The following is a 56,388-nucleotide window of genomic DNA, read 5'->3' on the forward strand; positions in this document are numbered from 1 at the left end:
CCCGCCAACGAAGCCGCCTGACCCACCCGGCAAACGTTCGTGGTCACCGCACTAGGAAAGTCGCGCGCCACTGAAAACCACTGGGAAACCACTAGGAAAACGGCACCCGAACGCGGCGGGCCCGGCGTCAGGAGGCGTCGCGGCGGCGGGCCCGGTATGCGGCGACGTGCATGCGGTTTCCGCAGGTGCGGCTGTCGCAGTAGACCCGGGAGCGGTTCCTCGACTCGTCCACGAAGACGTGGGAGCAGTCGGGCGCCGCGCACGTGCGCAGGCGATCCCGCTCGTTCTCCACGAGCACGTGGGCGAGCGCGACGCCGCAGTCGGCGGCCAGGTGCTCGGCGACCGACGAGCCCGGCGCGAAGTAGTGCACGTGGAGGGGGTGGCCGTCGTGCTCGGCGAGGTGCGGTGTGATGCGGGTGCGCTGCAGCAGCGTGTTGAGCAAGCCGACCGCCGTCGGCTGGTCCGGCGCGGTGAACACCGCGTGGAACTCCTCGCGCAGCGCGCGGACCTCGGCGAGGTCCCGCCGGGTCACCGCCTCGACTCCGCTGACCTCTCGTCTGCGGACGAACTCCTCAAGGTCGCCGACCTCGGCCAGCGCGTCGCGCTCGTCGGCGCCGGTGTTGATGAGGTCCACCACCGTCCCCAGCGAGTACACCATGTCATGGCTGAACGGCACGCCATCTCCCTCTTGTCGCGGCGGGCGGGATCATGTCCTTGTCGCGGCGCCCGCAGCGTACCTCTCGTAAGGCCCGCGTGGGACGGGGTCAGCCCTTTCCGGCCGTCTCCGCCCGCGACGCCGCCTCCGCACAGGAGGAACAGGTGCCGAAGACCTCCACGGTGTGCGTCACGTTGGTGAAGCCGTGCTCGGCCCCGACGACCTCGGCCCAGCGCTCGACGTCCGGCCCGGCCACCTCGACCGTACGCCCGCAGTCCCGGCACACCAGGTGGTGGTGGTGCGAGTCGGTCTGGCACGCGCGGTAGACCGACTCGCCCTCGTCGGTGCGCAGCACGTCGACCCGGCCGGCGTCGGAGAGCGACTGGAGCGCCCGGTAGACGGTCGTCAGGCCGATCTTCGAGCCGATCGCACGCATCTCGGCGAACACGTCCTGCGCGCTCCGGAACCCCCGGCTCTGCCGGAGGATCTCGTGAACGGCGTCGCGGCTCTTCGTCATCAAGACTCCTGTGTACGGCTTCGCCCTACGACCTACCAGGTTAGGCCGGTTCGCGTTAGATCAGGCCGAAACGGGTGGCGGCGAGCAGGATCAGGAACGTCGCGACCGCCACGCGCAGCAACCGGCCCACCGGACGCAGCGAGGGCCAGGACAGGTAGGCCAGCCAGACGATGAACGCGAGCACCGGAAGCACGGCCACCCCGCCACGCCAGTCGGCCACCACCAGGCCGGCGATCAGCAGGGCCACCATGATCAGAGGGGCCAGCCAGCGGGGCTGCTGGAACAGGAAGACCAGCGGCGCGGCGCTCCTGCGCTCGATGTCCGCGCGCACCCCGATGGCGCCGGGCGTGAAGAACTGCTCGCCCTGCGGCAGGGACCGCCGCATGCGCGGGGGCGCCGCGTTCTCCTGGGCGGGGGGTTTCCTCGCCAGGGGATGGGCCGGCACCTGACGGCGCGGCGGTTCGGTTTCGCTTCCCACGTGTTCGAGCCTAGTGCGCGTCCGCCCCGTCGTCGCCCTGTCACAGAGCTCGGTCACAGCGCTCGCGATACCCGTTCCGGCCGGGGCCCGCCCCTCCCCGGCAGGCCGTACGCGAGGGATGGCATGCTGGGCGGCATGCTCGCCGTGATCCGTTACTCGGTGCCGGGCGCCCGCGCCGACGAGTTCGCCGCCCAGGCGCGCGACATCCTCGACCTGCTGGCCGCGCAGCCGGGATATCTGCGCGGGCAGGTCGGCAGGTCGGTGGACGAGCCGGCCCTGTGGGCCGTGGTCAGCGAGTGGGAGGGCGCGGGCTACTACCGGCGTGCCCTGTCCGCGGCCCGCATGGTGATGTATCCCCTGATGACCCTTATGATCAACGAGCCCAGCGCCTTCGAAAGCGTCTACACGCTGCCGGGCGAGGGGGCGAGCGCCGGGACCGTGGGCAAGGCTTGAGCGCGGGGGCGCCGGATTCCCCTAAGCTTGAGCACGGATCCTGGCAGGTGGCCCGACGTCCCGCAGCCGCGACACGGCGGCCGGGCCGGCCCGCCCGCTTCAGCGAGCATCGCACCGCTGACCCCGATCTCAACGCCGACACCCAGCCGGATGGAGTTCCACTGATGGCACGTCGCACCGACGTCTTGGAAACGATCGTCAGCCTCGCCAAACGCCGCGGGCTCGTCTTCCCGTCGAGCGAGATCTACGGAGGCCTGCGGGCGTCGTGGGACTACGGCCCCCTCGGTGTCGAGCTCAAGAACAACGTGAAGCGCGAGTGGTGGAAGGCCATGGTGCAGGGCCGCGACGACGTCGTCGGCCTCGACTCCTGCGTCATCCTCGCCCGTGAGGTCTGGCAGGCCAGCGGTCACGTCGAGACCTTCACCGACCCGCTCACCGAGTGCCAGTCGTGCCACAAGCGCTACCGCGCCGACCACCTTGTCGAGGCGTACGAGGCCAAGCACGGCAGCGAGCCGGCGGGCGGCCTGGCCGACATCACCTGCCCCAACTGCGGCAACAAGGGCGCCTTCACCCAGCCCAAGCAGTTCAGCGGCCTGCTGAAGACCTTCCTCGGCCCGGTGGAGGACGAGTCGGGCCTGGCGTACCTGCGGCCGGAGACCGCGCAGGGCATCTTCATCAACTACCTGAACGTCCAGCAGTCGGCCCGCAGGAAGATCCCGTTCGGCATCGGCCAGATCGGCAAGTCGTTCCGCAACGAGATCACGCCGGGCAACTTCATCTTCCGCACGCGTGAGTTCGAGCAGATGGAGATGGAGTTCTTCGTCAAGCCCGGCACGGACGAGGAGTGGCACCAGTACTGGATCGACGAGCGCCTGCGCTGGTACGTCGACCTCGGCATCAACAAGGACAACCTCCGGCTCTACGAGCACCCGAAGGAGAAGCTGTCCCACTACTCGAAGCGGACCGTGGACATCGAGTATCGCTTCAACTTCGCCGGCGGCGAGTGGGGCGAGCTGGAGGGCATCGCCAACCGCACCGACTTCGACCTCACCGCGCACGGCAAGGCGTCCGGCACCGACCTGTCGTTCTTCGAGCAGGAGTCGGGCGAGCGCTACGTGCCGTACGTCATCGAGCCGGCGGCCGGTGTGGACCGCGCGACGCTGACCTTCCTCCTCGACGCCTACACGGTCGACGAGGCGCCCAACGCCAAGGGCGTCATGGAGGAGCGGACCGTGATGCGCCTCGACCACCGCCTCGCCCCGGTCAAGGTCGCGGTGCTGCCGCTGTCGCGCAACGCCGACCTGTCGCCGAAGGCCCGCGACCTCGCGGCTCAGCTGCGCCGCCGGTGGAACGTGGACTTCGACGACGCGGGCGCCATCGGCCGCCGCTATCGCCGCCAGGACGAGATCGGCACGCCGTTCGCGATCACGGTCGACTTCGACACCCTTGAGGACCAGGCCGTGACGATCCGCGAGCGGGACACCATGGCCCAGCAGCGGGTCGCACTCGACCAGGTCGAGTCCTACCTGCGCCAGCACCTCAACGACTAGATCATCACGACAAGGCGCCTGTCCGGATTCCCGGACAGGCGCCTTTCGCATTTCCTGCGCGGCACGCCGGAGTCGGCGAGGATGGGCGCGATCTCCGAAGAGCGACAAGGGAGCCGACGCGATGACCAAATACCTGATCTCGTTTCCGAGTGCCGCCATGGCCCTTTCCGGCGAGGACCTGCAGGCGGCCGCGGACGCGGCGCACGCCGTGGTGCAGGAGGCGAAGGACGCCGGCGTCTGGGTGTTCGGCGGCGGCATCGACGAGAGCGTTCCGCCGGTCATGGTGGCCGGGGACGGGACCGTGACCGAGGGCACCTACCCGCAGACGCGGCGGCTCGAAGGCGGCTACAGCATCCTGGAGCTGCCGTCCCACGAGGCGGCGCTGGAGTGGGCCGCGAAGATGGCGGTCGCGTGCCGGTGCGCGCAGGAGGTCCGCGCGTTCCAGTACGACCCCGCAAGCTGACGGGCACCGGCCCGCCGGGTGGGCCAGAAAGATCGCGGCTAATCGCGCGAAATATGCTCATAGCGTAATCTCCCGCGGGGGAAATGTGCTGAGAGTGAAATAAGCAGTCCTGTTCCCGGGTTCCGGGACTAATGTCGCGGCATAACCCGGCTACCGGAACAGGGAGACCAGATGGACCACTTCGCGCGCTCAGGCGACCCCGCCGCCGACCGGTTCGGCTTCGACGATCTTGGCCACAAGCTGCTGGAACGGCGCATCGTCGTGCTCGGCCAGGAGGTCGACGACGACATCGCCAACCGGATCTGCTCGCAACTGCTGCTGCTGAGCGCGGAGGACTCCACGCGGGACATCAGCCTTTACATCAATTCCCCCGGTGGTTCCGTGTCGGCCGGTCTTGCGATTTACGACGTCATGCAATATGTGCCGAACGACGTCGTCACCGTGACCATGGGCCTGGCCGCCTCGATGGGGCAGTTCCTGCTGTGCGCCGGCGCGCAGGGCAAGCGCTACGCCCTGCCGCACGCGCGCATCATGATGCACCAGCCGCTCGGCGGCATCGGCGGCACGGCGGCCGACATCGCGATCCAGGCCGAGCAGATGCGTCACACGAAGAAGACCCTGGCCGAGCGCACCGCCTTCCACACGGGCCAGCCGCTCGAGCGCATCGAGGCGGACGCCGACCGCGACCGGTGGTTCACCGCCGAGGAGGCCAGGGAGTACGGCATCGTCGACCACGTGGTGGCCGGGCTCGGCGCCGTGCGGACGGCCCAGTAAGAGGGGCCCAGTAAGAGGGGCACAGTAAGAGGGGCACAGTAAGGGCGGCGCAGTGAGAGCGGCCCAGTAAGAGCCGCGCAGTGACAGCAGCGCGGTGAGCAGTGAACGGGCGGGGGAGCGCGCTCAGCCGCAGCGCGTTCCCTCGGGCGGGACCGTCCCCTCCAGCAGGTAGGCGTTGACCTTCTCGTCGATGCACTGGTTCTGGCCGTACGCGCCGTGGCCCTCGCCGTTCAGCGTCAGCAGCACGGCGGTGCGGAGCTGCTCGGCCAGCCGCGGCGCCCACTGGTAGGGCGTGGCCGGGTCGTTCGTGACGCCGACCACCAGGATGGGATTGGACCCGGTGGCGTCGACGTGCCGGGCGGCGTCGTTCCCGCGCACCGGCCAGGCGCTGCACGCCCCCGCGCTGATCGCGGTCGGGGCGAAGATCGGGCTCTTCTTCTCCAGGCGCCGGGCCAGCTCCTTGGCCTGCGCGACCGAGGGGCGGTCGGTGCTGTCGACGCACAGCACCGACGGCAGCGAGAACTGCAGGGTCGAGTAGGTGCCGTCCGGCTGCCGCCCGGCGTACTGGTCGGCCAGGGCGAGCAGGCCGTCGAGCCTGCCCTTCCTGCCCTCGTCCAGCGCCTCGGTGAGCAGGGGCCAGGTGAGCTTGCTGTAGAGCGCCTGGGTGATGCCCGCCCTGGCGATGTCCTCGGTGACCGTGCGCGAGCCGACCTTCCCCGGCGTGCGGGCCAGGGTGTCGAGGAGCTTCAGCACGGTGGCGTTCGCCGCCGCGGCGTCGGCGCCGAGCGGGCAGCTCGTCCGCGTCTTGGTGCAGTCGGCCAGGTAGTCCTCGTACGCCTTCTGGAAGCCGAGGGTCTGCGTCTTGGCCATTTCGAGCATGCTGACCGAGGGGTCGACGGCCGAGTCGAGCACCATCCGCCCCACCTTCTCGGGGAACTGCGTGGCGTACACCGCCCCGAGGTGGGTGCCGTAGGAGAAGCCGAAGTAGTTGAGGTGCGACTCGCCGAGGGCCGTGCGCATCGTCTCCATGTCGTGTGCCGCGTTGACGGTGCCGACGTAGGGGAGGATCCAGCCCGCGTTGCGCTCGCACGCCTGGGCGAATCCGGTGACGAGCTTGGTCTCGGTCGCGGTGTTCTCGCTGGGCTCCTTGCTCATGTACTGGTCCATCTGCGGCCCGGTGAGACAGCGGATGCCGCTGCTGCGTTCCACGCCGCGCGGGTCGAAGCCGACCAGGTCATAGCGGGTGTTCAGCGTGGAGAACGCGTGGGCCGCGTTGATGAGCGTGGTGACGCCGGAGCCGCCGGGACCGCCGAAGTTGAAGACCAGGGAGCCGATCCGCCGGCTCGGGTCGGTGGCCCGCAACCGGACCAGGGCGATGCCGATCTGCTTGCCCTCCGGTTTGGCGTAGTCGAGGGGCACCTGGAGCGTCGCGCACTCGAAGCCCGAGGCGGACGCCGTCTCCTCGCACGCCTTCCACGCCAGGGAGGGCGTGCTCGACACGTACTCCCACGGGGTGACCCGGGCGCCCCCGCAGCCGGTGGTCGCCGCCATCGCGCCGAGCCCGGCGACCACCGCCGCCGTCACCGGCCCGACCCTCCGTGCCGCCGTGCGCCGTGCTGCCAGAACCTGTGCTGCCAGGACCCGTGCCGCCATGGCCTGTGCCGCCCGCATTCGTGCCGTCGTTTCCCGTGCCGTCACTCGCGCCGATACCCCTCGCTCCGGAACCCCTTGCTCCAGAACCTCTCGCGACAACGCTCGCGACACTGACAACCCTCCGTGTTCGACTCTATTCGGAGGGTGTCTCGTTTATATCGCATGCCGTCGCCGCCGCATCGCCGACTCACCGGAACTCCGCCTTACCGGACAATGGTCTAAACCATTTCCTCGCGGCCGCTGCGGGATCTTCATGCCGTCCTTGGCGGCGAATTGGTTTATACCACTTCGAGATCGTCGGAAAAATGGCCGTTCTTTGATTGGATTAGACCTCTCCAATGCCTCCTACCTGCTTAGACGTCATATACGGCGAAGGGTGAGGTTTGGTGCTGATTTTCCTAGGTACAGTCCGGTTGCGGGCCGCATCGGCGGTTTTATTGAAGTCCGCGAAGGAGCGTCGCATGCCCAAGTACGTTTACGACTTCACCGAGGGCAACAAGGACCTCAAGGACCTGCTCGGTGGCAAGGGCGCCAATCTGGCGGAAATGACCAACATAGGCCTCCCCGTGCCTCCCGGCTTCACGATCACCACCGAGGCGTGCCGCCACTATCTGGGGCACGGGCGCATGCCCGAGGGGCTGGAGGGGGAGATCGGCGAGCACCTCGCCGCCCTCGAAGCGCGGATGGGCAAGCGCCTCGGCCAGGCGGACGACCCGCTGCTGGTGAGCGTGAGGTCGGGAGCCAAGTTCTCGATGCCCGGCATGATGGAGACGGTCCTCAACATCGGCCTCAACGACGACTCCGTCCTCGGACTGGCCAAGCAGTCGGGAAACGACCGCTTCGCGTGGGACTCCTACCGCCGGCTCATCCAGATGTTCGGCAAGACCGTCCTGGACATCGACGGCGAGCTGTTCGAGGAGGCGATGGACGACCTCAAGGGCGAGCGGGAGGACACCGAGCTCGACGCCGGCGACCTCCAGCGGCTGGTCGAGACCTTCAAGTGCATCGTCCGGGAGCGTACGGGCCGCGACTTCCCCACCGACCCCCGCGAGCAGATGGACCTCGCCGTCAGGGCGGTCTTCGACTCCTGGAACGCCCCGCGCGCGATCCTCTACCGCCGCCAGGAGCGCATCCCCGCCGACCTCGGCACGGCCGTCAACATCGTCGCCATGGTGTTCGGCAACATGGGCCCCGACTCCGGCACCGGGGTCGCCTTCACCCGCGACCCCGGCTCGGGTCGCCAGGGCGTCTACGGCGACTACCTGCGCAACGCCCAGGGCGAGGACGTCGTCGCCGGAATCCGCAACACCGTCCCCCTCCAGGAGCTGGAGACCATTAACCCGCAGGCCTACCGCGAGCTGCTCGACATCATGGCGACGCTGGAGCGGCACTACCGCGACCTGTGCGACATCGAGTTCACGATCGAGCGCGGCAAGCTGTGGATGCTGCAGACCCGGGTCGGCAAGCGCACGGCCGCCGCCGCCTTCTGCATCGCCACCCAGCTCGTGGACGAGGGCCTGATCGACATGGACGAGGCGGTCACCCGGGTCACCGGCGACCAGCTCGCCCAGCTCATGTTCCCCCGCTTCGCCGCGACGGCCGGCAACCACAGGCTGACCACCGGCATGAACGCCTCGCCCGGCGCCGCCGCGGGCCGGGCCGTCTTCAGCTCCGAACGGGCCGTCGAGCTGGCCGGGCGGGGCGAGGCGGTCATCCTCGTGCGTCGGGAGACCAACCCCGACGACCTCGCCGGGATGATCGCGGCCCACGGCGTGCTCACCTCCAGGGGCGGCAAGACCTCCCACGCCGCCGTGGTGGCGCGCGGCATGGGCAAGACCTGCGTGTGCGGGGCCGAGGAACTGGAGGTCGACCAGCACGCCCGCCGGTTCACCGCGCCCGGCGGGGTCGTCGTCGACGAGGGCGACGTGATCTCCATCGACGGCGGCACCGGGGCCGTCTACCTCGGCGAGGTGCCGGTCACCGCCTCACCGGTCGCCAAGTATTTCGAGGGCGAGCCCGCCGAGGACGAGCTGGTGGAGGCCGTCGACCGGATCATGACCCATGCCGACTCCGTGCGCCGGCTCGCCGTACGGGCCAACGCCGACACCCCCGAGGACGCCGCCCGCGCCCGGCGCTACGGCGCCCAGGGCATCGGGCTGTGCCGTACGGAGCACATGTTCCTGGGCGAGCGGCGGCGGCTCGTCGAAGACCTGATCCTGGCCGCGACGCCCGAGGAGCGGCAGGCGGCGCTCGACGCGCTCGAACCGCTGCAGACCGGCGACTTCACCGGCATCTTCGCGGCGATGCGCGGGCTGCCGGTGACGATCCGGCTGATCGACCCGCCGCTGCACGAGTTCCTGCCCGATCTCACCGACCTGGCCGTGAAGGTGGCCCTCGCGGGCGACGGCGCGGACGACCGGGACCGCAGGCTGCTCGAGGCGGTCAAGCGGCTGCACGAGCAGAACCCGATGCTCGGCCTGCGCGGCGTACGGCTCGGCCTGACGATCCCCGGCCTGTTCGCCATGCAGGTGCGGGCCATCGCGGCGGCGGCCCGGCAGGTGGAGGACGCGCGTGCGGAGATCATGATTCCGCTGGTCGGCGCGGTGCAGGAGCTGGAGATCGTCAAGGAGGAGGCGGAGCGGATCCTCGCCGAGGCGGGCGTGGAGGCGGCGATCGGCACGATGATCGAGGTGCCGAGGGCGGCGCTGACGGCCGGCGGGATCGCCGAGGCCGCGGAGTTCTTCTCGTTCGGCACCAACGACCTCACCCAGCTGACGTGGGGCTTCTCCCGGGACGACGTGGAGAGCGCCTTCTTCGGCAGATACCTCGACCTGGGCGTCTTCGGGGTCTCGCCGTTCGAGTCGATCGACCGGGAGGGCGTCGGCAGACTGATGCGGATCGCGGTCGAGGAGGGCAGGCGCACCCGGCCGGACCTCAAGCTCGGCATCTGCGGCGAACACGGCGGCGACCCCGACTCGGTGCACTTCTGCCACGAGATCGGCCTCGACTACGTCTCCTGCTCGCCGTTCCGCATTCCGGTGGCCCGGCTGGAGGCGGGCCGTGCCGCGCTGACCTGCGCGCAGTCCGACACGAGATGAGTTGAAATTTCAGAGAACATCCGGACTCGTTGTGGAATGACCAGATCGGAGTGCGGACGGTTCACCGGGTCGTGCGACACGGCCCGGTGGATGTTGATGCCGGGCGATTGACTGATCACTCTACGTACCTACCGCAAGGGAGGGCGTGGAGTGAGAAGACGTCGCCGCCTGCCGGCGCTGGGGGTCGCCGCGGCGCTGCTGTGCACCCTCGCGACACCGCTCGTCGCCGCCCCCGCGTCGTCGGCCGTTCCGCCCGCGACCGTGCTGACGGCCGCCGGGGACGCCCCGGCGGAGCAGGCGGGCCAAGTGGTGCAGGCGGTGCAGGAGCCGTCGCCGTCGCGGCAGTATCAGGTGGACGGCCCGGCGACCGTCGCGCAGCGCAGCGCGGTGGCCCGCACGGGGGCCGCCGTCGACGAGGTGCACGGCCGGAGCATGGTCGTCACCGCGACGCTCCAGGAGGCCGACGCCATCCGCAGGCTCGGGTTCACGGTCACCGAGCCGGCGCCGCCCGCCGAGGACCGCGGGCCGCAGACCTTCGACTTCCCCTCGGGCGACTCCGCCTATCACAACTACGCCGAGCTCAGCACCCTGGTCGACCAGGTCGTCGCCGCCCATCCCACGATCGCCCGCAGGTTCAGCTACGGCCGCTCGTACGAGGGCCGCGACCTGATGGGCGTCAAGATCAGTGACAACGTGGCCACCGACGAGAACGAGCCGGAGGTGCTGTTCACCGCCCACCAGCACGCGCGCGAGCACCTCACCGTCGAGATGGCGATCTACCTGCTGCGCCTGTTCACCGACAACTACGGCGGCGACGCGCAGATCACCGACCTGGTGAACACGCGGGAGATCTGGGTCCTGCCCGACCTCAACCCCGACGGCGGCGAGTACGACATCGCCACCGGCTCCTACCGGTCGTGGCGCAAGAACCGGCAGCCCACCTCCGGGTCCTCCGCCGTCGGCACCGACCTCAACCGCAACTGGGCCCACCGGTGGGGCTGCTGCGGCGGCTCCTCCGGCACCCCGTCGAGCGAGACCTACCGCGGCTCGGCCGCCGAGTCGGCCCCGGAGGTCAGGGCGGCGGCCGACTTCGTGCGCAGCCGCGTGGCCGGCGGCGTCCAGCAGATCAAGGCGGCCATCGACTGGCACACCTACAGCGAGCTCGTGCTCTGGCCGTACGGGTACACGACGGCCGGCACCGCCCCGGGCATGACGCAGGACGACCGGGACGCGTACGCCGCCCTCGGCCGGAGCATGGCGGCCACCAACGGTTACACCGCCGAGCAGGCGAGCGACCTCTACATCACCGACGGCTCCATCGACGACTGGATGTGGGGAACGTACAAGATCTTCACGTACACGTTCGAGATGTATCCCCGGGGGAGCAATCCCGGCTTCTACCCGCCGGACGAGGTGATCGACCGGGAGACCTCTCGCAACCGGGCGGCCGCGCTGCTGCTCGTCAAGAGCGCCGACTGCGTCTACCGGGTCATCGGCAAGGAGTCCACCTACTGCGGCACCGGCACACCGCCCACGACCGTCTCCTCCGACACGTTCGAGACGGCGACCGGCTGGACGGCGAACGCCGCGGGCACCGACACGGCCACCTTGGGCGCGTCGGAGCGCGCCGACCCCGCGACCTCGTCCAGCGGGGCCAAGCAGCTCGGCACGACGGTCAGCGGGAGCTACGACCTGGTCACCGGCGCCGCCGCGGGGACGAGCGCGGGCGACCGCGACGTCGACGGGGGAGTGCGTACGCCGGGCTGGGCGCCGGTGTCCACCAGGTGGGCGGCCCCGAACGCGTCGACGCGCAGCTCACCGGCGTCCCCCGGCGGCGCTCGTGGCCGCTTATCGGGCAAGGGGGCAATCTCCCATCGGACTACTGGATCTGTCGTGAAACCGGACCTTCGCGGGTACGCTCCATTCCCCGCCGCCACGGGGCTTGCCACAAGGAAGGAGGACGCATGGCCCGCTATGACGAGCACGACCAGGCACGGTGGGTGCCGGAACCGCCGGGCAACCCCGAGCGGAGCGCGTTCGAGCGAGACCGGGCACGCGTGCTCCACAGCGCCTCGCTGCGCAGGCTCGCCGCCAAGACGCAGGTGGTGGCCCCCGCCGACTGCACCGGCCTGCACAGCCCCCGCACCCGGCTGACCCACTCCCTCGAGTGCGCGCAGATCGGCCGCGAGATGGGCAAGGTGCTCGGCTGCGACCCCGACCTGGTGGAGACCGCCTGTCTCGCCCACGACCTCGGCCATCCCCCGTTCGGCCACAACGGGGAGGCCGCTCTCGACGAGCTGGCCGCGCCGTGCGGCGGGTTCCAGGGCAACGCGCAGAACCTGCGCCTGCTGACCCGGCTGGAGGCCAAGGTCATCACCGAGGACGGCCGGAGCGCCGGGCTCAACCTCACGCGGGCCGCGCTCGACTCGGTCTGCAAGTATCCCTGGGCCGGGTCCTCCTGCCGGATCCCCGGCGTCCCGCTCGCCGACGAGGGCCGGCCCTACTGCGTCTACCCGGACGACCTGGCGGTCTTCCTGTGGGCGCGGGAGGGGGCGCCCGACTACGCGGTCGGCTTCGAGGCGCAGGTCATGGACTGGGCCGACGACGTGGCCTACTCGGTGCACGACCTGGAGGACGCGCTGACGTGCGGTCACGTGACGATGGCGGCCCTGCGCGACCCGGAGGAGCGGCTGGAGGTGTGCCGCCTGACGAGGGAGTGGTACGCGCCCGACGCCGCCCTGGAGGAGCTGTCGGAGACCTTCGCCCGGCTGCTCGCCGAGCCGCTGTGGCCGTCCGCGTTCGACGCCGGGCTCGCCGACCTCGCCGCGCTCAAGCGGCTCACCAGCGCCCTCATCGGCCGGCTGTGCCGCTCCGCCCAGGACGCCACCCGCGAGGCGTACGGCTGCCGCCCCACGCCGGGCGGCAGGAGCGGCCGCACCCGGTATGACGCGGACCTGGTGGTGCCGCGGACGACCCGCCTGGAGTGCGCGCTGCTCAAGGGGGTGACGGCCCGCTACGTGATGTCCAGGGAGGCCCACCACGCCGTCCAGGCCCGGCAGCGCGAGATCATCGCCGAGCTGGGCGACCTCGTCCTGCGCGGCGCCCCGGCGACGCTGGAGCCCGCGCTGCGGCAGCAGTTCGAGCAGGCCGCCGACGACGCGGGGCGGCTGCGCGCGGTGGTCGACCAGATCGCCTCGCTCACCGACGCCTCCGCCATGGGCTGGCACCGCCGCCTGTCGGCGAAGACCCACCCCCTCAAGGCCGGCTGACCCGCTCGTTTCAGGCCTGTCCGGCCCGCCGCGCCACCTCCGCCGCCGTACGCACGAAGGCGGCCAGCGCCCGCGACCGCGCGTCCTGCGGCCAGGCCAGGACCAGCGTCGTCGGCGGCGCGTCGGGCACGGGCACGCTGACGAGGTCGTGACGCAGGTTCGCCCGGATCGACCGGGGGACGACCGCCACGGCCCGGCCGAGCGCGACGAGATGCATGAGCTGACCGCTCTCGGCGATCCCGAAGGAGCCCTCGGGGACGGCCTCGGGCCACCGCGGCAGCGGCTCGCCGTCGAGGTCGGCCATCGACAGCTCCGCGCGCCCGGCGAGCCGGTGCCCCCGGGGCAGCACCGCCACCTGGCTTTCCACCAGGAGCTCCTCGACCGCCAGGCCGGTCAGATCCTCGCGCGGCGCGTGCAGCAGGGCGGCGTCGGCCCGGCCGTCCCGCACCATCGCGCCGCGCTCGCGGGCGCTGAAGACGATGTCGACGGGCAGCGCGCCCGGCGTGGCCGCGTACGCCGCGAGGATCTCCGGCAGCAGGTCGGCGTCCCCGCCCGGTTTGGCGGCGAGCACGAGCGACGGCGCGTCGCGGCCGGCCCGCCGGGTCCTGCGTACGGCCGCCGACAGCGCGGCGAGCGCGGCGTGGCCCTCCCGCAGCAGCGTCTCACCCGCTTCCGTCAGCTCCACCGTGCGGTGGTCGCGCTCCAGCAGCCGCACCCCGAGGCGGCGTTCGAGCCGCTGGATCGCCCGCGACAGCGGAGGTTGCGCGATGCCGAGCCGCCGGGCCGCCCGCCCGAAGTGCAGCTCCTCGGCCACCGCCACGAAATAGGTCAGCTCCCGCGTCTCAACGGTGTCGTCACCGGCGGTCATACCGCGAGGGTATCGCCCGTGACCGAGACGGTGTTGGGCACCGGGAGGGACGGGGTGGTGGGCTTGCCCCCATGAACGGCACTGACACCGTCGCCCTGGTCACGGGCGCGAACAAGGGAATCGGCTACGAGATCGCGAGGCAGCTCGGCGAGCTCGGCATGATCGTGCTGCTCGGGGCGCGCGACCCGGGGCGCCGCGACGAGGCGACCGCGAAGCTGCGGGCGGAGGGCCTGGAGGTCCACCCGCTGACGATCGACGTCACCGGCGAGGAGGGCGTGCGGGCGGCGGCGGAACAGGTGGGGGAGCGGTTCGGCCGCCTCGACGTGCTCGTCAACAACGCCGGCATCTCGGGCGGCACCCGGCAGACGCCCGGCTCGGTCAACCTCGGCGCGGTGCGCGAGGTGTTCGAGACCAACGTGTTCGGCGTCATCCGGGTGACCGACGCGATGCTGCCGCTGCTGCGGCGGTCGCCGGCCGGGCGGATCGTCAACGTGGGCAGCGGCACGGCGTCGATGACGCACATGACCGACCCCGATCACTACTTCGCCCGGAGGCAGAGCGTCGCGGGCTACCCGCCGTCGAAGGCCGCGCTGAACATGCTCACCATCCAGTACGCCAAGGAGCTGCGGCCGCTCGGCATCCTGGTCAACGCCATCGCCCCCGGGGCATGTGACACCGACTTCGCCAGGGACCTCGGCATGTCCCTGCCGCGTACGGCGGCGCAGGGCGCGGCGGTCGCGGTCAGGCTCGCGACGCTCGGCGCCGACGGACCGTCGGGCGGGTTCTTCGCCGAGGACGGCCCGGTGCCCTGGTGACCGTGCTCACCGCCCTGCGCACCCGGCGGCAAGGCCGGTCCGGCCATCCGTCACGAGGCCCGGAAGCGGTTCTCCGGCGGCGCGGGGCCTGCTCGCCTAAAGCGGGATGACCACGACGTCGTCTAGAGCGGGATGACCACGACGTCGTCGTCGTCACCGCCACCGCCGCCGTTCTTCTTCTTTTTCTTCGTGGGCGGCTTGGTCTCGTCGGGGACGGGCGTGACCTGCTTGGAGGCGCACAGTTGCGTGCAGGGCGGGGTCGCGCCCATCTTCTTGCGCAGCGTGAGCATGGCCTTGCGCGGCGAGACGGTGCGGTTGCCGTCGTCCCAGGCGTCCAGGTAGGGCCACGGCGGCACCACACCCCGCCGCACCCACCAATACTGCGGCGCGACCGGCCACGACATGGCGAAGTAGAGGTTGCTCGCGGTGTCGCGCGCGTTGCCCGTGTTGCCCACCCGGCCGAGCAGCTGCCCGGCCTTGACCTTGGTGCCCGGGGTGACGTCCTGCTCCACGGAGTCGAGGTGGCCGCCGAGATACAGCACGCCGTCCTCGCCCTTGATCGTGACGAACCGGCCCTCCCGGTCGGGGCCGCGGTCGGTGGAGGGCGACCAGAGGTTCTTGAGGTTGACCTCCTGGACCACCCCGTCCACCGGCGACACGAACGCGCATCCCTTTGCCGCCCAGATGATCGTCTTGGGAAGCACGAGCAGCTTGCGGGAGTACGACACCTTGCAGCCCTTGATGGGGAAGGCGTACGTGTAGGGGGACACCTTCGGCGGCGGGACCCGCACCGGCTCGTCCCCGGGCGGAGGCACGACGTGGCCTGGCTGGGCGTCGTCCATGGCGGCCGTGATGCCGCCTCCCTGCGGCGGCGTGGGCGGCAGCGTGCTCACTCCCGCGACCCCGGCGGGCGCTCCGCAGGACGCCGCGACGAACGCGGCGCCGGCGAGGGCGGCCAGTCTCCCCGATCGCATGATCTCCACCTGGTCGACGTTACCGAACCTTTCCTTTCTAACGGACCAAGCCGCACATCACGACCGGTTCCGAAAAGTCGTGACATGTCCTGGACCATCCGCGGTGGAGCGTCCGGGCTGTCGGGGGCAGGCTCTAGACTCGCGAGCGTGGCAGGGCGAAGCGGTCGGATCAGTGACGAGGACATCGCGCTCGTGCGGGAGCGCTCGCCGATCGCCGACGTCGTCGGCGAGCACATCCAGCTCCGCAACGCGGGCGGGGGCAACCTGAAGGGGCTGTGCCCGTTCCATGACGAGAAGTCTCCCTCCTTCAACGTGACCCCGGCCCGGGGCTACTACTACTGCTTCGGCTGCGCCGAGGGCGGCGACGTCATCACGTTCGTCCGCAAGATCGAGAACCTGACGTTCACCGAGGCCGTCGAGCGGCTCGCCCAGCGCGCCGGCATCCAGCTCCGCTACGAGCAGGGCGGCTACGTGCCCGGCCGGGAGCAGGGCGAGCGGCTGCGGCTGATCGAGGCGCACCGCGCCGCCGCCGAGTTCTACGCCGAACGGCTGTCCGCCCCCGAGGCGGCGCCCGGCCGGCGCTTCCTGTCCGAGCGCGGCTTCGAGCGGGCCGACGCGGAGCGCTTCGGCGTCGGCTACGCCCCCAACGAGTGGGAGGCGCTCTCGCGCCACCTGATGGGCCGCGGGTTCACCTCACAGGAGCTGATCAAGGGCGGCCTGGCCCGCGAGGGCAGGCGCGGCCCCGTCGACCGGTTCCGCGGCCGGCTGATCTGGCCGATCCGCGACATCACCGGCGACGTCATCGGGTTCGGCGCGCGCAAGCTGCTCGACTCCGACGACGGTCCCAAATATCTGAACACCCCCGAGAGCCCGATCTACCACAAGAGCTCCGTGCTCTACGGGGTGGACCTCGCCAAGCGGGAGATCGCCAAGCGGTCCCAGGCCGTCATCGTGGAGGGCTACACGGACGTCATGGCCTGCCATCTGGCCGGTGTGCCGACCGCGGTGGCCACCTGCGGCACCTCCTTCGGGGAGGACCACATCAAGGTGCTGCGCCGGCTGCTGCTCGACCAGGCCGAGTTCCGGGGTGAGGTGATCTTCACCTTCGACGGCGACTCGGCGGGGCAGAAGGCCGCCCTGCGCGCGTTCCAGGACGAGCAGAAGTTCGTCACGCAGACCTTCGTCGCCGTGCAGCCCGACGGCCTCGACCCCTGCGACCTGCGGGTCAAGCAGGGCGACGGCGCCGTGCGCGACCTGATCGCCAGCCGCGAGCCGCTGTTCGCCTTCGCGATCCGCAGCACCCTCTCGCGCTACGACCTCAACACCAACGAGGGACGCCTCGCCGCGCTCGACGCCGCCGCGCCCATCGTGGCCTCGATCAAGGATCCCGGGCTCCGCAAGACCTACGTGGTCGACCTCGACCGCTGGCTCGGCTTCATCGACGAGGGCTTCGTCATCCAGCGCGTGCAGCAGGTCGTGGGGCGGACGCAGGAGGGCGGCCACGCTCCCGGACGCCGGCAGGCGGCGCGTGGAGCCGCGCCCGCGCGGCCCGCCCAGGCGCGCCAGGAGCCTCTGGACCCCGCGGTCCGACTGGAGGCGGAGGCGCTCAAGCTCGCCGTCCAGCGGCCCGCGCTGCTCGGGCCGGAGTTCGACGCGCTCGGCGCGGCGACGTTCACCCTGCCCGAGCACGTCGCGCTCTACGAGCTCATCGTGGCGGCGGGCGGGACCGTCGCCGGGGGGCCCGGCGGACGCGAGTGGGTCGACCGGCTGCTGGAGCAGGCCGACGCCGCGTCGCCCGGCGAAACCGGCATCGACCTGACATCGCTCGTCACCCGGTTCGCGGTCGAGGCCGTGCGCGCCGACGTCAACATCGAGGAGCGGTACGGCGCGGCGGTCCTGGCCAAGATCCAGGAGGTCGCGGTCGGCCGGGCCGTCGCCCAGGTGAAGTCCCGGCTGCAGCGGCTCAACCCGGTCGAGGAGCAGCAGGAGTACAACCGGCTGTTCGGCGAACTCGTGGCGCTGGAACAGCAGCGACGCGTGTTGCGAGAACGCGCCAGCGGGGCCTGAATAAACGTCCCTTTCCAGATCTCACAGTCGCCAAACATATGTTTTGATCTCGATTCGGTATTGACTTCCGCCTTACCTTGGGTGACAAAAATAGGCCTGCCATTTAGTGGTGCCTTTCCTGCACACTGTGTTGCGTGGGTGCATCGGTGCTGCCAAGCAGGCCGCCATCGGTAGACCAGGTGGCGGACCTTGTCGCGAAGGGAAGGGAACGCGGGAGCGTCACGGTTGACGACGTGGCCGCCGCGCTCGACCGATCCGAGCTTCCCGCCGACGCGCTGGAGCGCGTCGTGCGGATGCTCGCCGAGAACGGGGTTGAGGTCCTCGAGCCGCAGGGCGACGAGGAGCCCAGCAAGCCGGACGAGGAGGACATCGGCAAACGCGCTCCGACCAGCGACCTGGTCAGGATCTATCTCAGGGAGATCGGCAGGGTTCCGCTGCTCACCGCCGAGGAGGAGGTGGAGCTCGCCAAGGCCATCGAGGCCGGCCTGTTCGCGGAGGACAAGCTCTGCGAGAGCCCGGGCGCCAGGTTCGCCCGGCCGGAGCTGGAAGACCTGGTCTGGGAGGGCGTCCGCGCCAAGCAGCGGCTCATCGAGGCCAACCTCAGGCTCGTGGTCTCCATCGCCAAGCGCTATGTCGGGCGCGGAATGCTGTTCCTGGACCTCATTCAGGAAGGCAATCTCGGTCTCATCCGGGCCGTCGAGAAATTCGACTACACCAAGGGATACAAGTTCTCGACGTACGCGACCTGGTGGATTCGCCAGGCGATCACGCGGGCGATCGCCGACCAGGCGAGAACGATCCGGATTCCCGTGCACATGGTCGAAACGATCAATAAATTGGTCCGCGTGCAGCGGCAGCTCCACCAGGATCTCGGCCGGGAGCCGGCGCCCGAGGAGATCGCCGCCGAGATGGACCTGCCGATCGACCGCGTGGTGGAGATCCAGCGCATCGCGCAGGAGCCGGTCTCGCTCCAGGCGCCCATCGGCGAGGAGGACTCCGACCTCGGCGACTTCATCGAGGACGCCGACGCCGTGGTGCCGATGGAGGCCGCGGCCTTCATCATGCTGCAGGACCAGCTCGACGACATCCTGGCCACGCTGTCGGAGCGCGAGCAGCGGATCATCCAGCTCCGCTTCGGCCTCTCCGACGGCCACCCCCGCACACTGGAGGAGGTCGGCAGGGAGTTCGGCGTCACGCGTGAGCGCATCCGCCAGATCGAGTCCAAGACGCTGGCCAAGCTGCGCCACCCCACCCGCGCCCAGATGCTCCGGGACTACCTGGACTGACGGCGGCTGACCTGACACCAACCGCGAACGAGCGCCTCCCCTGGAGGCGCTCGTCGCCGTTGTGCGCCCGGTTTGGCGCAGGGCGTTGGCGCGATCCATATGCGAGCCGCGCCGGGGAGTGTCACCATCGCGGGCGATCGAAAGGGAGACGACATGAGTGAGCCCGCGGTCCGGCCGAACGAGACGACGGTGCCGTTGATGCCGTGCGCGTCGCCGGAGGAGACCCTGGCGTTCTACGAGGCGCTGGGATTCGAGACGACCTACAAACAGACCAGGCCCTATGTCTATCTGGCGCTGCGGTGGAGCGGAATCCATCTGCACTTCGGCCCGGCGCCCAAAGACCTGGATCCGGCCCGGGAGCAGTCCGGGGCCTGCCTGGTCATGGTCGACGCCGTCGCGCCGTACCACGCGGAGTTCGTCGCGGCGATGCGCCGCGTCTACGGGAAGGTGCTGAGCTCCGGCCTGCCGCGGATCACCCGCTACCGGCCCGGCGCGTCGCGGTTCACGCTGATGGATCCGTCCGGCAACTCGATCATCTTCATCCAGCGCGACGAGCAGGCCGAGGTGGAATACGGCGGTTCGAAGAAGCTGACGGGCCTGGCCAAGGCGCTCGACAACGCCCGGATCCTGCGCGAGTTCAAGAACGACGACCTGCAGGCCTTCCGCGCGCTCAAGTCCGCCGTGCGCAGGCACGGCCCGGACGCCTCGCCGGCCGAGCGGGCCATCGCCCTGTGTCACCTCGTCGACCTGGCCACGGTCCTCGGTGAGCCCGCCGATCCCTGGCTCGCCGATCTGCGGGGTCTTGAGCTCACCGCCGACGACAGGCAGCGTGTCGAATCGGAGCTCGGGCATCTCGCCGGACTTCGCGAGTGGCTCCCCTGAGCGCGAAGCGGCCCGCGCCCGGGTCCCGCGGCTCCCGGGTGCGGAGCCGTACGACAGGAGGGACGGGGCGCCGGATAGCCTCGGGGGTGTTAACGGTCGTCGTACGCTGGCGGTGCTCCCTTTGACCTCTCAGAAGCCCTCACTGTCCCGCCTGTTCGGCTCCCGGCTGCCCCGTGAGGCCCGCGCGGCTCTCGCCCTGGAGGGCGGCGAGCGCCCTGTCAGTCACGCGGTGACGCCGGAGGGCGGCCACATCGTCGCCACCACCCTTGCCCTGCACCTGCCGCACGGGCCGCGCCTGCCGTGGCACCTGATGGACAAGGCGGTGTGGGACGAGGAGGGCGTGACGGTCACGATGACGGACGGGGCCGTCCACCGGGCCCTCCTGACCGAGCCGGGCAGGCTGCCGGAGACGATCCGCGAGCGGGTGACCTCGACGATCGTCGCGAGCCGCCACGTCACCATCGACGGCCGCGGGGGAGTGCGCCTGGTCGCCCGCCGGATCCCCGGCTACGACACCCCGCGCTGGGAGTTCATCTTCGACCCCGGGCTCGATGCCGACGACCCCGGCCTGCGCGCCCACGCCGAGCAGGCGCTCGAAGAGGTGCGGCGCAGCCTCGGCGTGTGAAGCCGGCGAGCCCGGGCAGGGGACTCGGCGGGGACGTCCGGCTCTGCTCCGGTGGCCTGGACAGGACACCGGAGCAGAGCGGAGCCGGCGACGACCGGAAGAGGATCGTCACGCCGCGCTGTCCTCGATCGCCCCCGTCCGGGCCGGCCGGCCGCGCACGGAGCCTGCCGCGTCGCCGAGCAGGGGCGTGCGTCACGTGCGATTGAGTTCCCCGACGCGCAGGGCGCCTCCGTCCAGCCGGCGTCCCTGGCACAGGAACAGATAGATGACCCCCGCCGCGACGGCCGCGGCGCCGGCCAGCAGCGCGGTGACGCCCCACACGGTGTGGAACAGCTCGGGCGGCGCCTGCTGGAGCAGCACGAATCCGCCCATGACGAGGACGAACCAGCCGAAACCCTTGCGCAGGCGGTCGGCGTGGACGCGCCCGGCCAGCCAGCCCCCGGCGAGACCGCCGGCGACCGCCATCGCCGTAACGGGCAGGGCGATCGACCAGTCGACGGGGACGGTCTGCAGGTAGCCGGCCAGCCCGGCGAACGACTTCATCGCGATGACGACCAGGGAGGTGGCGACGGCCGTGCTCATCGGCATGCCGCCGAGCAGCACCAGCGCGGGGACGACGAGGAAGCCTCCGCCGGCCCCGACCAGGCCGGTGACCAGGCCGACGACGACGCCTTCGACGAGGACGTGGAGGAGCGGCAGATCCTTGTGGGCCCGCGCGGGCCGAGGCGTCCCGCGGCGGCAGATCATGGCGACGGCGGTGGCCGCCATCATCAGCGCGAACCCCGCCAGCAGCGCCGTCGTCGGCAGGCGCGGCCCGATGAGGCCGCCGCCGTACGCTCCGGCCATTCCCGCCAGGCCGAAGACCAGCCCGGTCCGCCACCGGATGCGCCCGGCCCGGGCGTGGGCGACGGCGCTGACCACGCTGGTCACGCCGACGACGAACAGGGACATGGCGATCGCGGACTTGGCCGGGACACCCGCGACGTAGACGAGCAGAGGGACGGTCAGGATCGATCCGCCGCCGCCGAACAGGCCCAGGGTCAGGCCGACGACGACGGCGCCGGCCAGAGTGAGAGCGGTCATGTCGTCGTCTCGATCCGTCAGGCCGCGCTGCGACCGGGGCGGCGGATACAGGCGAGAGCGGCGTCCACGTCGGCGCCCGCGCCGCGGTTGTACGGCAGGCGGGAGAGCAGCATGCCCATGGCGCAGGTGTCGGTCAGCCCGGCGAAGACCAGGCCCGCGCCGACGAAGGCGCCGGCGAAGCGCGCCCCTGGCAGCCACAGGTCGGCCACGATCGAGGCGAGCACGATGCCGCCCGCGACCACGCGGACCTGGCGTTCCAGGCTCCACCGCTGTCTGCCGCGCACCACGGGGGCGCCGGAGGCGATCCAGGCGTTCATCCCGCCGGTGAGCACGACCGTGTCGGGCAGTCCCGCCTCGCAGAGCTTCTTGTGCGCCTGGGTGGCCCGGCCGCCGGACTGGCAGATGAGCAGCATCCTCCCGCCGGCGTCGGCGACGATCCGCCGCAGGTGGGCGTCGACCTGGTCGAGCGGCAGGTTGATCGCGCCGCCGATGTGCGCGGTCTCGAACTCGGCGGGGGTCCGCACGTCCACGACCAGCACGTCGGGGTTGGCGGCGATCAGCGCACGGGCGGTCGCGGTGTCGATGTTCGGGGATTCGGTGTTCACGGCTTCCTTCTCGTTCTCGTGTGCGGGGGGTCTGGGGTCAGGCCGCTTCTCGTGTGTGGGGGTCTGGGCTCAGGCCGCGCGGCGGGTCCGCAGCGTGGCGACCACGTCGGGCACGCCGGCGCCGTCGAGCGCGACCGGCGTGTATCCCGCGGCCGCGAGCAGCGTGGCGGCGATGGCCGCGCGCCGGCCCGATCCACAGGCCACGAGCACCGGGCGCTCGCGGTCCAGTTCGGCGGGGACGCCATCGGTCACCAGGTCGGGGAGGAATCGCTCGACGGCTCCCTCCAGGCGCACGGCCTGGCGTTCGTTCGGCATGCGCACGTCCAGCACCTGGGCGCCGGGCTGGGCCGTCCGTGCCGTGAAGGCCGCCAGGTCCAGCCGTTCGAACGTCGCGGTCGCGGCCGGGCCGAGGTCGCGCACGACGCCGCGCACGGTGTCGACGCCGATCTGCGCCAGCTGGGTCACCGCCTCGCCGGCGTCCTGGCCGGGCTCGGCCACGAGCACGATCGGCGACCGGTACGGCAGCAGCCACCCGGCCCAGCTGCCGAAGTCCGCCCCCAGCTCGATGCCGACAGAGCCGGGCAGGAAGCCGTCCGCCTGCCTCTCGCGCGGGCGGATGTCGACCACGCGCGCGTCTTCGGGCAGGTCGGCGACGGCCAGTTCGGGCACGCCGACGGAGGGCATCGGCGGCACGCCGAGCGTGTTGGCGGGGCCCATGTACCGGTAGAAGGCCGGGATCGGCATGGGTGCGGCGAGCAGTTCGTCGGCCAGTTGTTCGGCGTCCTCGATGGCGAGCAGCGGGTTGGACCTCATCTCCTCGCCGATAGTCGAGGTGTAGCGGCCGGCCCCGCTCGCGCTGCAGAAGGACCCCTCGCCGTGCGTCGGGAACAGCCCGACCTCGGGCGGCAGCGCCGCCAGCCGGCGCAGCGAGCCGTGCTGCAGCCGGGCCAGGGTCCGGGCCCGGGCCATGCCGAGCAGGTCGGGCCGGCCCGCCGAGGCCACCAGGAGGCTGCCGCCGGAGAACACCGCGACCGGTTCACCCTCGATGAGCACCAGGTAGCTGGTGTGCTCCGGGGTGTGCCCCGGGGTGTGGACCGGCCGCAGGGACAGGCCGTCCCCTCCCTCGATGTCCTCCAGGTGGAACGCCGGGGTGTGAGGGTAGGCGGGCGCGGCTGCGGCGGGCAGGACCAGCTCGGCTCCGGTACGCAGAGCCGCCTGCTCGCCGCCCGACACGTAGTCGTTGTGCAGGTGGGTCTCCAGCACGAAGCGCAGCTCCACGTCGCGCTCGGCCGCCGCCCGCAGGAACCTGTCGATGTCGCGCTGCGGGTCGACGAGCACTCCCTTGCCTTCGTGGGTCAGCAGGTAGGTCTGGTCACCGAGACCCGGAGTGCGGAAGGACACGATCTCCATAGGGGAACACCTCATTTCTAAATACCCCCGGGGGTATGTGACGAGCATAAAAAACCGTGGACCGCTCCGGCCGTCGAGTACGCCTCGGCGTGGACGCCGGCGCGGGGATCGGCGCCCGGGAATATACCCCCGGGGGTATCCACCGAATATGCGAAGGCGGGCCTTCCTCCGGGGGAGTCCACGGCGAAGGCCTACCTGCGCGTGCGGGGGGGCTTTGTGGGGTGGGGCAGAGAATCTAGGCGAGGGCCAGGAACAGCTTCTCCAGCTCGGCCATGCTTATCGGAGCCTCCTCGCCCCGCTCCTGTGCGGCGTGACAGTGCCGCAGGCCGCTGGCGACGAGCTTGAATCCGGCCCGGTCGATCGCCTTGGAGACCGCGGCCAGCTGGGTCAGCACCTTGGTGCAGTCCTCGCCCGCCTCGATCATCGCGATCACTCCGGCGAGCTGGCCGTGCGCCCGGCGCAAACGCGTCACCGCGTCGCCGACCATTGCCTCGTTCATCTGCATGTCTCATTTATACCCCCGGGGGTACCTGGGGGCAAATCGGCTTCACCCGTGGCCCCCGGCATCGTGCCGGGGGCTCGCCGCCTGATCTCCGGGGTCGTGGGCTGCTCCGGCGGTCGAGGGCGTAATCGGCCGGGGGCGGCTCAGGGGATCTGGTCGGCGCCGGCCGGCCAGCCGGTGGCCGTGCCGACCCGGTCGGTCCTGTCGGACTCCCAGGACTCCGTCTTCCTGAGGAACGGCACCTTGTCGCCTGCGAGGTCCTTGGCCTTGCCCGCCACCTTCGACGCCTGAGCGCCGACCAGCCCCGCGGCCTCCTGGACTGTGGGGCTGTCCGCGAACCGCTGCGCGAAACGCTTGATCTGCTCGTAGCGCTCACGCCCGGCCCGTGTGCCGAGGACGTAGCCGATGGCCAGCCCGGCGGCGAACATCGCCCTGTATCGCATCTTCCACCTCCGCGCTCGTGTTCCCCGCCCCCTACCCCGAGGGCCTGTCTCTATCCAACCGCAGCCGTCCCGGCCCCGCCCGGGTGGGCTCCGGGGGCGTCCCGGCGCTCTTTGCCGTATGCCGATCAAGACCCGACGACTCGCGGACGAATTCGATGTGACAGGCACCCCCAGGAGTGCGCTAATCTAGTTCCGCGCCGCAAGGAAAGCCGAAAGGCCGGAACGAGCGGAGCAGGCAGTACCAGCAGTAAAAGCACGATCCCGTGTAGCTCAATCGGCAGAGCAGCCGGCTGTTAACCGGCAGGTTATAGGTTCGAGTCCTATCGCGGGAGCAATTCACCCGGGGCGGTGGTCACAGACCACCGCCCCGAGGCGTTTTCACGGATACGGCTGTGGACGAAGGTCACCAAGGGAGCGGGCAGCGGCCGCCGCTCTCGCGATGGTCTTCAAGCTCGTTGAGTCCGCCCGGCAACGCCGGCGAGCCGTGAACGCACCCCACCTCGTCGCACCCGTCCGGGCCGGAGCCCGCTTCGAACGCGGCGACCTCGTCGAACGCCCCGAGACTCACGTCGCTTGAACAACCACGACCGAGCCGCTGATCTTGGACAGTCGGTCTGCGCGAAGCATCGTGATCGGGCCTGCGCACAGCCGACTTGAGTCATCCGGCCGTCTCGACGTACGACGCCAGGTTGGCCAGCGAGGAGGCGATGCCAGCTTCGTGGTCCGCTTGGTCGATGCCGGGCGGCACGTCCGTGGCGGTGACGGTCACCTCGGTCCCGTCACCGGCGGCGGCGAGGTGCCAGGTCATGGTCATAGTGCCTGCGTACGACGGATCGTCGGCCTCGAACACCGCCCGCTGCACCACACGCTTCGGTGGCACCAGGTCGGCGAACCCGACGTCGACGACATCCGTCGATTCCGAGGTCTTGCCGGGGCTGTCGGTGGGGTTGAGGTAGGTGAGGATCATCCGGAACCCGCCGCCAGGCCGGGGATCCCACCGCTCGACCCGCCCGCGCATGCCGTCCGGCGGCAGCCAGGCCTCGAGCGACTCCCGGTCGAGGAGGGCGCCGTAGACAGTCGCCGGTGGTGCCGCGATGACCCGGCTGGCGCGGTCGGTCCTGCTCATGGCCCGAGCCTAGGACCAAAGTTCTGCTGAGCCCATGCTCGTCGAACGAACCCGCCGAAGAAACCAGCCAGCAATCAAGAGACGACCACAGGGCTTGACTATTCTCCGCCAAGGGCCAGGCGCGGGGCCGAAGGACGCGTGGCTATGGCTGTTCAGCGGCTGCAGAGTTCTTGATACGCCTCGTGCAGCTCGGCGGCCTCAGGTAGGCATCGCGCTTCCAATGCTCTGATCACCTCGGCCGCACGCCAGTAGTTCGAGGGCACCAGGAGCCCACTCGTGATCGCGGTGAGGGCCGCGTGCCCGGCCTCTTCGGGTTGGTCGGCGGCGAGCTCCAGCGCTCGCCGGTAGTCACCGGTGGTAAGGAGCTGCCATGCCTCCGTCTCCAGGCGCCACGCCGCGATCTCCTGGTGCTCGGTGTCCTTGGCGAACTGGGCGGCGGTGCGAAGCCGCGCCGCGGCTGCCGGGAACCGACGTAGATCGATGAGACAGGTCGCGGCCAGCAGCGACAGCCAGCCACCGGCCACGAGGAGCCGTCGGTGCTCGGAGAGGCGACCTGACCGGCGCGGTGAACCAGATCCGCGACTACGTGGAGCAGTGCCGCACCGACATCCGTAGGGGAAATCAGAAACTCTTCCACAGCGTGCGCTCACCGTCGTCACCAGCGGCGAGGAGGCCAAGATCGGCACGTTCACCGCCACGCCTCGGTGGCCGAGCCGGCCGGTGCGATCTATGGTGCCGACGACCCCGAGGTGCTGGATCTCCGGACACGGCTGGCGAATGCGCTCTTCGAAGACGGTGATTACCTGCGCGCCGCTGCCGCCTATAACCGGCTCGCTCCCGACCTGGCTCGGCGCTGCGGGCCTGACGACGAGCGGACGTTCCAGTGCCGCATGCAGGAGGCCATGCGCCAGGCGCACCTGGACGACAGCGATCTGGCCCTTCGTCTGCTGCGTGACCTGCTCGCGGACCAGCAGCGTGCCTGTCCGGCCGGCGACCAGCGGACGCTGGAGCTGCGCCGTCAGATCGGCGAGATGGAAAGGCGATCCGGTGACCTCGCCGGTGCCCACCTTACGATCGCCGAGCTGTACGACGCGTTGTGCCGTCGCTTCGGCCGAGACCATCCGGCGACCGCACGAGTAGGGGAGAGCCTTGCGGTGCTGGAGATCTGAAGCGGCCGGTGTGTGGATTTGGCGGACAAATCCGGGGACATCGCGGAAAATGTGATCGCCGTGGCCGTACGGGCCGCGGCTGCCGCGGACCACGACGGCGCAGTGGGGTGAGGGCCACTGCGGAAGGGTGTCGCCGCCGGCCCGGAACCGGTGCGGGACGCTCGTGAGCGCGAAGTGTGTGGCGGTCGTGCTGACTTGGCGGAAGACGAAGAAGACCCCGGCGCCCGTGCGGGCATGCGGGGAGAAGACCGACGGGAAGACCCCCGCCCCCGTACGGGAGCGCGGGGAGGAGATCGACAGGCGGGAGGCGGAGAACTTCATCCGGCTCCATCATGCGGAGAATCCTGAGGCGGGCCCGGTGGATCTCCGGCTCCGGGAGGTCCTCGGGGAGATCGACCAGACCGGGACGTACACGCACACCACGAGCGAGCTGACCTTCGGCGCGCGGGTGGCGTGGCGCAACAGCAACAGATGCATCGGGCGGCTTTACTGGAAGTCGCTGCAGGTGCGCGACCGGCGGCACGTGGACACCGCCGACGGCGTTGCCGAGGAGTGCGTCGAACATCTCAGGGCGGCCACCGGGAGGGGCAGGATCCGCCCCACGATCACGGTGTTCGCCCCCGACCGGCCGGGCGAGCGGGCGCCGCGGATCCTCAACGACCAGCTCATCCGGTATGCCGGCTACACGCGCGAGGACGGCTCGGTCCTCGGCGACCCGGCGAACGCGGACATCACCAAGCGGGCCCTGCGGATGGGCTGGCGGGGGGAGGGCACGAGGTTCGACGTCCTGCCGCTGGTCGTGGAGGCCAAGGGCGCCCTGGTCATGCGGGAGGTGCCGGGCGAGGTGGTCCTTGAGGTGCCGCTCCGGCACCCGGCCTTCCCGTGGTTCGCCGGCCTGGGGCTGAAGTGGCACGCCGTGCCCGCGATCTCGAACATGTCGCTGGAGATCGGCGGGGTCACCTATCCGTGCGCGCCGTTCAACGGCTGGTACATGGGCACCGAGATCGGCGCGCGCAACCTCGCCGACCGGGACCGCTACGACCAGCTTCCGGTGGTCGCCGAGGGGCTCGGCCTCGACACCTCCCACGACCGCACGCTCTGGCGCGACCAGGCGCTGGTGGAGCTCAACGTCGCCGTGCTGTACTCCTTCGCCGAGGAGGGCGTCACCATCACCGACCACCACACCGAGGCGCGGCGCTTCCTGACCCATCTCGAGCGGGAGGAGCGCAGCGGGCGCGTCTGCCCGGCGGACTGGTCGTGGATCGTGCCGCCCATGTCCGGCGCCGCGACGCCGGTCTTCCACCGCTACTACGAGGACGTACCGCTCACGCCGGCCTACGTCCACCGCCCTCCCCTGGCGTAGAACCGTGTAGAACTGTGTAGAACATAGTTCGGGTGAAGGGGAGTGCGTGCGATGGTGGTGCTGTCCGAGGACGACGGGGGCGTGCGGATCCTGACGTTCAACCGGCCGGAACGGCTGAACGCCTGGACCGCCGAGATGGGACGGCGCTACTTCGACCTGCTGGAGGAGGCCGACCGCGACCCGTCCGTACGGGCGATCGTGGTGACCGGCGCGGGGAAGGGCTTCTGCGCCGGGGCCGACTTCGCGGACCTGACGGCCATCCAGTCCGGCGAGTACGCCGACGAGCAGGATCCCCGGCCCAACACGTTCCCCACCACCCTGCGCACGCCGGTGGTCGCGGCGGTCAACGGCGCGTGCGCCGGTCTGGGAATGGTCCACGCGCTCGTCTGCGACGTGGTCGTCACCGCCGACGACGCCAAGTGGACGACGGCGTTCTCCCGGCGCGGGCTCGTCGCCGAGTATGGCCTCGGCTGGATCCTGCCCCGGCTGGCCGGGCAGGCGCGGGCGATGGACCTGCTGCTGTCCGGCCGGGTCTTCACCGGCGCGGAGGCGTGCGCCATGGGCCTCGCCGTACGCGCCGTGCCGGGGGAGCGGCTGCTCGCCGAGGCCGTCGCGTACGCGAAGGAACTGGCGACCCAGTGCTCGCCCGCCTCGATGGCGATCATCAAGCGGCAGATCTGGGGTGGCTGGCAGGCGGGTCTCGACGAGGCCAGGGACGAGGCCGTGCGGCTGATGACGGAGTCGTTCCGGCGGCCGGACTTCGCGGAGGGAGTGGCGAGCTTCCTCGAACGCCGGCCGCCGGACTTCCCGCCCCTGGTTTGATCGCCCGGATCTGACCGCCCTGGTCTGACCGCCCTGGTCTGATCGGGCGTCAGCGGATGCGGTGGGCGCCGGCCGCCGGGGTGGCCGGCAGGAACGTCGGCGCGGCCCAGCCGCGCTCGGCGTAGGCCTGCTCCACGGTGGAGCGCACCCGGTCAACCCGGTCGTCGGCGACCAGCGCGATGGCCGAGCCGCCGAAGCCGCCGCCGGTCATCCGAGCCCCGCGCGCACCGCCCTTGATCGCGCCCTCCACCGCCACATCCAGCTCGGGGCAGGAGACCTGGTATTGGTCCCGGAGAGACAGGTGCGAGGCGTTCAGCAGGGCGCCGATCTCCTGTACGGCTTTCGCGCGCAGCAGCCCGATGACGGCCTCCACCCGGTGGTTCTCGGTGACGACGTGCTGGGTGCGGGCCCGCTCGTCGCCGCTGAGCTTCGCCAGGGCCGCGGCGAGGTCGGTGACGTCCCGCAGCGACGGGACGCCGAGGTGCTTGGCCGCGTTCTCACAGTCCTGGCGCCGCTTGGCGTACTGCCCGTCGGCCAGCTCGTGGTGCACACCGGTGTTGATGATGAGGATCTGCATGCCGTACGCCGACAGGTCGAACGGCACGGCGCGGCTGGCCAGCGAGCGGCAGTCGAGGAACAGCGCGTGCCCCTCCTCGCTCAGCACCGAGGCCGCCTGGTCCATGATCCCGCACGGCATGCCGACGAACTCGTTCTCGGCCTTCTGACACAGCCTGGCCAGCTCCATCGGCTCCAGGCCCAGGCCGTACAGGTCGTTCAGGGCGAGCGCGACGGAGACCTCCAGCGCCGCGCTGGAGGACAGCCCGGCGCCCTTGGGCACGTCGCCGTCGATCACGATGTCGGCGCCGCGCACCGGCAGTCTGGCACCGCGCAGGGTCGCGACGACCCCGGCGGGGTAGCGGGCCCAGCCCTCGGCCCGCTCGACGTCCTCCAGCACCTGCTCCTTGCCGGGGGCCTGGAGCGAGGAGATCCGGACGGTGAGGTCCTCGCGGGGGCTGACGGCGGCGGTGACGCCCCACGGCACCGCGAACGGCAGCACGAAGCCGTCGTTGTAGTCCGTGTGCTCCCCGATCAGGTTGACCCTGCCGGGCGCGTGCCAGACCCCGGCGGGCTCGCCACCGTACGCCGCACGGAAAGCATCAATAACGCGCATAGTCGCACACTCCTCAACATCGCAGCCTTCCCGTAGGGTAGCGGCCCACGCGGGTGCGGACGTGCCAGGGCCCGGCTCGGAAGCTCCGGGCCGGGCCCTGCTTCGCACGGCCGATCTCACGTGGCGGGTACGGTGGCCCGCTCGTCGGGGACGCAGTGCGTCATCTTCAGGCCCGAGACGTCGCGCGGGCCGTTCTTGCCGAGGTCGGCCAGGCGCTCCCTGTCCTCGTCGGTCAGGTCCTGGCTCGCCAGCGGCTCCAGGTGCTTGACGTCGTCCGGCGTGATGCCGAGCCCCTCGCCGACGCGCAGCCCGAGGTCGTCCTCGACCAGCAGGAAGTGCCAGACCATGCGCTCCTGGATGGGCCGGTCGCACTCCGACAGCTTGGCGGTCAGGTTCTCCACCAGGTCGTCGCGCTCCCACTGCTCCATGAGCAGGTAGCGCTGGCCCGCCTGCTTGTAGTCGTTGGTCCGCGGGATGCGCTTGCGGGTGAGCCTGCCGACGATCTGGGGGCCCTGCTCGTCGTGCGTCGGGAACTGTCCCTCGCGCAGCCCGCCGGTGATGGACGGCTCGTAGTTGACGTGCGGGTTCTCGCCCGCCCGATCCTGGTGGTAGGTCATGAAGCCGTCGCGCTGGTTGGTCCGCACGTCGGCGTTCTTGGCCTGGTTGACCGGCAGTTGCAGGTAGTTCGGCCCGACGCGGTAGCGCTGGGTGTCGCTGTAGGAGAACGTGCGGCCCACCAGCATCTTGTCGTCGGAGAAGTCCAGCCCGTCGACGAGGACGCCGGTGCCGAACGAGATCTGCTCGTTCTCGGCGAAGACGTTGCCCACGTTGCGGTCGAGGACCATCCGGCCGACCGGCTTGGCCGGGAAGACGTCCTCCGGCCAGACCTTGGTGTCGTCGAGCGGGTCGAAGTCCAGCTCGGGGTGCTCGTCGTCGCTCATCATCTGGACGAGCAGCTCCCACTCCGGATGGTCGCCGCGCTCGATGGCGTCGTGCAGGTCCTTCGTGGCGTGGCCCAGCTCGTGGGCCTGGATGCGGGCGGCGTCCTCGGCCGTCATGCTCCTGACCCCCTGCTTGGGCATCCAGTGATACTTCACGAGCATGGTGTCGCCCTGCTCGTTCACCCACTTGTAGGTGTTCACCCCGAAGCCCTGCATGTGCCGGTAGTCCGCCGGGATGCCCCGCGGGCTGAACAGGTTGACGAGCATGTGCATGCTCTCGGGCGTCTGCGACATGAAGTCGAAGATCCGGTTCGCCTCCTGCCGGAACGTGACCGGGTCGGGCTTCAGCGCGTGGATCACGTCGGGGAACTTGATGGCGTCGCGGATGAAGAACACCGCGAGGTTGTTCCCGACGAGGTCCCAGTTGCCGTCCTCGGTGTAGAACTTCACGGCGAAGCCACGCGGGTCGCGGGCGCACTCGGAGGAGTCACGCCCACCGATCACGGTCGAGAACCGCACCGCGACGTCGGTGCGCTTGCCGGCCTCCTGGAACAGCTTCGCCCTCGTGAAGCGGGAGATCGGCTCGTCGCCCCACATGCCGTACGCCTCGAAGAAGCCGTACGACGTCGTGCCGCGCGCGTGCACCACCCGTTCCGGGATGCGCTCCCGGTCGAAGTGACTGATCTTCTCCAGGAACTGGTAGTTCTCGAGAGTGGCCGGGCCGCGCGCGCCGACCGTCCGCTGGTTCTGGTTGTCGTAGACCGGGTGCCCTTGACGGTTGGTCAGCACCGGGCGCTCGTCTCCGGGCTCCGGTCCCTTGCTCGACACGTCCGTCATGGGACGGCTCCTCTCGCTATCTGATCTCAAATGAGGTGTTTTTCCTCTTCAAGACCCCCCTTTCCGCTTTTTGCCGGGGTATTCGTGTCGGCGGTCGTGGGCTTCCCGGCGGCCTTGCGCGGCTCGCCGCGGTAGGTGCCGAACGACCAGAGGTTGTCCTCGATGTCGCGTACGGCGAACTCGCGGGAGCCGTAGTCGGTGTCGTGCGGCTCCTGGACGACCCGCGCTCCCGCGGCGGTGGCCCGCGCGAACAACGCGTCGGGGTCGTCGGTCACGGCGTACGCGCCGAACGAGCCGGGCGTGAGGCTCCACTTGTCGTCGGGTGTGTCGCGGACCGAGCCCAGCATGATCCCGCCGCCGTGCGGCCAGGAGAGCTGGGCGTGGTCGACCCGGTCGCCCTCGCCGTACACGGCGGTCTCCTCGAAGCCGAACGCCTCGGCGAGGAAGGCGATCAGGGCGCGTGCGTCCCTGGCCCGCAGCGTGGGCCAGACCTGTGGTGCCGGTGTGGTGTCGTTCATGCCACCGAGTCTGGCGAGCCGTCCCCCTGCCCGGCTTGGACGTTTCGGAACTGCACGCCGTCTTCGGCCAGCCACCGGCTGGGGGAGCAGCCGGCGAGGGCGCCGAACTCGCGGGCGAGGTGCGCCTGGTCGTAGAACCCGCACTTCGCGGCCGCGTCCGCCAGCGTTAGCCGCCGCCCGGACACCGCCGCCTTCTGGAGCAGACGCCGGACCCGGTCGAACCGCACGACCCGCGCCGCCTCCTTGGGGGACAGGCCGATCTCCTCCCGGAAACGGCCGTTGAGGTGCCTGGCGCTCCAGCCCGTCTCGCGGGCGAGACCGGACACGGTGACCTGCCCGCCGGAGGTCAGCATCCGCCGCCAGGCCCGCGCCACCTCGGCCGGGTGCGCCCGGGTGGGGCGGGCCTGCCGGGACAGGACCGCGTCGAGGACCGCGAAGCGCTCGTCCCAGCCGGGCGCCTCCAGCAGGCGTTCGCGCAGCTCGCCCGCCAGCCTGCCGAGCACCTCGGCGCCGTCCAGGTCGAGCCCGGACAGCTCCCCGGCGGGCAGCCCGAGCAGGGCCCGCGCGCCGAGCGGCGTCAGCGCGAGCTGCACGCCCGACTGCCGCCCGTCGTGCGTGATCAGCGCGGGGCTGGTGTGCAGCCCGCCGACCAGCGTGTCGTACGACCCGGGCGGGGTGCGCGGATCGGGGTGTGCCGCGACGACGAGCGGGTCGTCGAGCGCGACGATCATCGTCAGGTAGGGCGACGGCAGGCCGCGGTGCGTGGCCGGCGGGACTCCGGCCTCGCGGTAGCCGCTGTACCACGCGACCAGCGGACGCAGCGCGGGCGCGGGCTGCCGGTGCAGGAAGCATGGCTCCTCGTGCCCGCCGGTTTCCGCCGCCGTCATCGCCCGCTCCTCCCTTCCGCGCTCCCAGTCTCCACGAAGGGGAGCACGGCGGCCACGCCACCGCCGTTCATCGGTGGGCGGGCCCGGCGATCGGGGTCAGGCGGCCCCCGCGGCCCCTTCGGCGTCGAGGTCGCGGGACAGCAGGTCCGCGAGGGCGGCGAGGGCCTCCTCCGCTCCCGGACCGTCGGCCTCCAGGGTGACCTCGGTGCCGTGCTCGGCGCCGAGGGTCAGCACGCCCAGCATGCTGTTGGCGGGGACGGCCTTCCCGCCGCCCACACGGATGCGGACGGGCACCGTCTGCCGCGCCGCCGCCTCGACGAAGATCTTGGCGGGTCGGGCGTGCAGGCCGGAGCGCGAGGCGACCGTCACTGTCCTTTCCGGCATCGCGTTCCTCTCAGGGCTCGGTTACAGGGCTCGGTTACAGGGCTCGTTTTCAGGGCTCGATTTCACGGCTCGATGGTGACCTTGATGGCGGCGCCGCGGGCGACGACGTCGATGGCGTCCATGACCTCGTCCAGGCCGAGGCGATGGGTGATCAGGTCGGCGACCGGCACCGCCCCCTCGGCGATGAGCCCCAGGGCGCGGGCGTTGTGCGCCGGGCTCGACCCGTTGGCGCCGACGATGGTCAGCTCGCGGTAGTGCACGAGGTTGGAGTCGCAGGCGATGATCGGGTCGTCCTTCGGCAGTCCGCCGAAGAAGCTGATCCGGCCCTGCCGCGCCGCCATCTGCAACGCCTGCTGCTGGGCCGCACCCGAGGCCGCCGCCGTGATCACCACGTCGGCGCCCCGGCCCCCGGTCAGCTTGAGCACCTCGTCCACGAGGTCGGTCTCGCCCGAGCAGATCGCCGCGTCCGGCCGTACGAGGTCGGCGGCCATGGCGAGGCGTTCGGCGTTCAGGTCGGCGAGGAACACCCGGGCCGCGCCGCGCGAGCGGGCCAGCCGCACGTGCAGGCAACCGATCGGGCCCGAGCCGACGACGACCACGTCGTCGCCCTCGCCGACGCGGGCCAGCTCCTGCCCGTTGAGCACGCAGGCGAGCGGCTCGGCGAGGGACGCCTCGGCGAACCCGACCCCGTCGGGGATGCGGTTGAGCCCGTCCACGGCGAGCACCTTGGCCGGCACGACCATGTACTGCGCGAAGCCGCCGTCGTAGTGGTAGCCCATCGACTCCTGGTTGGGGCAGACCGTGAGGTGACCCCGGCGGCACTCCTCGCACTGGCCGCACGGGATCGCGGCGATCACCTGCACCCGGTCGCCCGGGCTCCAGCCGGTGACGCCCTCGCCGAGCTCCACGATCTCCCCGGCGATCTCGTGGCCCATCACCCGGGGCGGCCTGATGTGGTGGTGCCCGAACCGGTAGATCTTCACGTCCGTGCCGCACGTCGAGCAGTTGCGTACGCGGATCTTGACCTCGCCGGGGCGGGCGACGGGCTCGGGCACCTCCTCCAGGCGGATGTCCCCAGGAGCATGGAAACGGGCGACTTTCACTCGGAGTCTTCCTCTCCGTCCGGTTGCAGAAGTTGGATGACCTGGTCGGCCTCGGTGGCCGCGCGCAGGGCCGCGGCGCGGTCCGGGTCGAGCAGGATCTGGGCGAGCTCCGCCAGCAGCCGCAGGTGGCCGTCCCCGCGGGCCGCGATGCCGACGCACACCGTCACGTGCTCGCCGTGCCAGTCGACGCCCTCAGGGAAGCGCAGCACGCAGATGGCGTCGTGGCGGACCGCCTCCTTCGAGGTCAGCGTGCCGTGCGGGATCGCGACGCCCTCGCCGACGTACGTGGAGATCGACCGCTCGCGTTCGAGCATGGCCTCGATGTAGCTCCCGTCGACGGCGCCGACCTCCTGGAGGACCGCCCCGCACTGCCGGATGGCGTCCTCGACGTCCGCCGCGGTCGCGGCCGTCCGTACGGCGCGGGGATCGAGGGGGAGCGGGGCCGTGCCGGCCCGGTCAGCCATCGATCGTGCCCCCGTTCTTGATGGCGGTGACGACCCGCGTCACGGCCGGGTCGCCGATGAAGACCTGGAACGGCACCAGCACGACGCCGGGGGCGCTCGCCCTGGCCCGGCCGGCCAGCCCGGTGTGGCACACGATCACGTCGGCGTCCCCGGGGATCGAGTTGACCGGGGTGTGCTCCACGCTGACCGGGGTGCCCTTGAGCTGCTTGCGCAGCGTGCTCGCCAGCATGACGCTGCTGCCCATGCCCGCGTCGCAGGCCACGATGAGCTTGCGGACGTCCTTGCCCTCGATGCTCGGCACGGTTCTACGCCTCCTTGGTGGCGGGCACGTTCTCGGCCGCCGTCTCGCCGGTTGTGTCGCGGTTCTCGTCGCTCATGATGGCGGTGTCACCGGTGTTGTTCGGGGTGGCGGCCTGCGCCGCGTCGTCCGCCCGGTCGCCGTTGGCGCGGCCGAAGCCCAGCAGCGCGGCGGCGACGGCGAAGGAGACGGCCGTCGCGATCACGATGCCCGCGATCACGCCGAACCAGCCGCCCTTCGGGGTCACGGCCATGTAGGCGAAGATGCTGCCCGGCGACGGCGTCGCGACCAGCCCCGCCCCGGTGACCAGGAAGGTGAGCACGCCCGAGGCGCCACCGGCGATCACCGCGAGGATCAGCCGCGGCTTCATCAGCACGTACGGGAAGTAGATCTCGTGAATGCCGCCGAAGAAGTGGATGATCATGGCGGCCGGGGTGCTGGGACGCAGCGACCGCGGGCCGAACAGCAGATAGGCGATCAGCAGACCGAGGCCCGGGCCGGGGTTGGACTCCAGCATGAACAGGATCGACTTGCCGTGCTTGACCGACTCGGCGACGCCCAGCGGCCCGAGCACGCCGTGGTTGATCGCGTTGTTGAGGAACAGCACCTTGGCCGGCTCGATGATGACCGAGGCGATCGGCAGGAGCGAGTGGGTGATGAGCCACTCGACGCCGCCGCCCGCCACCTCGGTGACCTTCTCCACGATCGGGCCGATGGCGAGCACGCCGGCGATCGCCATGACGGCGCCGACGATGCCGGCGGTGAAGTTGTCGACCAGCATCTCGAAACCGGCCCTGGTGCGCTCGGCGGTGAACCGGTCCACGTACTTGAGGATCAGCGCGGCCAGCGGGCCGACGATCATCGCGCCGAGGAACATCGGGACGTCCGCCCCGACGACCACGCCCATCGTGGCGACGGCGCCGACGACCGCGCCGCGCTGGGCGTGGACCATCCGGCCGCCGGTGTAGCCGATGAGAACGGGGAGGAGGGTGCTGATGATCGGGCCGACGAGCTCGGCGAGTGTCTTGTTCGGCAGCCACCCGGTCGGGATGAACAGGGCCGTGATGAGACCCCAGGCGATGAAGGCGCCGATATTGGGCATGATCATCCCGGCGAGATGGCCGCCGAAACGCTGGATCGTGGCCCGCACACCGGTGCCGGTGACAGTGGGGGTATAGGGCGTGGCCATTGACGTGCTCCTTCAGGGGGCGACCGGCCTGGCTGGCCGGTTGGTGGAGGTGGCGCTCATCCCCCGGGTATGAGCTGCCGGGCCGGGTCGGGGGGACCGATCCGGACGTGTGTGCGATCGATGTCGGCCGGGCCGGGCATCCGGCTGCCGGGCAGCCCGACGGCCGCGCCGGCCCAGGCGAGGCCCTCGGCGAGGGCCGTCGCGCCGCGGGCCCCCGCGGCGAGGAAGCCCGCCAGCAGGGCGTCGCCCGCGCCCACGCTGCTGCGCGGCTCCCCGACCGCGCACTCGCCGTACCAGACCTGGTCGTCGTCCTCGACCAGCAGCGCGCCGTCCGCCCCCAGACTGGTCAGGACCGACCGCGCGCCCATGGCGCGCAGCTTGCCGACCGCGTCGAGCACGTCGCCGACGCAGGTGATCGCCGTGCCGGTGGCCTCGGCGAGCTCGTCGCGGTTCGGCTTGACGAGCGCGGGGCCGGCGTTCACCGCGCACACGAGGGCGGGGCCGCTCGTGTCGACCGCCAGGTTGATGCCGGCGTCGGCGAACCGGCGGCACAGCCCGGCGTAGACGTCCACCGGCACACCGGGCGGGAGGCTGCCCGAGGCGACCACCCAGTCGGCCGACCGGGCGGCGTCGAGCACGGCGCCCGCCAGCGTGTCGAGCTCGGCGGGGGTCAGCGCGGTGCCCGGCTCGTTCACCTTGGTGACGGTGCCGTCGGGCTCGGCGATCGCGACGTTGGACCTGGTGGGTCCCGCGACCGGCACGGGGATCATGTCGATGCCCTCGGCCGACAGCAGGTCGAGGAGCCGCCGCCCCTCGCTGCCGCCGTACGGGATGACCGCGCACGAGCGGACGTCGTTGGCCAGCAGGGCACGTGAGACGTTGACGCCCTTGCCGCCGGGGTCGAGGTGGGTGTCGGCCGCCCGGATGACGGCCCCGCGCGTCAGCGCGCCGACCTCGATCGTGCGGTCGAGGCTGGGGTTGAGGGTCAGGGTGAGGATCACGCCCGCACCACCTCCGGCCCGGCGGCGGCCAGCGCGGCGGCCTGGTCGGCGTCGAGCCCGGTGTCGGTGATGACGACGTCGATCTCGGCGAGCGTGGCGAAGCGCGCCAGGTAGGTGCCGGAGAACTTGGTGTGGTCGGCCAGCAGGACGGCGCGGTCGGCGCAGGCGATCATCGCCCGCTTGATCGCCGCCTCGGCCGGGTCGGGCGTGGTCAGGCCCTTGGCCACCGAGCAGCCGTTGGTGGCCATGAAGGCCACGTCGACGTTGAGCTGCGACAACTGCTGGATGGCCCAGTCCTCCACGGTCGCCAGCGTCCGGCCGCGCACCCGGCCGCCCAGCATGAGCACGGTCAGGTTGGGGCGGGCCGCGAGCACCGTGGCCAGCGGAGGCGAGTTCACGACGACGGTGAGCTCGCGGTCCGGGGGCAGCGCCTGCACGAGCCGGCTCGTGGTGGAGCCCGCGTCGATGACCACGGAGCCGTCCTCGGGGAGTTCGGCCAGGGCGGCCTTGGCGATGCGCTCCTTCTCGGCCGTCATCACCTCGTCCCTGGCGGCCAGCGCGGGCTCGAACCCCAGGCGCTCGACCGGGATCGCGCCGCCGTGCACGCGCCGCAGGACGCCCGCGCGCTCCAGCGCGGTCAGGTCGCGGCGGATCGTCTCCGTCGTGACGCCGAACCGCTCGGCCAGCGTCACCACGTCGACCCGGCCGGCGTCGCGGGCCGCCCGCAGGATCTCCTGCTGCCGCTCCTCCGCGTACATCGTGTTGGTTCACCGCCGTTTCGATGTTGTTTCGTATGTGTTTATACCCGGCTGTGTTGGACGGTCAAGAGCCGTGAGCATCACGAAATGGACGATGTGTGGAGATTCCCTGCGTGTCCGTATCTCTGAGGGCCGTGTGCCCGGCGCCCCCGTGTCACGTCTCGCGCCTCCGGCACGTCTCTATAGGGGAGCGGAGACGAGGAGGCCAGATGCCCGCCGTGACCCAGGGGGAACCCACCGCGGTCGCCAGCTTCGAAAGCAGCCGGGATCTGCTGTTCGGGGTGGCGTACCGGGTGCTGGGCAGCGCGACCGACGCCGAGGACATCGTGCAGGAGGCGTGGCTGCGCTGGGACCGCGTCGATCACTCCCGCGTCGCCGACCCCCGGTCCTTCCTCGTCCAGGTCGCGACCAGGCTCGCCCTCGACCGCCTGCGCTGGGCGAAGGCCCGCAGGGAGGCGTACGTGGGGCAGTGGCTGCCCGAGCCGCTGCCGACCGGGCCCGCGACCGAGGAGGGCGCCGAGCGGGCCGACTCGGTCTCCATGGCGATGCTCGTGGTGATGGAGACCCTCTCCCCGCTGGAGCGGGTCGTGTTCGTGCTGCGGGAGGCGTTCGAGTTCTCCTTCGCCGAGATCGCGGCGGTGGTCGGCCGGTCGGAGGTCGCGGTCCGGCAGCTCGCCCGCCGCGCCCGCTCGAACGTCCGCGCCCGGCGGCCCCGGTTCCGGCAGGACCGCGAGGTCCGCAGGCGGGTGACCGAGCGCTTCCTGGCCGCCTGCCTGGGCGGCGACCTGCGGGCGCTGCTCGACCTGCTCGCCCCGGAGGTCACCTTGTCCATCGACGGGAACGGCCGCCGCGGCGTGGCCAGGAACCCGGTCGAGGGCGCGGCGAAGGTCGCCCGGCTGCTCGTGTGCGGCCTGCGCCGCGTGCTGCGTCCCTCGGGCGCCGGGGCCGGGGCGGCCGGCGACATCGGGAGCGGATCCATCGTGGACGTCAACGGCGGGCCCGCGGCGCTCATCACCGCCGGGGGCGAGCCGATCGCCGTCATCGTGGTCGACGTCGACGGCGCCGGCCTCGTCACGCGGATCTGGATCATCGCCAACCAGGACAAGCTCGGCGGCGTCGGCGCGGACCGGCGACCCAGGAGCAACAGGCATATCCGTGCCGCAGGCTGACAGGCCGCGAGAGCAGCGACTTTCCCATGACAGACAACGAGCACGAGAACGGGCGGCCGGAGCGGCGGGCACCCGCGCGCGTCATCGGCACGCCCTTATCGGACACGCCCTTATCCGACTCCCACGGCGAGGAGCACGCCGTCCCCGGCGTCGTTCCGCAGGACGAACGGAAGGCGCGCAGGGCGGAGCGCATCGCGGCGCTGTGCTTCACGCTCGCCTTCGCCGCCCTCGTGGCCTTCCTCGTGGCCTACGTCCACTTCCAGTCCGGCGGCCTGAGCGCGACCGGCGCCTCGCACGTCGCGCTCGGCGGCACGCTGACCCTGGCGCTGCTCGCGCCGGCCGCGGGGATCGTGATCTGGGTGCGCCAGATCATGCCGAAGTACGAGCTGGTCCAGCAGCGCCACCCCATGGCCTCGCCCGAGGACGTGCGGGCCGAGGTCGCGGCCACATTCGTGCAGGGCGCGGGGGAGAGCGGCATCGTCAAACGCCGGCTGCTGCGCCGCACGCTGCTGCTCGCGGCGGCACCGCTGGGCCTGGCCCCGCTGGTGCTGCTGCGCGACCTCGACTCCAGCGGTGTGCCCGGCGCGCAACTCCACCGGCGGCTGGCGCACACGGTCTGGGGTGAGAAGACCAAGGACGGCACACCGCTGCGGCTCGTCGTCGAGGGCACCGGCCAGCCGATCCGCGCGGCCGACTTCAACTCGCCCGGAGGCATCCTGTCGGTCGTCCCGCAGGGCTACGAACACGATCTGAACGTCCTGGCCAAGGCGACGGTGATCCTCATCAAGTTCCGCGAGGAGGAGCTCAAGCCCGGCACGAACCCGAACTGGACGCACGACGGCATCGTCGCCTACTCCAAGATCTGCACACACGTGGGCTGCCCCGCCGCGCTGTACGAGCAGACCACCCACCACATCCTGTGCCCGTGCCACCAGTCCACCTTCGACGCCGCGGACGGGGCCAGGGTCGTCTTCGGCCCCGCCGCCCGGCCGCTGCCGCAGCTGCCGATCGGCGTCGACGAACAGGGCTACCTCATCGCGCTGGGGGACTTCCCCGCCCCCGTCGGTCCCGGTTACTGGGAGCGCGGCGACGCGGAGGCGCGGGCCAGGGAGAACGGAGGCCACTCTTGAGTGCACTGAGAACCGTGCCCGGACGCATCGCCGGGCCGGCCACCTTCCTCGACGAGCGCCTGGGCGCGGGCGGCTTCGTCAGGCGCAACATCCGCAAGATCTTCCCCGACCACTGGTCGTTCCTCCTCGGCGAGATCGCGCTGTACTCGTTCGTCATCCTGCTGCTGACCGGCACCTTCCTGACGTTCTGGTTCAAGCCGAGCATGGGGGAGATCGTCTACGACGGCACGTACGCCCCGCTCAAGGGCGTGACGATGTCCGAGGCGTACGCGTCCACGCTGAAGCTCAGCTTCGACGTCCGCGGCGGCCTGCTCATCCGGCAGATCCACCACTGGGCCGCCCTGGTCTTCATCGGCGGCATGATGGCCCACGCGCTGCGGGTCTTCTTCACCGGCGCCTACCGCAAGCCGCGCGAGCTCAACTGGCTCATCGGCGTGGTGATCCTCTCCATCGCGCTGTTCGAGGGCCTGACCGGCTACTCCCTGCCCGACGACCTGCTGTCCGGCGCCGGCCTCCGGGTCACCCAGGGCGTGGTCATCGGGCTGCCCGTGGTCGGCACCTACCTCAACTTCTTCCTGTTCGGAGGCGAGTATCCGGGCGAGGACGTCATTTCCCGCTTCTACTCGATCCACATCCTGCTCCTGCCCGGCCTGATCCTGGCGCTGGTCACCGCGCACCTGATCCTCATGTGGGTGCAGAAGCACACCCAGTTTCCGGGCAAGGGCCGGACCAACCGCAACGTGGTCGGTGCGCCCTTCTATCCGGCCTTCATGGCGAAGTCGGGAGCGTTCTTCCTGTTCACGTTCGCCGTGATCGCCGGTCTCGGCACGTTCGCGCAGATCAACCCCGTCTGGCTGTACGGGCCGTACTCGCCCGCCGACGTCTCGGCCGGCTCGCAGCCCGACTTCTACCTGGCCTTCCTCGAAGGGGCGCTGCGCATCATGCCCGCCTGGGAGATCAACCTCTTCGGCACCGCCGAGGCGGGCACGATCCCGCTCAGCGTGGTCATCCCGGCGCTGGTGCCGCTGGGCCTCGTCGTCGTCGGCATGGCGCTCTATCCGTTCATCGAACGGTGGATCACCGGTGACCACCGCGAGCACCACCTCGCGGACCGGCCGCGCAACAACCCGCACCGCACCTCGATCGGCATGGCGGTCATCGCTTTTTATGGCGTGCTCTGGCTGTTCGGCGGCAACGACATCATCTCGGCCAACTTCCGCATCGATCTCTACACGACCACCTGGGCCGGGCGGATCCTCGTGTTCGTCGCGCCCGCCCTGGCCTACGCGATCACCTACCGCGTCTGCCTGGGGCTGCAGCGCTCCGACGCCGCGGTGCTCGCGCACGGCGTGGAGTCGGGGGTGATCAAGCGGCTGCCCAACGGCGGATACGTCGAAGTCCACTCGCGGCCGGCCGAGGACATCGAGGCGCACCTGCGCGGCAGGGAACCGGTGCCGGTGCTGGCGTACGACGAGACCGTGCCCCCCAAGGGGCTGCGCGGGCCGCTCGGCAGACTGCGCCTGCGGATGTCCAGAGCGTACGGCGGGGAGAAGATTCCGCCGGTCAACGGTCATCCGCACGACGAGGACGGGCAGGCCGCGCTCCCGGAGGGACAGGGCGCACTGCCGGAGGGACAGGGCCGCGCGCTGACGCGCTGACCGCTCTCGTGCGGGCGGGTCCGGAGGGGTTCCTCCGGGCCCGCACCGTCGTGATCCGGGCCGGGCCGGGCCGGGCCGAACCGGCAGGGTCAGGGATCCCACTGCTCCGGCACCGCCCACTGCGACTCCTGCGGGTCGGCGGGACGGATCTCGGTGAGCAGCTTGAGCGTCACCGGCCGCAGCCGCTGCCATGCTTCGACCGGCCAGCGCAGGCTCACCGAGGGGAACACGGTCTCCAGCACGATCTTCAGATAGGGGCGGCCGGAGTGACCGACCGGGACCTCCGTGCACAGGCCGGACACGGCCGCGGAGACCTCCCGCCTGCCCAGTCGCAGCCGCGCGTTCCCCAGGACCTGGTTCGGAGGGTCCTGGGCCTCCAGGTCGACGGACTCCCAGAAGAGCACGGGCGCCTCGTCCTCCCGCAGCCACGACGGGTAGACCGGCAGCGGCAACTGCAGCGTGAACCCCGCCAGGAGCCCGACGGGGCGCAGATAGAAGGACCCGTGAAAACAGGGGAGTTCGTGCAGGAGCCGCGGCCCCTTCGACGTCGTCATCGACAGCGTTCCCTCGCTGGCGTCCATGGCGATCCGCCACGCGCTGGGATCGGTGTAGGAGGCGTCCGGTGTGAAGACCATCAGATGCTCCCTCGAAGTGCGGACTGGGAGAGGCGGCGACGGTGCGGCGCGGAGGGGGTCCCGCGAATCGGGCCGCCAAAAGAAAGACGTTCCCGAGGGGCCGGAACGTGACATCGGGATTGCATCGAGAATTCACCGGCCGTTCCTGTGTCTCATTTCGCGGGCGGCGTTCGTCTTAATGGGAAAGGTGAGAGGGCGTCTCGCCGGGATCGCGGGGTGAAAGACAGGAAAACAAATCTGGGCGCACCGGTTTTCGGGGTGTAAGTTGCGGGTCGGGAAGAAACCGCCGAAGCGCGGGGCGCAGGGCTCGTCGGCGCCGTTCCTGTAGGTGTTCCCGGCGAATGGCGAGGGCCAGTTATCGGACCGGTAGTCGTGGTCCGGACGCCGGACCACGATTACGAGGAGGGTGTATGGAGCGTAACCCGGAACGGCCGGCCGAAGATCGGCGCCGCGCGTCCCAGGCCTTCGAGGAACACGCCGCACTGCTCCACGAGGTGGCCCGCAGCATGCTCGGCGACGCCGGGGAGGCCACGCGGGTGGTCGAGGAGGCTCGGACCCGCTGGCTGGCCGGTCAGGGTGACCCTTCGGCGGGTTCCCCGGACGCGCTCGTCGGGCTGGTCTCCGTGCTGGCGCTCACCCGTCTGCGGGCCGCCCAGGCCAACGGTGAGGAGCACATCGGCCCATGGCTGCCGGAGCCCCTGCGCGGCGAGCCCGATCTGAAGATGGCCGAGTCGGTCTCCGCGGCCCTCGCGACCGTCCTCGGCATGCTCGACCAGGAGGAGCGGACGGTGTTCATGCTGCGTCACGGGTTCGGGCTCGCGTACGCCGACATCGCCTCGGTGACCGGGCTCACCGAGGAGGGAGTGCGCGGGATCGACGCCAGGGCGAAGGCGCAGGTGCGCTGCGAGGTGCCCCACCTTTGACGGGCCCGCGGCGCCGGGGAGGCGGGCGGGCCGCGCATCTGAGGGCAGGCCGTACATCTGAGGGCCGTGCATCTGAGGAAAACACACAGTTGACCACCTGCGCCCTGCCGAACGCGTCCGGTGCCGCCCGCGGTTCAGCCGCCCCGCTCCGTCAGCCCGTACAGGTTGCCGTCGTGACCGCGGATCTGCGCCCACCGGCCGTTTTCCCGCCAGGGGGTGGCCTGCGGCGCCACGACGATCTCCACTCCCCGCGCGTGCAGGTCCTGGCACGTGGCGTCGAGATCGTCGCAGTCGAACCAGCCGTGGGTCATCCGCCCCGCACGGGCGTGGAGCGCCTCCAGGATCTCCGGCTCGACGGCGGCGAGGGCCACGCACGTCTGCGCGCCCGGCGGGCGCACCTCGACCCAGCGCCGCCCGTCGCCCAGGGGGACGTCGGCCGCGAGCTCGAAGCCGAGCGTCCCCGTGAGGAACTCCAGGGTCCTGCCCTGGTCGCCGACGTAGAGCACGGCGAGCCGCGGGTTCACGATCACGACGCCTCCCGGTGGCCTTCGCCGCTCACCCGCCCCGCATGAGACAGCGGACGGGGGTCGGACGGCGGGGCCGCCACCGGCGACGGGACGTCGGCGAGGCCGAGCCGCACCTCCTTCAGGCGTTCGGGATCGCCGATGACGTCGATGGACGCGATGCGATCGCCGACCACGCCGATCTCGAGGACGAGCAGCAGGCGTCCGCGCGGCGCGATCACCGCCCCCACGGCGCCGTTGACGAGAGCGGGCCAGGCGAAGCGGGCCCTGCGGATGTTGGTGCGCGTCTCCTCGGCGACGGCGCGTGCGCCCCGCACCTCCGCCGGCGCCTTGGCCTGCCCGCGCAGGGCCGCGTAGTCCGCCCGGCGCACGACGTCGGGAGCCAGCACCGCCAGCAGCGCGTCGAGGTCGCCCGCTCTGGAGGCGGCCAGGAAGGCGTCCACGACCGCGCGCTGCCTGGCGAGGTCGGAGTAGGGGATGTCGGCCGAGCCGTGCACCCGGCGGCGGGCCCGGCTCGCCAGCTTCTTGGCGGCCGCCGGAGTGCGTTCCACGATCATGGCGATCTCGTCGAACGGCACGGCGAACAGGTCGTGCAGCACGAAGGCGGCGCGCTCGGCGGGGCCGAGCGTGTCGAGGACCACGAGCAGGGCGAGACCGACGGAGTCGGAGAGCACCGCCTCGTCGGCCGGGTCGCTGGTCTCGTCGTGGGGAGCCAGCATGTCGAGCTCGGTCAGGTCGGCGAGGTCCTCCCGCCGGCGGGTGCGGGAGCGCAGCATGTCGAGGCAGACCCGCCCGGTGATCGTCGTCAGCCAGGCGGTCAGGTTGTCGACGGAGCCGGAGTCGGCGCGGCAGGCGCGCAGCCAGGTCTCCTGCACCGCGTCGTCGGCCTCGTCGGCGCTGCCCAGCATGCGGAACGCGACGCCTCGCAGATGCCCTCGCGATCGGTCGAAGTGCTCGGCCAATTGGGCCTGGTCGTTCATCGGTCACCTTTCACCGTCGCGGTTCGTCATATGAGTGAGAGGACGAACGCAGGTTTGACAAGGAGCCTTGAGTGCCCGTACTGATTATTGTTGCCGGTTCGTTTGAACCTACATGACGGGAAGGCTCACCGAGGGGTGCCTCTCCGGCGTGAGGCACACCGGCCGGTCGCCGTCCGAGGTGCATCCTATCCTCATAGCGACCGCCCAGACTTTCTCGCCGTTCCGAAAATAGATGATCGCGACCGAAATCGGCGTCCGGTCAGGGTGAAATGCGTGCGCGGGGACCGGCCGTGTGGTCCGGGACCCGTGGATTCGGCTCGTACGGATCCGCCCGAACGGGTCGCCCCCTGAGCGCGGTGGATGGCTCTGCGAAGCAGGCGATCAATGCCGTCCGGCTCATTTCCGCCTTATGCCGGTATCGAGACACGTGAACGGCGCGTCGCGGTCCCGCCTGGGGCGATGAGGTCGATATCGAATTCAGTGGATAACTAGCCAGGAATGGGCCCCCGCTGCTCTGGCATCGCAATTAGCCGGAACATAGGCTGAACCCGAGTTGAGCTCCTGTGAAGAAATCGCCTCGCCCTTGTTCCTTCAAGGAAGGTCCCGCAGTGTCACTTCACACCGCAGCCGACGCCGATCGCGTACTCGCCACCCGCCTTCCCGACGTGGCGGATCTGCGCCACCTGCCCTGGGAGATCGTCCCCGTCCGCCACCTCACGTCCTCGCTCTCGCCGCGCAAGCGACCTGAGGACCCGGCGCATGTCCGGCTGCTCGCGGAGACGGACCGCGCCCTCGATCCGCTCCTCGTGCACCGGCCGACGATGCGTGTGATCGACGGCATGCACCGGTTGCGCGCCGCCGTGCTGAAGGGCAGGAACGAGATCGCGGTCCGGTTCTTCGACGGAAGCGAGGCCGACGCGTTCGTGCTGTCGGTCCGGCTCAACGTCGGCCACGGACTGCCTCTGACGCTCGACGAACGAAAGGAGGCGGCCCGGCGCATCCTCGCCTCCCATCCGCACTGGTCGGACCGGGCGGTGGCCGAGAGCACGGGGCTGAGCGCGAAGACCGTGGCCACGGTTCGCCGCCGGCTCGACGGGCAGGAGGGGCTGCAGCACTCCCGCGTGGGCCGTGACGGGAGGTCCAGGCCGCTCAGCAGCATCGAGGGGCGACGCAGCGCGGCCGCCCTGCTTGCGGTCAACTCGGAGATCTCCCTTCGCGAGCTGTCCAGGAAGACGGGGCTCTCGGTGGGCACGGTCCGCGACGTACGCGAGCGGCTCGGCCGCGGGCAGGACCCGATCCCGGAACGGCTTCGCGCCAGGGAGGGGTCCGGCGCCGGGCCGCGCGGCACGACGCCGCCGGCGCGGGACCAGGACGCGGACGTCCCGTCCGGGGCCGTCCGGCGGGTGGGAGAAGCCCGCCGCCGGCCCGGGGGAAGCCGCCGGAGGGGCGAGACGAGGCCGGGCCGCGGGGCGGGGGAGAGCGCGGAGACGGTGGTCATGCTGCGCAAGCTCGCGCGTGACCCGTCGCTGCGGGCGACCGAGTCGGGGCGGCTGCTGCTGCGGATGCTCCTCGCCACCGAGGTGGGACCGGCCCAGTGGAAGGAGATCGCTGAGGCGATTCCCTCCCATTGCATGCCGCTCGTCCGCGCGGTCGTGCTGCAGAGATCGGAGGAATGGAAACAGCTCGCGAGCATGGTGCCGGCCGCTTTCTCGGCGTGACGGCGAATGGCTTCACCAGTCCGCTATGAAATCGACGGAGGTGCCCTGATTCGAAAGTAACAGGGTGAAATATCGCCATTAATCGGTATCTGTTGGAGGGTTCATCGTGTCAGAGACGACTCGCTTTCCGGGAAGCGACGAAGAGATCGAACTCCGGAAGATCAACCGAGCGACGGTCGAGAAGTACATGAACACCAGAGGCGAGGACCGGCTGCGGCGGCACCTGCTGTTCACCGAGGACGGCGTCGGCGGCCTGTGGACCAACGACACCGGGCAGCCGATCGCGATCCGCGGCCGCGACCGCCTCGGCGAGCACGCCGTCTGGTCGCTGAAGTGCTTCCCCGACTGGGTCTGGACCAACATCCAGATCTTCGAGACGCACGACCCGAACTTCTTCTGGGTCGAGTGCGACGGCGAAGGCGCCATCCGCTTCCCCGGCTACCCCGAAGGCCACTACAGGAACCACTTCCTGCACTCCTTCCAACTGGAGAACGGGAAGATCAAGCTGCAGCGCGAGTTCATGAACCCGTTCGAGCAGCTGCGCGCGCTGGGCATCCCCGTGCCCGAGATCAGGCGTGAGGGAATCCCCACCTGACGCCCGCCGCCTGCCGTGGAACGGCGGCGGCCACCGGACGACCCCAGCCGTCCCCCGGCCGGGCGACGACGACGGCGCCGAGAGCGCCTCGACCCCCATGGAGAACCGTGGATGACGTGATGCCCGCCATCCGGTTGGACGCCGCGCTGCAGCAGCCGGAGTGGAGCGATGTCTCGCAGGTCCAGCGCGTCAAGGAAGTGCTCGCCTCCCGGCCCCCGCTCGTCAGGCCCGCGGACGTGCGCACGCTGCGCGCCCTCCTCGCGGAGGTCGCCGCGGGAATCTCCCTGGTCGTACAGGCCGGGGACTGCGCGGAGAACCCGGAGGAATGCACACCGGAGCACGTGAGCCGCAAGTCCGCGGCGCTGGACGTGCTGGCCGGCGCCCTCAAGATGATCACACACAAGCCCGTGCTGAGAGTCGGCCGCATCGGCGGCCAGTTCTCCAAGCCGCGTTCCAGCCCGATGGAGAAGGTCGGCGACCTCACCCTCCCGGCGTTCCGCGGGCACCTGGTCAACGGCCCGGAGCCGACGGCCGAGAGCAGGCAGCCCGATCCGTTGCGGATCCTCACCGGCTACATGGCGGCCAGCGACATCATGGACCACCTCGCCTGGCGCGGCTCGTCCGTCCGGTCGCCGATCGACCCGCCCGTGTGGACGAGCCATGAGGCGCTGCTCCTCGACTACGAGGTCCCCATGCTCCGCAGGGACGGGTCGGGACGGCTGATCCTCGGCTCGACGCACTGGCCCTGGGTCGGCGAGCGGACGCGGCAGGTGGACGGCGCGCACGTCGCGCTGCTGTCCGAGGTCACCAACCCGGTCGCCTGCAAGGTCGGCCCGAAGACGACCAAGGACGAGCTGCTCGCCCTGTGCGAGCGGCTCGACCCCGAACGAGAGCCGGGCAGGCTCACGCTGATCTCCCGGATGGGCGCCGACCAGGTCGCCTACACCCTGCCGCCGCTCGTCGAGACCGTCAGGTCCGCCGGGCACCCGGTCATCTGGCTCTGCGACCCCATGCACGGGAACACGCTGGTCACCCCGTCGGGGCACAAGACGCGCGTCGTGCCGACCATGCAACGGGAGGTCCGCGAGTTCGTGGCCGCGGTCGAGAGCGCGGACGGCGTGCCCGGCGGCCTCCATCTGGAGACCACACCGGACGACGTCACCGAATGCGTCGCCGACGAGAGCGGCTTCGACCACGTCGGCGACCGTTACAGCAGCTTCTGCGACCCCCGGCTGACCCTCTGGCAGGCGGTCTCGGTCATCTCAGCCTGGGGCGGCTGACGCGACGGACACCAGGAAGGTCGTTATATGTCCGGCATACCCATGATCAAGCCCTACCTCCTCCCGGCCGCGGGCGACCTGCCCGCCAACCACGCCGGATGGACGCCCGACCCCGCTCGTGCCGTGCTCCTGATCCACGACATGCAGCGTTACTTCGTCAGGCCGTTCCCCGAGCCGATCAGGAAGGAACTCGTCGGCAACATCGCGCTGCTGCGCGAGCGGAGCGCCGCGCTCGGCGTGCCCGTGGGCTACACGGCCCAGCCCGGTGACATGACCGAGGAGCAACGCGGGCTCCTCAAGGACTTCTGGGGGCCGGGCATGCGCCGCGCCCCCGAGGACCGGCTCGTCGTCGACGAGCTCGCCCCCGCACCCGGCGACTGGATGTTCACCAAGCTGCGGTACAGCGCCTTCTTCCGCTCCGACCTGCTGGAGCGCATGCGGCGCAGCGGTCGCGACCAGCTCGTCGTCTGCGGCGTGTACGCCCACGTCGGCGTGCTGATGACGGCCGTCGACGCGTTCACCAACGACCTGGAGACCTTCCTGGTCGCCGACGCCGTCGCCGACTTCACCGCCGGCTACCACCGCATGACGGTCGAGTACGCGGCCGAACGCTGCGCGGTCGTCCTGACGGCCAAGGAGGTGTTCGCGTGAACGGGCCGGACCCCGGTGGGGGTGACCTGCTCGGCGACGTGCTGGAGCTCCGGGCGCCGGCCTTCGCGTTGCTGCACCGGCCCGAGGCGAACGGGCCGGGCCTGCTGGACGTGCTGACGGGTGAGATCACGCACCTTCGCGAGCTCGCGGACATCCCGCTGCCCGGCGCACGGGAACCGGCGGCGGGCGGCGTCCACCACGCGCTCGTCGTCGTCCCCTATCGGCAGGTCCGCGAGCGGGGCTTCGCCTGCGCCGACGACGGCGCTCCGCTCGTCGCGATGACCGTGACGCGACAGGGCGCGGTTCCGGTCGCCGAGGCGCTGGACCGGATACCCGACCTGCCCTTCGCGGTCTCGGGCGGGCACTTCGACGTGAGCGACGACGACTACGCCGAGATCGTCCGCAGGGTCGTCAAGGAGGCGATAGGCGAGGGCGAAGGGGCGAACTTCGTCATCAAGAGGTCCTTCGTCGCCGACATCGGGAACTACACGCCGCGCTCCGCCCTGGCCTTCTTCCGGCGCCTGCTGGAGGTCGAGTCGGGCGCCTACTGGACCTTCGTGGTCCACACCGGCGAGCGGACGTTCGTGGGCGCCACCCCCGAGCGGCACGTGACGCTGCGGAACGGCGTCGCGACCATGAACCCGATCAGCGGCACCTACCGCTATCCGCCGTCGGGCCCCTCGCTGCCCGGGGTCATGGACTTCCTCGCCGACCGCAAGGAGTCCGACGAGCTCTACATGGTCCTGGACGAGGAGCTCAAGATGATGGCGCGGATCTGCGAGCCCGGCGTCCGCGTGACGGGCCCCCGGCTCAAGGAGATGGCGCGGCTCGCGCACACGGAGTATTTCATCGAGGGCGAGACCGGCTGGGACGTGCGCGACATCCTCCGCGAGACCATGTTCGCCCCGACCGTCACCGGCAGCCCGGTGGAGAACGCCTGCCGGGTCATCGACCGGCACGAGCCGCACGGCCGGGGCTACTACAGCGGGGTCGTCGCCCTCATCGGGCGTGACGAGGACGGCAGGCAGACCCTCGACTCCTCCATCCTCATCCGGACCGCCGACATCGACCGCGCCGGCCGGACGCGGATGGGCGTCGGCGCCACCCTCGTACGCCACTCGGACCCGATGTCGGAGGTCGCGGAGACCCGGGCGAAGGCCGCGGGCCTGCTCGCGGCGCTCGACACCGGCGACAGCGGCCGGCTCAGGGCCCGTCCGGAGGTCCGCGAGGCGCTGGAGCGGCGCAACGCGAACATCGCCGGCTTCTGGCTGGGCGGCCATGCCGGGGACACGCCGGCCGAGCCGGTGCCGGCCGGGGTGCGCACCCTCATCGTCGACGCCGAGGACACCTTCACCTCGATGCTGGACCACCAGTTGCGCAGCCTGGGCATGTCGGTGACCGTGCGGCGCCACGACGACGGGCCGTCGCTGGACGGGTGGGACCTCGTGGTACTGGGGCCCGGCCCCGGCGACCCCCGCGACCCGGCCCACCCGAAGATCGCTTTTCTGCGGGCGGCGGCGGACGCGCTGCTGTCGGCCCGGCGTCCCTTCCTGGCCGTCTGCCTCAGTCACCAGGTGCTGTCCACCCGGCTCGGGTTCGCCCTGCAGCGCCGCGACATCCCCAACCAGGGGGTGCAGAAGGAGATCGGCCTGTTCGGCGCGCGAGAGCGCGTGGGGTTCTACAACACCTTCGCGGCCCGGGCGGAGGCGGACCTGGCCGAGATCGACGGCGTCGGCACCGTGGAGATCTGCCGCGATCCTTCGACCGGCGAGGTGCACGCGCTGCGCGGCCCGCACTTCTCCTCCATCCAGTTCCACGCCGAGTCGGTGCTCACCGAGAACGGCCCGCGCATCCTGGGCTCCTTGATGAAAGGACTGCTGTCGTGACCATCGCTGACCAGTCCGTGCTGGAGGGGGCGCGTCCGTACGTGGTCGTCGACGCGTTCACCGACACGCCGCTGCAGGGCAATCCGGTCGCCGTCTTCTTCGAGGCCGAGGACCTCTCCGACGACCGCATGCAGCGCATCGCCAGGGAGATGAACCTGTCGGAGGTCACCTTCGTCCTCCCGCCCCGGCTGGGTGGCGACGCCCGCATCCGCATCTTCACCCCCGTGAACGAGCTCCCGTTCGCCGGGCACCCGCTTCTGGGCACCGCCATCGCGCTGGGCGAGACCCGCGGGGGCGACATGCTCCGGCTGGAGACGGCGATGGGTGTCATCGCCTTCGACCTGAAGCGGGTGAACGGGCGGGCCGTCGCCGCCGAGATGGAGCAGCCCGTCCCGACCTGGGCGGAGTTCGACCGGGCCGGGGAACTGCTCGCCGCGCTCGGCCTGACCTCCTCCGCGCTGCCCGTCGTGATCTACCACAACGGTCCCCGGCACGTGTTCGTAGGGCTGGAGAGTACGGCGGCGCTGTCCCGGGTCGACCCCGACCAACGCGCGCTGGCCGCCTTTCCCGACATGGCGACCAACTGCTTCGCCGGTTCCGGCTCGACCTGGCGCAGCCGGATGTTCTCGCCCGCGTACGGCGTGGCCGAGGACGCGGCCACGGGGTCGGCGGCCGGCCCGCTGGCGATCCATCTCGCCCGGCACGGGCGCATCGGGTTCGGGCAGTGGATCGACATCCACCAGGGCGTCGAGATGGGCCGGCCCTCGCTCATGCGGGCCCGCGCCGACGGGACCGCGGAGCACGTCACCTCCGTACGGGTCGGCGGCTCGGCCGTGACCGTCGCTCGCGGAGTGATCTACGCCTGAACGGCGCGACCGGCCCGTCCGGCCGGGTCCCCGCCCTTTTCCACCCCCTCCCCGCCCTTGCCATCGGGGACGGCCGCGCCCCGCGGCCGTCCCCCGCTCCCACAGCTTGCGGAGGCGACAGTGAGCAGCAGGTTCGAGAGTCTGACCGGCGCCATCGACCCGGCGTTCCCCGAGTACGACATGCCGCCCGCCGAGCCGATGGACCTCGCGCGGCAGTGGATCGCCGGGGCGGTGGAGGCCGGGGTGCGCGAACCGCTGGCGCTCGCGCTCGCGACCGCCGACCGCGGCGGCCGGGCCTCCACCCGCATGGTCGCCGTCATCGACGTCGGCGACCGGGGCCTGGTCTTCACCAGCCACAGCACCAGCAGGAAGGGCCGGGAGATCGCGCAGACCGGCTGGGCCTCGGGCCTGCTCTACTGGCGCGAGACCGCCCGGCAGCTCAGCTTCTCCGGCCCGGTGGCCATGCTGCCCGAGCCCGAGGCGGAACGCCTGTGGAACGCCCGGCCGGTGCCGCTGCACGCGATGTCGGTGGCCTCCCGGCAGAGCGAACCCCTGGAGGACGTCGCCCGGCTCAGGTCGGAGGCGGAGCGCCTGGCGTCCTACGGAATCTCCTTGCCGCGCCCGGCGCGCTTCGCCGGATATCGCCTGGAGCCTGCCGCCGTCGAGTTCTGGTCGGCCGACGCCGACCGGCTGCACCGGCGGCTGCGTTACGACCGGACTCCCTCCGGTTGGCACATCTCACGGCTGCAGCCGTGACCCCCTCCCCACAGGGACAGGAAACACGAAGGAGTGCAACCTTGACCGACACGACAGACACCGACTTCGACGCGATCGTCGTCGGCACCGGCTTCGCCGGAATCTACATGCTCCACACGCTCCGCAACGAGCTCGGCTTACGGGTGCGGGCCTTCGACCGGGCCGGCGGCGTGGGCGGCACCTGGTACTGGAATCGCTACCCCGGCGCCATGTCGGACGTCGAGGGCTTCGTCTATCGCTACTCCTTCGACAAGCAGATGCTCCAGGAGTGGGACTGGACCACCAAGTACACCCCGCAGCGGGAGCTCCTCGCCTATCTCGAGGCGGTCGTCGCCAAGCACGACCTGGGCAGGGACATCCAGCTGAACACCGGCATCGAGAGCGCGGTGTTCGACGAGTCGCGGGGTGTCTGGACCGTCGGCACCGACACCGGTGAGAGCTTCACCGCGCGGTACGTCGTCACCGCGCTCGGGCCGCTGTCGACGGCGAACATCCCCGACATCAAGGGCCGTGACCGTTTCCAGGGCAGGATCGTCCACACCGGCTCCTGGCCCGACGACCTGACGATCGAGGGCAAGCGCGTCGGCGTCGTCGGCACGGGATCCACCGGCACCCAGTTCGCCTGCGCCGCCGCCAAGGTGGCCGAGCACCTGACGGTGTTCCAGCGCTCGGCGCAGTATTGCGTCCCGTCCGGCCACGGCCCCGTCACCGAGGGGTACGTCGCGGAGGTGCGCGCGTCGTACGACCGCATCTGGGAGCAGGTGCGCGGCTCCCGCGTCGCCTGTGGCTTCGAGGAGAGCGACGTCCCCGCCATGAGCGTTTCCGAGGAGGAGCGCCGGCGGGTGTTCCAGGAGTACTGGGACAAGGGGAACGGCTTCCGCTTCATGTTCGGCACGTTCTCCGACATCGCGACCGATCCCGAGGCCAACGAGGCCGCGGCGGAGTTCATCCGGTCGAAGATCCGCGAGATCGTGAAGGATCCGGAGACGGCGCGCAAGCTGACGCCGAGCGACTTCTACGCCAAGCGCCCCATCTGCAACCCCGATTACTACGAGATCTTCAACCGCGACAACGTCTCCCTGGTCAGCATCAAGGAGACGCCGATCAAGGAGATCACTCCCACGGGAGTGCTCACCGAGGACGGAGTGGAGCACGAGCTCGACGTCCTGGTCTTCGCCACGGGCTTCGACGCCGTGGACGGCAGCTACAAGCGGATGGACATCCGCGGACGGGGCGGCGTGACGATCCGGGACCACTGGGAGGACGGGCCCACCAGCTATCTCGGCGTCGCCACCCACGGCTTCCCCAACCTGTTCATGGTCCTCGGCCCCAACAGTGCCTTCAGCAACCTCCCGCCCGGCATCGAGACGCAGGTCGAGTGGATCGGCGACCTGATCCGCACGGCTGAGGAGAACGGCACCACCGTGATCGAGGCCACCAGGAACGCCGAGGACGAGTGGACCGAGACCTGCGGGAAGCTCGCGGACTACACGCTCTTCCCCAAGGTCAAGTCGTGGATCTTCGGCGCGAACATCCCCGGCAAGAAGAACAGGGTCATGTTCTACTTCGCGGGGCTCGCGTCCTACCGGCTCAAGCTCGGCGAAGTGGCCGAGGCGGGCTACGAGGGATTCGACCTGCACGCCAGCCCCTCGCTGACGCCGGCCTGAGGCCGGGCTGACCTCCGCCTCAGGCCGGGGGAGGGCACACCCTCCGGGGTCCGTGACGGGCCCCGGTGGGTTCCGGGTGGGTCCGGCGCCGACGTCGGCGCGGCATCACGCGCCGGACCCACTCCCCGGGATCACGACGGACCTGTTCCCAGGGTCCTGTTCCCAGGTTCCGCTCGCGCGGTCGTCCTCGCGCGGTCGTGCTCGCGCGGTCCCGTTCCCGCGGGGTGGCGAGCGGGAGCGTCAGGACGGCCGTGAAGCCGTCCGCGTGCCCGGTTGCGATAAGCGGTATTTCCTGCTCTGCGCGCGCGATATTCGGAGAGAAGCTCGTGTTCGGAATCCTGTTTAATCAACAATCGGGCTTGACTGAATTGGTTCTTTGTCGGATACGATGAAGTCATGAGTGAGACAGTGATTCGGGTCGGCGATCAGCACGCGACATTCATCAACGTCTTCGACGTCGACCCCTCGCAGCAGCAGGAACTCATCGCCATTCTCGACGAGGGTGCCGAGAAGGTCATGCGGCACCGGCCCGGCTTCATCTCGGTGAACATTCTCGCCAGCCTCGACGGCAGCCGGGTCGTGAACCTCGCCCAGTGGCGCAGCCCGGACGACATCAAGGCCACCGCGGGCGACCCCGAGGCGCAGGTCTTCGCCAAGAGGGCGGCGGAGATCGCCAAGGCGGCCCCCCAGGCGTACAAGGTCGTCTCCGTTCATCACGCCTGACCAGGAACTTCCCGGTCGGAATCCAGAAGCCGGCCCGGGCCCCGGCACGGCACGCTCCGTCCCGCCTCTCGGCATCGGCGGGACGGGGCCCCGCCCGCACCCCGTAAGCGGGTTCCTGTCCGGGGCCCGGCCCCTATCCCACCGCTGCGGCGCCCACTGGGGTAACGCAGAGTAGCCGTGTCCGGCCCAGGGAGTGCGACGCCATGACGACTGCCAACACCGCCGACATCGTGATCGCAGGTGCGGGGATCGGAGGGCTGGCCACCGCGCTCGCCCTGCACGCCAAAGGAATCGACGCGGTCGTGCTGGAGGCCGCGGCCGAGCTCCGGCAGCTCGGAGTGGGCATCAACATCCAGCCGGCCGCGATCGGCGCGCTGACCGAGCTGGGCCTCGGCGAGGCGCTGGCGGCCACCGGTATCCGCACCCGCGAGCATCGATACCTCGACCACGGGGGCGCCATCCTGTGGACCGAGCCCCGGGGCGTCGCCGCGGGTCACCAGCACCCCCAATACTCCATTCACCGCGGTGAGCTGCAGATGCTCCTGCTCGCGGCCGTCCGGGACCGGCTCGGCCCCCACGCGGTGCGGACCGGGCTCCGCGTCGACGCCTTCCGGCAGACCGCCTCCGGCGTCCGCGTCCTCGCGTACGACGAGGCGGGCGGCGCGGTCGAGTTCGAGGCCGCGGCGCTGGTCGGCGCCGACGGGATGCACTCCTCGGTGAGGTCTC

55 protein-coding genes, 1 tRNA gene and 1 pseudogene (1 of these 57 only partly in view) are annotated in these 56,388 nt (G+C 70.9%); 30 read left to right on the plus strand and 27 right to left on the minus strand.

Translation table 11 applies throughout. The features are described 5' to 3' along the window. Positions 1-127: 127 nt before the first annotated feature. The 3 genes from FLX08_RS30095 to FLX08_RS30105 form a co-directional block, all read right to left on the minus strand. Positions 128-676, minus strand: a complete 549-nt coding sequence (locus tag FLX08_RS30095) for a CGNR zinc finger domain-containing protein (RefSeq protein ID WP_142623647.1) — start codon at positions 674-676, stop codon at positions 128-130. Between the two features lie 88 nt (positions 677-764). After that, complete coding sequence (locus FLX08_RS30100) at positions 765-1,172, minus strand: Fur family transcriptional regulator (RefSeq protein ID WP_142623648.1); 408 nt, start codon at positions 1,170-1,172, stop codon at positions 765-767. 55 nt (positions 1,173-1,227) lie between these two features. Then, the gene (locus tag FLX08_RS30105) at positions 1,228-1,650 is read right to left on the minus strand and encodes a DUF6703 family protein (protein ID WP_244313000.1); all 423 of its coding nucleotides are present in this window, start codon (positions 1,648-1,650) and stop codon (positions 1,228-1,230) included. Between the two features lie 135 nt (positions 1,651-1,785). Between FLX08_RS30105 and FLX08_RS30110 the strand changes: the two genes are divergently transcribed. The 4 genes from FLX08_RS30110 (at position 1,786) to FLX08_RS30125 (ending at position 4,890) form a co-directional block, all read left to right on the plus strand. After that, the gene (locus FLX08_RS30110; RefSeq protein WP_142623649.1) at positions 1,786-2,103 is read left to right on the plus strand and encodes an antibiotic biosynthesis monooxygenase family protein; all 318 of its coding nucleotides are present in this window, start codon (positions 1,786-1,788) and stop codon (positions 2,101-2,103) included. A 164-nt stretch (positions 2,104-2,267) separates the two neighbouring features. Next, positions 2,268-3,653, plus strand: coding sequence for a glycine--tRNA ligase (locus FLX08_RS30115; protein WP_142623650.1), 1,386 nt, complete (start codon positions 2,268-2,270; stop codon positions 3,651-3,653). Between the two features lie 121 nt (positions 3,654-3,774). Continuing rightward, positions 3,775-4,116: a YciI family protein gene (locus FLX08_RS30120; RefSeq protein WP_142623651.1), complete on the plus strand. Its 342-nt coding sequence runs from the start codon at positions 3,775-3,777 to the stop codon at positions 4,114-4,116. A 171-nt stretch (positions 4,117-4,287) separates the two neighbouring features. Continuing rightward, positions 4,288-4,890 (plus strand): ATP-dependent Clp protease proteolytic subunit, encoded by a 603-nt coding sequence (locus FLX08_RS30125; RefSeq protein WP_142623652.1) that lies wholly within the window; start codon positions 4,288-4,290, stop codon positions 4,888-4,890. 123 nt (positions 4,891-5,013) lie between these two features. Here the strand turns inward: FLX08_RS30125 and FLX08_RS30130 are convergent, their stop codons facing one another. Next, complete coding sequence (locus tag FLX08_RS30130; RefSeq protein WP_244313001.1) at positions 5,014-6,474, minus strand: alpha/beta hydrolase; 1,461 nt, start codon at positions 6,472-6,474, stop codon at positions 5,014-5,016. A 530-nt stretch (positions 6,475-7,004) separates the two neighbouring features. Between FLX08_RS30130 and ppdK the strand changes: the two genes are divergently transcribed. The 3 genes and pseudogenes from ppdK to FLX08_RS30145 all read left to right on the plus strand — a co-directional run bounded on the left by ppdK (position 7,005) and on the right by FLX08_RS30145 (position 12,910). Then, entirely contained in the window at positions 7,005-9,641 is a 2,637-nt protein-coding gene (ppdK, locus tag FLX08_RS30135) for a pyruvate, phosphate dikinase (RefSeq protein ID WP_142623653.1), read from the plus strand. 432 nt (positions 9,642-10,073) lie between these two features. Next, positions 10,074-11,024, plus strand: a pseudogene (locus tag FLX08_RS42460) (M14 family metallopeptidase); the annotation flags it as partial. A 581-nt stretch (positions 11,025-11,605) separates the two neighbouring features. Beyond that, positions 11,606-12,910 (plus strand): deoxyguanosinetriphosphate triphosphohydrolase, encoded by a 1,305-nt coding sequence (locus FLX08_RS30145; RefSeq protein WP_142623654.1) that lies wholly within the window; start codon positions 11,606-11,608, stop codon positions 12,908-12,910. A gap of 10 nt (positions 12,911-12,920) precedes the next feature. Here the strand turns inward: FLX08_RS30145 and FLX08_RS30150 are convergent, their stop codons facing one another. Continuing rightward, on the minus strand, positions 12,921-13,778 hold the full coding sequence (locus tag FLX08_RS30150; RefSeq protein ID WP_142623655.1) for a LysR family transcriptional regulator: 858 nt from the start codon (positions 13,776-13,778) through the stop codon (positions 12,921-12,923). Between the two features lie 71 nt (positions 13,779-13,849). Here FLX08_RS30150 and FLX08_RS30155 point away from each other — a divergent pair, with 71 nt between their 5' ends. Continuing rightward, positions 13,850-14,593: an SDR family oxidoreductase gene (locus tag FLX08_RS30155; RefSeq protein ID WP_142623656.1), complete on the plus strand. Its 744-nt coding sequence runs from the start codon at positions 13,850-13,852 to the stop codon at positions 14,591-14,593. Positions 14,594-14,715: 122 nt separating this feature from the next. On the opposite strand, the gene FLX08_RS30160 is transcribed toward FLX08_RS30155, so the two are convergent. After that, positions 14,716-15,567: a M23 family metallopeptidase gene (locus FLX08_RS30160; protein ID WP_142623657.1), complete on the minus strand. Its 852-nt coding sequence runs from the start codon at positions 15,565-15,567 to the stop codon at positions 14,716-14,718. A 147-nt stretch (positions 15,568-15,714) separates the two neighbouring features. Here FLX08_RS30160 and dnaG point away from each other — a divergent pair, with 147 nt between their 5' ends. From dnaG to FLX08_RS30180, 4 genes are all read left to right on the plus strand, one after another. Next, on the plus strand, positions 15,715-17,634 hold the full coding sequence (dnaG, locus tag FLX08_RS30165) for a DNA primase (protein WP_244313002.1): 1,920 nt from the start codon (positions 15,715-15,717) through the stop codon (positions 17,632-17,634). A gap of 179 nt (positions 17,635-17,813) precedes the next feature. Beyond that, entirely contained in the window at positions 17,814-18,920 is a 1,107-nt protein-coding gene (gene rpoD / locus FLX08_RS30170; protein ID WP_244313003.1) for an RNA polymerase sigma factor RpoD, read from the plus strand. 153 nt (positions 18,921-19,073) lie between these two features. After that, positions 19,074-19,802, plus strand: a complete 729-nt coding sequence (locus tag FLX08_RS30175; RefSeq protein ID WP_142623660.1) for a VOC family protein — start codon at positions 19,074-19,076, stop codon at positions 19,800-19,802. A gap of 121 nt (positions 19,803-19,923) precedes the next feature. Then, entirely contained in the window at positions 19,924-20,427 is a 504-nt protein-coding gene (locus FLX08_RS30180) for a hypothetical protein (protein WP_244313005.1), read from the plus strand. Positions 20,428-20,619: 192 nt separating this feature from the next. Here the strand turns inward: FLX08_RS30180 and FLX08_RS30185 are convergent, their stop codons facing one another. The 5 genes from FLX08_RS30185 to FLX08_RS42470 all read right to left on the minus strand — a co-directional run bounded on the left by FLX08_RS30185 (position 20,620) and on the right by FLX08_RS42470 (position 24,470). Beyond that, positions 20,620-21,510: a sulfite exporter TauE/SafE family protein gene (locus tag FLX08_RS30185; RefSeq protein ID WP_142623661.1), complete on the minus strand. Its 891-nt coding sequence runs from the start codon at positions 21,508-21,510 to the stop codon at positions 20,620-20,622. A 17-nt stretch (positions 21,511-21,527) separates the two neighbouring features. Beyond that, entirely contained in the window at positions 21,528-22,115 is a 588-nt protein-coding gene (locus FLX08_RS30190; RefSeq protein WP_244313006.1) for a rhodanese-like domain-containing protein, read from the minus strand. Positions 22,116-22,184: 69 nt separating this feature from the next. Further along, positions 22,185-23,525 carry an MBL fold metallo-hydrolase gene (locus tag FLX08_RS30195; protein ID WP_142623662.1) on the minus strand — a complete coding sequence of 447 codons (1,341 nt, stop codon included), beginning with the start codon at positions 23,523-23,525 and terminating at the stop codon, positions 22,185-22,187. 235 nt (positions 23,526-23,760) lie between these two features. Continuing rightward, positions 23,761-24,030: a metal-sensitive transcriptional regulator gene (locus tag FLX08_RS30200; RefSeq protein WP_142623663.1), complete on the minus strand. Its 270-nt coding sequence runs from the start codon at positions 24,028-24,030 to the stop codon at positions 23,761-23,763. 140 nt (positions 24,031-24,170) lie between these two features. Continuing rightward, on the minus strand, positions 24,171-24,470 hold the full coding sequence (locus tag FLX08_RS42470) for a YtxH domain-containing protein (protein ID WP_244313007.1): 300 nt from the start codon (positions 24,468-24,470) through the stop codon (positions 24,171-24,173). 259 nt (positions 24,471-24,729) lie between these two features. On the opposite strand from FLX08_RS42470, the gene FLX08_RS30210 reads away from it, so the two are divergent. Continuing rightward, a tRNA-Asn gene (locus FLX08_RS30210) sits at positions 24,730-24,802 on the plus strand. Between the two features lie 326 nt (positions 24,803-25,128). Here FLX08_RS30210 and FLX08_RS30215 read toward each other — a convergent pair. Next, complete coding sequence (locus FLX08_RS30215; RefSeq protein ID WP_142623664.1) at positions 25,129-25,596, minus strand: SRPBCC family protein; 468 nt, start codon at positions 25,594-25,596, stop codon at positions 25,129-25,131. A 152-nt stretch (positions 25,597-25,748) separates the two neighbouring features. Beyond that, positions 25,749-26,120, minus strand: a complete 372-nt coding sequence (locus FLX08_RS30220) for a hypothetical protein (protein WP_142623665.1) — start codon at positions 26,118-26,120, stop codon at positions 25,749-25,751. 180 nt (positions 26,121-26,300) lie between these two features. Here FLX08_RS30220 and FLX08_RS30225 point away from each other — a divergent pair, with 180 nt between their 5' ends. From FLX08_RS30225 to FLX08_RS30235, 3 genes are all read left to right on the plus strand, one after another. Beyond that, positions 26,301-26,765 carry a hypothetical protein gene (locus FLX08_RS30225; protein ID WP_142623666.1) on the plus strand — a complete coding sequence of 155 codons (465 nt, stop codon included), beginning with the start codon at positions 26,301-26,303 and terminating at the stop codon, positions 26,763-26,765. Between the two features lie 163 nt (positions 26,766-26,928). Continuing rightward, positions 26,929-28,128: a nitric oxide synthase oxygenase gene (locus tag FLX08_RS30230; RefSeq protein WP_244313008.1), complete on the plus strand. Its 1,200-nt coding sequence runs from the start codon at positions 26,929-26,931 to the stop codon at positions 28,126-28,128. A 51-nt stretch (positions 28,129-28,179) separates the two neighbouring features. Beyond that, positions 28,180-28,950, plus strand: a complete 771-nt coding sequence (locus tag FLX08_RS30235) for an enoyl-CoA hydratase-related protein (RefSeq protein WP_142623667.1) — start codon at positions 28,180-28,182, stop codon at positions 28,948-28,950. Between the two features lie 49 nt (positions 28,951-28,999). On the opposite strand, the gene galK is transcribed toward FLX08_RS30235, so the two are convergent. The 11 genes from galK to FLX08_RS30290 all read right to left on the minus strand — a co-directional run bounded on the left by galK (position 29,000) and on the right by FLX08_RS30290 (position 38,501). Then, on the minus strand, positions 29,000-30,121 hold the full coding sequence (gene galK, locus FLX08_RS30240) for a galactokinase (RefSeq protein WP_142623668.1): 1,122 nt from the start codon (positions 30,119-30,121) through the stop codon (positions 29,000-29,002). Between the two features lie 116 nt (positions 30,122-30,237). Then, on the minus strand, positions 30,238-31,899 hold the full coding sequence (locus FLX08_RS30245) for a catalase (protein WP_142623669.1): 1,662 nt from the start codon (positions 31,897-31,899) through the stop codon (positions 30,238-30,240). Positions 31,900-31,925: 26 nt separating this feature from the next. Further along, on the minus strand, positions 31,926-32,417 hold the full coding sequence (locus FLX08_RS30250; protein ID WP_142623670.1) for a VOC family protein: 492 nt from the start codon (positions 32,415-32,417) through the stop codon (positions 31,926-31,928). Continuing rightward, on the minus strand, positions 32,414-33,304 hold the full coding sequence (locus FLX08_RS30255) for a helix-turn-helix domain-containing protein (protein WP_142623671.1): 891 nt from the start codon (positions 33,302-33,304) through the stop codon (positions 32,414-32,416). Before FLX08_RS30255 ends, FLX08_RS30250 begins: the two co-directional genes overlap by 4 nt. Before the next feature lie 96 nt (positions 33,305-33,400). After that, the gene (locus tag FLX08_RS30260) at positions 33,401-33,688 is read right to left on the minus strand and encodes an HPr family phosphocarrier protein (RefSeq protein WP_142623672.1); all 288 of its coding nucleotides are present in this window, start codon (positions 33,686-33,688) and stop codon (positions 33,401-33,403) included. A gap of 62 nt (positions 33,689-33,750) precedes the next feature. Continuing rightward, positions 33,751-34,791, minus strand: a complete 1,041-nt coding sequence (locus tag FLX08_RS30265) for a zinc-dependent dehydrogenase (protein ID WP_142623673.1) — start codon at positions 34,789-34,791, stop codon at positions 33,751-33,753. Further along, positions 34,788-35,255, minus strand: coding sequence for a PTS mannitol transporter subunit IIA (locus FLX08_RS30270; protein WP_142623674.1), 468 nt, complete (start codon positions 35,253-35,255; stop codon positions 34,788-34,790). Before FLX08_RS30270 ends, FLX08_RS30265 begins: the two co-directional genes overlap by 4 nt. Then, on the minus strand, positions 35,248-35,556 hold the full coding sequence (locus FLX08_RS30275) for a PTS lactose transporter subunit IIB (RefSeq protein WP_142623675.1): 309 nt from the start codon (positions 35,554-35,556) through the stop codon (positions 35,248-35,250). The genes FLX08_RS30270 and FLX08_RS30275 overlap by 8 nt, the downstream gene beginning before the upstream one ends. A gap of 4 nt (positions 35,557-35,560) precedes the next feature. Further along, positions 35,561-36,742 (minus strand): mannitol-specific PTS transporter subunit IIC, encoded by a 1,182-nt coding sequence (gene mtlA, locus FLX08_RS30280; protein WP_142623676.1) that lies wholly within the window; start codon positions 36,740-36,742, stop codon positions 35,561-35,563. A gap of 56 nt (positions 36,743-36,798) precedes the next feature. Continuing rightward, a complete protein-coding gene (gene pfkB, locus FLX08_RS30285) occupies positions 36,799-37,743 on the minus strand; it encodes a 1-phosphofructokinase (RefSeq protein WP_142623677.1) in 945 nt (314 codons plus the stop codon). Further along, a complete protein-coding gene (locus tag FLX08_RS30290; protein WP_142623678.1) occupies positions 37,740-38,501 on the minus strand; it encodes a DeoR/GlpR family DNA-binding transcription regulator in 762 nt (253 codons plus the stop codon). The genes pfkB and FLX08_RS30290 overlap by 4 nt, the downstream gene beginning before the upstream one ends. Positions 38,502-38,710: 209 nt before the next feature. On the opposite strand from FLX08_RS30290, the gene sigJ reads away from it, so the two are divergent. From sigJ to qcrB, 3 genes are read left to right on the plus strand one after another with little or no spacing between them, the layout of a single operon-like run. Further along, on the plus strand, positions 38,711-39,670 hold the full coding sequence (gene sigJ, locus FLX08_RS30295; protein WP_142623679.1) for an RNA polymerase sigma factor SigJ: 960 nt from the start codon (positions 38,711-38,713) through the stop codon (positions 39,668-39,670). A gap of 26 nt (positions 39,671-39,696) precedes the next feature. Then, positions 39,697-40,800: a cytochrome bc1 complex Rieske iron-sulfur subunit gene (qcrA, locus tag FLX08_RS30300; RefSeq protein ID WP_142623680.1), complete on the plus strand. Its 1,104-nt coding sequence runs from the start codon at positions 39,697-39,699 to the stop codon at positions 40,798-40,800. Beyond that, positions 40,797-42,458 carry a cytochrome bc1 complex cytochrome b subunit gene (qcrB, locus tag FLX08_RS30305; RefSeq protein WP_244313009.1) on the plus strand — a complete coding sequence of 554 codons (1,662 nt, stop codon included), beginning with the start codon at positions 40,797-40,799 and terminating at the stop codon, positions 42,456-42,458. Before qcrA ends, qcrB begins: the two co-directional genes overlap by 4 nt. Before the next feature lie 89 nt (positions 42,459-42,547). Here qcrB and FLX08_RS30310 read toward each other — a convergent pair whose 3' ends face one another. After that, on the minus strand, positions 42,548-43,093 hold the full coding sequence (locus FLX08_RS30310) for a hypothetical protein (protein ID WP_142623681.1): 546 nt from the start codon (positions 43,091-43,093) through the stop codon (positions 42,548-42,550). 410 nt (positions 43,094-43,503) lie between these two features. Between FLX08_RS30310 and FLX08_RS30315 the strand changes: the two genes are divergently transcribed. Next, positions 43,504-44,016, plus strand: a complete 513-nt coding sequence (locus FLX08_RS30315; RefSeq protein ID WP_167530623.1) for a sigma factor-like helix-turn-helix DNA-binding protein — start codon at positions 43,504-43,506, stop codon at positions 44,014-44,016. Between the two features lie 134 nt (positions 44,017-44,150). Here FLX08_RS30315 and FLX08_RS30320 read toward each other — a convergent pair whose 3' ends face one another. Then, the gene (locus FLX08_RS30320) at positions 44,151-44,546 is read right to left on the minus strand and encodes a VOC family protein (RefSeq protein ID WP_142623683.1); all 396 of its coding nucleotides are present in this window, start codon (positions 44,544-44,546) and stop codon (positions 44,151-44,153) included. Further along, complete coding sequence (locus FLX08_RS30325; protein ID WP_142623684.1) at positions 44,543-45,520, minus strand: sigma-70 family RNA polymerase sigma factor; 978 nt, start codon at positions 45,518-45,520, stop codon at positions 44,543-44,545. Before FLX08_RS30325 ends, FLX08_RS30320 begins: the two co-directional genes overlap by 4 nt. 608 nt (positions 45,521-46,128) lie before the next feature. On the opposite strand from FLX08_RS30325, the gene FLX08_RS30330 reads away from it, so the two are divergent. The 10 genes from FLX08_RS30330 to FLX08_RS30375 all read left to right on the plus strand — a co-directional run. After that, positions 46,129-47,238, plus strand: a complete 1,110-nt coding sequence (locus FLX08_RS30330; RefSeq protein WP_244313010.1) for a ParB/RepB/Spo0J family partition protein — start codon at positions 46,129-46,131, stop codon at positions 47,236-47,238. Between the two features lie 106 nt (positions 47,239-47,344). Next, positions 47,345-47,833 carry a PhzA/PhzB family protein gene (locus FLX08_RS30335; RefSeq protein WP_142623686.1) on the plus strand — a complete coding sequence of 163 codons (489 nt, stop codon included), beginning with the start codon at positions 47,345-47,347 and terminating at the stop codon, positions 47,831-47,833. 107 nt (positions 47,834-47,940) lie between these two features. Continuing rightward, positions 47,941-49,113, plus strand: a complete 1,173-nt coding sequence (locus FLX08_RS30340) for a 3-deoxy-7-phosphoheptulonate synthase (RefSeq protein WP_208761753.1) — start codon at positions 47,941-47,943, stop codon at positions 49,111-49,113. Positions 49,114-49,140: 27 nt separating this feature from the next. Further along, complete coding sequence (locus FLX08_RS30345; protein ID WP_142623687.1) at positions 49,141-49,764, plus strand: isochorismatase family protein; 624 nt, start codon at positions 49,141-49,143, stop codon at positions 49,762-49,764. Beyond that, positions 49,761-51,650 carry an anthranilate synthase family protein gene (locus tag FLX08_RS30350; protein ID WP_142623688.1) on the plus strand — a complete coding sequence of 630 codons (1,890 nt, stop codon included), beginning with the start codon at positions 49,761-49,763 and terminating at the stop codon, positions 51,648-51,650. Before FLX08_RS30345 ends, FLX08_RS30350 begins: the two co-directional genes overlap by 4 nt. After that, positions 51,647-52,516 carry a PhzF family phenazine biosynthesis protein gene (locus tag FLX08_RS30355; protein ID WP_280117142.1) on the plus strand — a complete coding sequence of 290 codons (870 nt, stop codon included), beginning with the start codon at positions 51,647-51,649 and terminating at the stop codon, positions 52,514-52,516. Before FLX08_RS30350 ends, FLX08_RS30355 begins: the two co-directional genes overlap by 4 nt. 120 nt (positions 52,517-52,636) lie before the next feature. Then, entirely contained in the window at positions 52,637-53,272 is a 636-nt protein-coding gene (gene phzG / locus FLX08_RS30360; protein WP_142623689.1) for a phenazine biosynthesis FMN-dependent oxidase PhzG, read from the plus strand. Between the two features lie 41 nt (positions 53,273-53,313). Further along, entirely contained in the window at positions 53,314-54,939 is a 1,626-nt protein-coding gene (locus tag FLX08_RS30365) for a flavin-containing monooxygenase (protein WP_142623690.1), read from the plus strand. Positions 54,940-55,335: 396 nt separating this feature from the next. Continuing rightward, positions 55,336-55,662, plus strand: a complete 327-nt coding sequence (locus tag FLX08_RS30370; RefSeq protein ID WP_142623691.1) for an antibiotic biosynthesis monooxygenase family protein — start codon at positions 55,336-55,338, stop codon at positions 55,660-55,662. A gap of 203 nt (positions 55,663-55,865) precedes the next feature. Continuing rightward, positions 55,866-56,388 carry the start of an FAD-dependent monooxygenase gene (locus FLX08_RS30375; protein WP_142623692.1) on the plus strand. The gene runs 695 nt beyond the window's last position, so the window shows 523 of its 1,218 coding nt (coding positions 1-523); it begins with the start codon at positions 55,866-55,868; its stop codon lies off the right edge, out of view.

Origin of the sequence: Microbispora hainanensis (genome assembly GCF_006874475.1) — a bacterium.
In the GTDB taxonomy this organism is placed as follows: Bacteria; Actinomycetota; Actinomycetes; order Streptosporangiales; family Streptosporangiaceae; genus Microbispora; species Microbispora hainanensis.

What these genes read in the sequence shown, in the direction of transcription:
- FLX08_RS42470 (WP_244313007.1), bottom strand. Translation starts at nt 24,470, where the DNA reads ATGCGATACAGGGCGATGTTCGCCGCCGGGCTGGCCATCGGCTACGTC.
- FLX08_RS30125 (WP_142623652.1), top strand. Translation starts at nt 4,288, where the DNA reads ATGGACCACTTCGCGCGCTCAGGCGACCCCGCCGCCGACCGGTTCGGC.
- galK (WP_142623668.1), bottom strand. Translation starts at nt 30,121, where the DNA reads ATGCGCGTTATTGATGCTTTCCGTGCGGCGTACGGTGGCGAGCCCGCC.
- FLX08_RS30345 (WP_142623687.1), top strand. Translation starts at nt 49,141, where the DNA reads ATGTCCGGCATACCCATGATCAAGCCCTACCTCCTCCCGGCCGCGGGC.
- FLX08_RS30115 (WP_142623650.1), top strand. Translation starts at nt 2,268, where the DNA reads ATGGCACGTCGCACCGACGTCTTGGAAACGATCGTCAGCCTCGCCAAA.
- FLX08_RS30200 (WP_142623663.1), bottom strand. Translation starts at nt 24,030, where the DNA reads ATGCAGATGAACGAGGCAATGGTCGGCGACGCGGTGACGCGTTTGCGC.
- FLX08_RS30120 (WP_142623651.1), top strand. Translation starts at nt 3,775, where the DNA reads ATGACCAAATACCTGATCTCGTTTCCGAGTGCCGCCATGGCCCTTTCC.
- FLX08_RS30175 (WP_142623660.1), top strand. Translation starts at nt 19,074, where the DNA reads ATGAGTGAGCCCGCGGTCCGGCCGAACGAGACGACGGTGCCGTTGATG.
- FLX08_RS30370 (WP_142623691.1), top strand. Translation starts at nt 55,336, where the DNA reads ATGAGTGAGACAGTGATTCGGGTCGGCGATCAGCACGCGACATTCATC.
- FLX08_RS30255 (WP_142623671.1), bottom strand. Translation starts at nt 33,304, where the DNA reads ATGACGGCGGCGGAAACCGGCGGGCACGAGGAGCCATGCTTCCTGCAC.
- FLX08_RS30150 (WP_142623655.1), bottom strand. Translation starts at nt 13,778, where the DNA reads ATGACCGCCGGTGACGACACCGTTGAGACGCGGGAGCTGACCTATTTC.
- FLX08_RS30250 (WP_142623670.1), bottom strand. Translation starts at nt 32,417, where the DNA reads ATGAACGACACCACACCGGCACCACAGGTCTGGCCCACGCTGCGGGCC.
- ppdK (WP_142623653.1), top strand. Translation starts at nt 7,005, where the DNA reads ATGCCCAAGTACGTTTACGACTTCACCGAGGGCAACAAGGACCTCAAG.
- FLX08_RS30270 (WP_142623674.1), bottom strand. Translation starts at nt 35,255, where the DNA reads ATGGCTGACCGGGCCGGCACGGCCCCGCTCCCCCTCGATCCCCGCGCC.
- FLX08_RS30160 (WP_142623657.1), bottom strand. Translation starts at nt 15,567, where the DNA reads ATGCGATCGGGGAGACTGGCCGCCCTCGCCGGCGCCGCGTTCGTCGCG.
- FLX08_RS30185 (WP_142623661.1), bottom strand. Translation starts at nt 21,510, where the DNA reads ATGACCGCTCTCACTCTGGCCGGCGCCGTCGTCGTCGGCCTGACCCTG.
- FLX08_RS30215 (WP_142623664.1), bottom strand. Translation starts at nt 25,596, where the DNA reads ATGAGCAGGACCGACCGCGCCAGCCGGGTCATCGCGGCACCACCGGCG.
- FLX08_RS30310 (WP_142623681.1), bottom strand. Translation starts at nt 43,093, where the DNA reads ATGGTCTTCACACCGGACGCCTCCTACACCGATCCCAGCGCGTGGCGG.
- FLX08_RS30145 (WP_142623654.1), top strand. Translation starts at nt 11,606, where the DNA reads ATGGCCCGCTATGACGAGCACGACCAGGCACGGTGGGTGCCGGAACCG.
- FLX08_RS30325 (WP_142623684.1), bottom strand. Translation starts at nt 45,520, where the DNA reads ATGAACGACCAGGCCCAATTGGCCGAGCACTTCGACCGATCGCGAGGG.
- FLX08_RS30260 (WP_142623672.1), bottom strand. Translation starts at nt 33,688, where the DNA reads ATGCCGGAAAGGACAGTGACGGTCGCCTCGCGCTCCGGCCTGCACGCC.
- FLX08_RS30315 (WP_167530623.1), top strand. Translation starts at nt 43,504, where the DNA reads ATGGAGCGTAACCCGGAACGGCCGGCCGAAGATCGGCGCCGCGCGTCC.
- FLX08_RS30110 (WP_142623649.1), top strand. Translation starts at nt 1,786, where the DNA reads ATGCTCGCCGTGATCCGTTACTCGGTGCCGGGCGCCCGCGCCGACGAG.
- FLX08_RS30100 (WP_142623648.1), bottom strand. Translation starts at nt 1,172, where the DNA reads ATGACGAAGAGCCGCGACGCCGTTCACGAGATCCTCCGGCAGAGCCGG.
- mtlA (WP_142623676.1), bottom strand. Translation starts at nt 36,742, where the DNA reads ATGGCCACGCCCTATACCCCCACTGTCACCGGCACCGGTGTGCGGGCC.
- sigJ (WP_142623679.1), top strand. Translation starts at nt 38,711, where the DNA reads ATGCCCGCCGTGACCCAGGGGGAACCCACCGCGGTCGCCAGCTTCGAA.
- FLX08_RS30195 (WP_142623662.1), bottom strand. Translation starts at nt 23,525, where the DNA reads ATGGAGATCGTGTCCTTCCGCACTCCGGGTCTCGGTGACCAGACCTAC.
- FLX08_RS30235 (WP_142623667.1), top strand. Translation starts at nt 28,180, where the DNA reads ATGGTGGTGCTGTCCGAGGACGACGGGGGCGTGCGGATCCTGACGTTC.
- FLX08_RS30245 (WP_142623669.1), bottom strand. Translation starts at nt 31,899, where the DNA reads ATGACGGACGTGTCGAGCAAGGGACCGGAGCCCGGAGACGAGCGCCCG.
- FLX08_RS30155 (WP_142623656.1), top strand. Translation starts at nt 13,850, where the DNA reads ATGAACGGCACTGACACCGTCGCCCTGGTCACGGGCGCGAACAAGGGA.
- FLX08_RS30290 (WP_142623678.1), bottom strand. Translation starts at nt 38,501, where the DNA reads ATGTACGCGGAGGAGCGGCAGCAGGAGATCCTGCGGGCGGCCCGCGAC.
- qcrA (WP_142623680.1), top strand. Translation starts at nt 39,697, where the DNA reads ATGACAGACAACGAGCACGAGAACGGGCGGCCGGAGCGGCGGGCACCC.